Source organism: Schaalia suimastitidis DSM 15538, assembly GCF_000429105.1.
Classification (GTDB): Bacteria; Actinomycetota; Actinomycetes; order Actinomycetales; family Actinomycetaceae; genus Pauljensenia; species Pauljensenia suimastitidis.
On the sequence record NZ_KE386848.1, the window covers coordinates 428,105 to 485,775 of the forward strand.

Sequence of the window (57,671 nt, forward strand, 5' to 3'; positions counted from 1 at the left end):
TGGTTTTGCTCCCTGCTTGTCCTCCGCTGTTGGCGGCCTCATCGAGCGCTACAACGAAATTGATCCGTCCATCGAGATCATCGCTTACCAGAACGGCTACCACGGTTTGCTGACCGGTAATTTCGTCGTCGTTGACGAGCAAGCCCGTCAACATGCCGCAATTCTGCACCGTTTTGGCGGCTCACCTATTGGTAACTCGCGTGTCAAACTCACCAACGCGAAGAACCTCGTTGAACGTGGTCTTGTTGCCGAAGGTGAAAACCCCCTGGAAAAGGCTGCAGAACAACTGCGTAAAGATGGCGTCGATGTGCTCCACACCATCGGCGGTGACGACACGAATACCACTGCAGCTGACCTCGCCGCATACCTGCATGAAAACAACTACGAACTCACCGTTGTCGGCCTACCCAAGACCATTGACAATGACGTGGTGCCCATTCGCCAGTCCCTTGGCGCGTGGACAGCAGCCGAAGAAGCCTCTGAGTATGCGCAAAACATCATCGGTGAACACCGCTCAAATCCTCGTATGCTCATTATTCACGAGGTGATGGGGCGTCACTGCGGATGGCTGACCGCCGCCGCCGCCGCTGAATACACGAAATGGACAGACACGCAGGAATGGGTGCCGTCTATCGGCCTTTCCAAGGAACGTTGGTCAGTGCACGCCGTATTCCTTCCCGAAATGGCTTTCGATATTGATACCGAAGCGACACGTCTTCGCACCATCATGGATGAACTTGGCAACGTCAATATCTTCCTGTCAGAAGGCGCTGGCGTACCTGAAATCATTGCCGAAATGGAAGCCGCAGGCGTTGAAGTACAGCGCGACCCCTTCGGCCACGTGAAGCTCGATACCATCAACCCCGGTCAGTGGTTCGCCAAGCAATTCGCTGAACGTATTGGTGCTGAGAAAGTCATGGTCCAAAAGTCAGGCTATTTCTCACGCTCCTCCCGTGCCAATGCGGACGATCTGCGTTTGATCAAATCCATGACCGACCTTGCTGTTGAATGCGCATTGCGTGGCGAAGCGGGCGTTATTGGTCACGATGAAGAAAATGGTGACCGCCTGTGCGCCATTCCCTTCCCACGTATTGCCGGTGGCAAGCCCTTCGATGTGACCCAACAGTGGTTTGTTGACCTCATGGCTCGTATTGGCCAGGACCTGGTTCCGGCAGCCAAGTGACAGTTCCCCCAATTCCGGGCAGCGGGCGCAGCGGAGCACACAATGCTCCGCTGCGTGGCGCTGCGCCCGAACGACTGTCCGCGCCCGATGCCGGTATCGCTGCCCCGTGGGATACCTGGCGTAGCAGGGAAGCACTTCAACAACCGCACTATCCTGACCGCGATGCCGTCGAAGATGTCACCACGGTGTTGCGGCGACAACCGCCGCTCGTTTTCGCTGGAGAAGTGGATGACTTGCGTGCATGGCTTGGCGCAGCAGGTCGCGGTGACGCATTTGTTCTTACCGGTGGCGACTGTGCGGAAACCTTCGCTGAAGCCACAGCAGACCACCTTCGGTTGAAAATCCAAACATTGCTGCAAATGGCCGTAGTGCTTACCTACGGTGCCTCACTGCCCGTGGTGAAAATCGGGCGAATTGCCGGACAGTATGCGAAGCCTCGTTCAGCGGATATGGAAACCCGTGACGGCGTAACCCTGCCGTCATACCGAGGTGACGCGGTGAACTCCTATGAGTTCACACCACAGGCGCGGATTCCTGATCCTGCACGCCTTCTTGAGCTCTACCATCATGCCTCGTCGACCCTTAATTTGATTCGGGCGTTCACTAAGGGCGGTTACGCGGACCTACGCTTGGTTCACCACTGGAACCGAGGTTTTACCCAAAATCCTGCCTACGCGAAGTACGAATCTCTCGCAGAGGAAATTCACCGCGCAGTGAAGTTTATGGAGGCAGCGGGAGCCAATTTCGAGGCGATGCGCGAGGTTGACCTGTATTCCTCCCACGAGGCTTTGCTGCTGGAGTACGAGTCAGCAATGACCCGCATCGACTCCCGCAGTGGAGACGCCTACAACACCTCGGGGCATTTCCTGTGGATAGGGGAGCGGACTCGCGATCTCGAGGGTGCGCATATCGAGCTTTTAGCAAGGGTGCGTAATCCCATTGGCGTCAAATTAGGTCCAACGACGTCTGTGTCGCAAATGTTGGGATTGGTGGAAAGGCTCAACCCTGACGGTGAAGAAGGACGTCTGACCTTCATTACCCGCATGGGGGCTGACAAGATACGTGATGTTCTGCCACCCCTTTTGGAGGCATCGGTTGCAGATGGTCGCCCAGTGACGTGGACGACTGACCCCATGCACGGCAATACGATCACATCGTCAACGGGCTATAAAACCCGACGCTTCGAGACGATTATGGATGAAGTGCGAGGCTTCTTCGAAGCGCACGAAGATGTTGGCACAGTCCCAGGTGGAATCCATGTGGAACTTACTGGTGACGACGTGACGGAAATCGTGGGCGGGTCAGAAGAACTCGACGATGAAGGACTGCGTCGCCGCTATGAAACAGTGGTTGACCCTCGCCTTAACCACCAGCAGTCTTTAGAGATGGCATTCCAGGTCGCTGAACTGCTGCGTCGCAACTAGCGACGTGATCAATTTGCCGCGCTGCGCTGGGCGGTCTCGCTGGCGCATTGAAGGGTGATGCGATCTATCCGATCCAACAAACGCGACACGTCCACGCTGCCGCCTCCTGGCATCCGCGCGCGAAGGTGTGATGATCATCACTGGATTCTTGAAAGGCGCCGTATCGTGTGTCGCGTGCGCGGGGATTAGACGATCTTCAATGTGACGACGGAACCTTTGGGCAGTAGCGTGCCTGCCTCAGGATCGGTTGACCGTACCGTACCGAATACACCACCGAGGAGCGCCTCGACTTGCACTTGGAATCCAGCATTTTCCAGCAGTTGCTTGGCGACATCCCGTTGGCTGCCAAATACATTAGGCACTTCAACCAGCGGCGGACCCTTCGACACGACATATGACACAGTGTCACCTCGGTGAAGTTCTGTGTGTGCTGCCGTCCCCTGCGAGATGACGACACCTGCTGCAACCGTCTCTGAAAAGTCCTCAGATGGATTTGCTACTAAGCCCAGTGCCTCCAAAGCAGCGCGCGCTTGATCGGCAGTGAGACTCACCAGCTCAGGTACCGGTATCGGCTCTCTACCTTTCGACACGACAAAATCAACGGGCTCATCGTGTTTGAGTAGGGAAGAGGGGGCGACCGATTGGCTGATGACACTGCCCAATGGAATACTTTCGGACCATTCCTCGGTGACCGCTCCAACTGCAAGCCCAGCGGTGGCAAGTGCCTCCTCGGCTGCATCGCGTGTTGCCTCAACGAGGTCGGGAACTACGCGCATGTCCACACCCTTGGATACGACGAGGCGAACCTCCCCATTTTTGTGAACGGAGCCTCCGCCCGGTGGGTCGGTCGTAATCACCTTCCCAGTCTCAACGTCGTCAGAGAATTCGACGTCCGTTAAACTTCGAATGCCAAGACCATCAAGGGTACTTTGTGCTTCTTCAAGAGTCATGCCGCTGAGCTGTGGAACTTGGAGATAGGCACCCGGCCCGTACTCATTCCACCACCACCATGCTGAGGCTGAGCCTGCTGCCACAAGAGCCAGGAGCACGACGATGAGAACAATGAGTTTTTTCCGCTTTTTCTTTAACGTCACCGGTGCGTGCTGCGACGGAGCGGTATGCACCGTTGTCTGAGCACCGGCGCGTACCGAAGCGGGGAGTGCTTGAGTGGCTTGTAATGGCTCCAAACGATCGGTATGACAATCATCGGCATCGTCGCCGACAGGTTCAATCTCAGCACTGCGTTGGGCAATGTCTTCGGGCAAAGCTGCGGCGGTACGGGCCACGAGTTCGACAGCTTCTGAGGCGACCGTGGGTCGACTATCAGGGTCGCGCGCAGTCAGGGCAGCAACAAGGTCATCGATTTCAGTGGGCAACCACGGCTGCGCCTGCGATGGCGCAGGTATGTCGTCATTCGCGTGGTGCATTGCCACCTGAATGGCTGTTTCCTGCGCCCATGGAACTGTGCCAGTCAGCATCTCGTAAAGCATGACGCCAACGGAATACACGTCGGTCCGGGCATCAGCTTCGCCGCGTGTCAGCATTTCGGGGGCGACATAAGACACGGTGCCCAACATTGTGCCGGTTGAAGAAAAGGATGTTTCTGAGGCGGCCCGGGCAAGCCCGAAGTCTGTGACGCGAATGCGCCCGTGATGGTCCATCAGGACGTTTTCCGGCTTGATGTCACGATGGATGACGCCAACTCGGTGGGCAGCCCCCAAGGCTTCTAGGATCTCCTGAATGATGGTGAGGCTGCGTGCCACGGTGAAACTTCCACGCGCGCGCAATTCCCGTCGAAGATTGGTCCCCTCGATGAGTTCCATCACAAGGAAACCCTGTCCGGCAACCACTCCTTGGTCAAATACGGATACCACGCCAGGATGCACGATACGTGCCGCTGACCGTGCTTCACGGCGGAAACGGGCAACGAAGTCAGCTGAATCAGCCAAATGAGGGTGCATGACCTTCAATGCCACCGGACGATCCAGTCGCTCATCGTCTGCAACATAGACGCTGGCCATACCACCGCGTGCGAGCCGCGAGGTTACTCGGTAGCGTTCGTCGACGAGCATACCTATCAGCGGGTCTACAACCGCAGCATTTTCCTCAGGGGGCATGTCGTCAGTTTCCTTCACGGTTGGATTCTAAAGGATCAATGCCGCCTGTGGACTCACCGACGGCGGCGTGGTCGTGGCACGAAAGAGACTGTGACCTTTAGGCTAGGTGTATGGCTAACGCTCAAGACTTGCTTTCTATTGACGAAACAGCACGGCGCCTCGGTATTGAACCGCGACGCATTAAGCAACTGCAACGCGATCATCTTCTGTTTATGGTGCGTGGCGATGACGGTCAACTTGCAGTTCCTGCTGACCTGCTGGTCAAAGGAGAGTTCGGGTGGGAGCTCCTGGAAAATTTGCCGGGCACGCTGACGCTATTGGCTGATGGTGGCTTTAGTCCAGAAGAGACCGCGGCATGGCTTTACACCGAAAATGACGAACTGGGTCAAACGCCAATGGATGCGCTTCTGCAAGGGCGGCATCATCGTGTCAATGTCATCGCAGCAGCGCTAGCGCTGTGATGTTGGCGCAGTAAGGGGATGTCAGTACTGTAGCGCTGGCGCTCTCGGCACCGCTGGTACGGTGACGTTGCGCGCAACGGGAGAGCTGTTGGACATTGCCGCCACAGCCTCGGCGCGGCAGTTTTTCGTCGCATGCACGTCGCGTGGTCCTCAAGCGTGTAGCGCTGTCCTCACGTATGTGACGTCCTAACGCGCGTAGTGTCGTCACGAACCGCGTGGAGGTCTTAGGCCGACCGGTGGGTGACGATCTGCGCAACTTCTGCCAGGGTTTCGGTAGGGAGGGAGTCAATTTCAGCCAGATGCTCGAAGCCACGCTCAACCAGCTGAGTTATCAATGCCTCGTGCTCGCTTTTTCCCCGTTCAGCAACGATACGGGTGGCGCGAGCAATATCTGCAGGATCAGCCTTTGCGTGCCCAAGCACCGACCGTAATACGGCGCGCTCAGCGGTGGTGGCATTACGCCACGTGATGGCCAACAGCGCCGTGCGTTTACCTTCACGTAAGTCATCGCCAGCAGGTTTACCTGTTGTGGTGCTCTGTCCGAAAACCCCCAGGTCATCATCGCGGAGTTGGAATGCGATACCCCAAGGCAATAGCACTTTTTCTAAGGCATCCACGGTCGACGACGGCGCTGCGGCGTATGTGGCGCCAAGAAGGAATGGCTGGACCACTGAATAGTGGGCTGCCTTGCGTTCCACGACCGCGATGGCATCATCAAAATTCACACATGTCGCATCCTTGTCATCCAGTGGCAGGTGTTCAGCGCGGATATCCATGTACTGTCCGATGGTGACCTGGGCATGCATCGCAGAAAAACGGTGACGCAACCGATGTACATCCTGGCTAGCTAGAGTGCGGCACTGCTGACCTAGGGCCATTTCGGCCAGCGACAGCAGGAGGTCACCGAGCAAAATTGCCGAGGCGGTGCCAAAGTTTTGTGGGTTATTGGACCAGTGCCGTTCGCGGTGCAGCGCAGTGAAGGCGACATGAGGCGTTGGCTGCCCGCGCCTCGTCGACGCATGATCGATGAGATCGTCGTGAGCGAGCGCACTTGCCTGGTAAAACTCCAAGGCAGCGGCTAATGCGAGGGGTGCGTCTTTCTCGGGCGAGACGAGCTCTGCGCCGAGTAGCGCAAAAATACCCCGGAAACGCTTGCCTCCTGTGACCTGACGGAGCGCCGCCTCGTGAAGCTCCTGACTTGCCAATGTGGACGCCAACTGTGACAACAGCTCGTCACATAACGAAAGGGTGGCATCGTCAACGTGGGATCGTAGTTGCGGCAAAGAGTCAGTGAGTGAAGGCATGGTTTAAGCTTACGGTTCTTGTACGGCACATGGGCACTATGCACAACTCGGGCGACAGATCACACAGGGGGAGAGTGGGGTAAAAAGAGGCAAAATATGCACCACAGATTATAATGGTAGACGTGTTTGCCATCGGCCAGACCGATCGGCGTATTATCCCCTCCGCCAGAAAGGGTTCCGTGTGAGCGCAACCAAGGCAGATCCCGCCGCGACGAGCACCTCGGAAAAGACCACGACGCGTAAGAGTGCCGCGAAAGCCTCGACACGTAAAACCGCCACGAAAAAGAAGTCGCCGACCTCAAAGGACAGCGAAGTCGTCGAAGCGGTAGAGCCTGAAAAGGCCACGAAAAAGAAGGCTGTGCCTAAGAAAACGGCAGCCAAGGCAAGTGCGAAAGCCTCAAAGGAAACAGTTGAGGTAGTAGTCGAAGATGTGGATGCGTCAGCATCGGAAGACGATCTCGTGGTCGACGAGGTCGATGTTGACGACCCTGATGTCTCACCTGAAGAAGTTGAAGATATTGAACTTTCTGATGACGATGTCGTCGACGATGTTGATGAAGAGGAAGAAGCTGAGGAAGACCCGGTAGCCTCTGACGGCGCGCAGTTACGTGAAAGAACCCTTGAAGGTATTAAGGTCAAGGGTGGCTTCGTTGTTTCCGATTCGGACGATACCGACGAACCAGTCCAGCAGGTGACGGTTGCTGGTGCGACAGCGGACCCGGTCAAGGATTACCTTAAGCAGATCGGCAAGGTGTCGTTGCTCAATGCCGAACAGGAAGTTGACCTTGCGAGGCGCATTGAAGCGGGTCTGTACGCTGAATACAAACTCAAACACAACGCTGAGGAAATGACGTCGAAAGAGCGGCGTGAACTGCATTTCCTGTCTCAGGACGGGCAACAGGCGAAAAACCATCTTCTCGAGGCGAATCTGCGTCTAGTGGTGTCCTTAGCTAAGCGCTACACCGGACGTGGCATGCAATTCTTGGACCTCATTCAAGAAGGTAACCTTGGTCTGATCCGGGCGGTCGAAAAATTCGATTACACCAAGGGATATAAATTCTCGACCTATGCAACATGGTGGATCCGTCAGGCGATTACCCGCGCAATGGCGGATCAAGCGCGCACCATTCGTATACCCGTGCACATGGTTGAAGTCATCAACAAACTTGCTCGCGTGCAGCGGCAGATGCTTCAGGATCTTGGTCGTGAACCTACGCCTGAAGAATTGGCCAAAGAACTCGATATGACCGCCGAAAAGGTCGTCGAAGTACAAAAATATGGGCGTGAACCGATTTCATTGCATACACCGCTGGGTGAAGACGGCGACTCTGAGTTCGGTGACCTTATTGAAGACTCCGAAGCCATCGTTCCAGCTGATGCCGTTTCTTTCACATTGTTGCAGGAACAACTGCACCGCGTCCTAGATACCCTGTCAGAACGCGAAGCAGGTGTGGTGTCAATGCGTTTTGGTCTTGGTGACGGTCAACCAAAGACCCTGGATGAAATTGGCAAGGTGTACGGTGTGACACGCGAACGTATTCGACAGATCGAATCAAAGACCATGTCGAAATTGCGTCACCCGTCTCGCTCACAGGTACTGCGCGACTACCTCGACTAATAGGGCAACAGGCAATCAGCCTTGGCGTTAGGCCAAAGGACACGGTGCCCCGCACTGAAAGTGGGAGGATCCACATTGGATCCTCCCACTTTCAGTGCGGGGCATGCGCGCTATCGCATGGGCGTATTGGCTTTGTATGCTGCAGCGAGAACGTGTGCAGTCGCGCGAGCAAACAACGCCACTACACCAAACTTACTCAGTCGTCTGGCGATGACAGATTAAAACGTTCCTTGGCTGTCTTGAACGCTTGAAGGGACGTGCCAAGTGCGCAGTGTATCTGCTGCATAAGTTGCGCGTCGGTTGCGCCGAATTCGTAGTCAACATTCACTTCAGCATGGAGGAACATCTGCCCAGCATCGTTGTAGTGATGGTAAAGCTTGGGCCAAATTTTCTCGCGGTGCCAGTCTTCAATGAAGACGAGGAATTCATCAGCAACCTCCGCTGGAATCTCTTCGCGCATACGTGCCGAAATGTGGAGGATTTCTTTGGCTTTACCCGCCAGGATAAAGAAGAAATACCCGTTATCCCAACGGCCTCCGAGGTCGCCGTCTCCGTCTATGTCGTAATGCCAGCCTTCTTTTTTGAACAGCTCGACCAAACGCTCCTGCGAGATTGGGCGAATGGAGTCAGCCGGTTCAGATTTGGAAAACCACGCCATGATCTTTCCCTTCCGTAATAGTGCAAGAGCGACTAGGCGTCGACTTCTTCGACGAGTGCTTTAAAGAACTGATTTGACGTAGCAAGCGCACAGTGAATGTGTTGAGCAAGCTGATCGTCGTTGGCGCCATGTTCGTGATCAATGGCCACCTCGGTGAAGACGCGGATCTTACCTTCGTCGTCAATGCGGTGGTAACACTTGGGCCACAGCTTTGTGCGGTGCCACGTGGTGATGAATTCGCGAAGCTGTTCCAGTTTTTCAATGGGAAGATTGTCATGCCAGCGACCAAGAATCATCAAAATTTCTTTGTCGTTCCCACGAAGCATGAAATGGAAGTTATTGTCATCCCACATGCCACCAAGGTCGCCCTCATTGTCAATGTGGTAATTCCATCCCTCTTTGTCAAAGATTGCTGTAATACGTTCTCGACTAATGGCGGGGGTGACCGGTTCAGGTGCCTTTGATGAAAATAGACCCATACGAGGACTCCTTAGAAATAGTGCTCGAAACCACCTTAGTTGACAAGGGTAGTCGCTTTCCAGTCTGCCGTGCCTATAGGTGCATGCACGAAAGCGCCTTAGAAAGCATTTTCCTCGGCAATAAGGAGATGGCGTTCGTCAACGATTTCGATGGCTGTGCGCCTCAGTGCCTCAACATGGCCACGCGCATGGTGGGCGCAAAAATGCAGGGGGCCAGAAGCCAAAGTTGCGCGAACCCACGCCCGTGACCCACATACGTCACAGCGATCGGCAGCTGTGAGAAGCTGGGCGGGTGGTTCAATTACGGTACTTGCAGCAACTGTCATAGCTCCATCACAACACGTCTGCCTAGCAAATGCGCGTTGGTCCACACGATTTCGCCACTGGCGTATTTTGGTCACACTAGCGTTCAAGCGGCGGGGGAGCGGGCATTTTGTCCCACGCTTCCCTACTATTGTCGGGTGACTCCATCCGTTTCATCTGACTACAACGCGCGACACCTTTCAGTTCTTGAAGGACTTGAGGCTGTCCGCAAACGTCCCGGCATGTACATTGGCTCCACTGACTATCGCGGACTAATGCATTGCCTGTGGGAAATCATCGACAATGCAGTTGATGAAGCCCTCGAAGGTCACTGCGACACCATCACCGTGCGTCTGCACCCCGATCATTCTGCGTCGGTCGCAGATAATGGCCGAGGCGTGCCCGTCGATGAAGTGCCGGGTGTCGGTTTGTCAGGCGTAGAGGTTGTCTACACAAAACTTCACGCTGGCGGTAAATTCGGCAACGGATCCTATTCTTCTTCGGGTGGCCTACACGGCGTTGGCGCCTCGGTAGTGAACGCACTGTCAGCACGGATGGATGTTGAGGTTGACCGCGCAGGGAAGACGCATGCGATGTGCTTTAGGCGTGGCGAACCTGGAGAATTTGACGATACGCTTCAACGGACGCCAAATTCTCCCTTTGCCCCCTTTACTCAGTCGTCGAAACTCAAAGTCAGCGGCAAGGTCAAAAAAGGCGTGACCGGCACCCGCGTCCGATTTTGGGCTGACTTCCAAATCTTCCCCTCATCAGAAGGCTTTAGATGGGCTGACCTGCTTGACCGCGCACGGCAAACAGCCTTCCTAGTACCGGGGCTCACAATAAACTGCTGGGATGAACGAGGCGACGAAGTCCTTCACGAATCCTTCCGTTTCGATGGCGGCGTTGTTGACTTCGCACACTGGCTGGCCAGTGACGGGGCAGTGACCGATATTTGGCATATTACTGGTGAAGGCACCTTCACTGAAACCGTGCAGGCATTAGATGCCACAACCGGTCACCTTAAAGCCACCGAAGTTGAGCGTTCCTGCCAAGTCGACTGTGCCCTTCGGTGGGGCGTGGGCTACGACACACACATTCAAAGTTTCGTCAATATTATTGCGACCCCTAAGGGCGGAACTCACCTTGCTGGTTTTGAACAAGCACTGCTGAAAGTTATTCGTTCACAGGTCGATAAAGCGGCACGCAAACTCAAAGTAGGACCTAAAGATGGGCGTCCCGAAAAAGAGGACGTGCAAGCTGGACTCACCGCAGTGGTTACTGTGCGTTTTCCTGAGCCGCAATTCGAAGGACAAACGAAAGAGGTACTCGGCACCCCGCAGGTGCGTACTGTGGTGGCACGTATTGTCGGAGAATGGCTGGAACAGAAGTTTTCCTCCACGAAACGTGACGACAAACAACAAACGTCGCTTCTCCTAGAAAAAATCGTGGGCGAAATGAAGTCCCGCGTGTCGGCACGCCTACATAAAGAAATTTCACGCCGAAAGAACGCGCTGGAAACCTCGTCGCTACCTGCAAAGCTTGCCGACTGTCGCAGCGAAGATGTCACCCAAACGGAACTCTTTATCGTGGAAGGCGACTCTGCGCTTGGCACGGCCAAAGCAGCGCGCAACAGTCAATTCCAGGCGTTATTCCCCATACGTGGAAAGATTTTGAACGTCCAAAAAGCCTCCACAGCCGATATGCTTGCCAACGCCGAATGCGCCAACATTATTCAGGTGATCGGTGCAGGTTCAGGACGTACCTTCGATATCGAACAGGCCCGTTACGGCAAAGTTATCCTCATGACAGATGCCGACGTTGACGGTGCACATATCCGCACGCTCTTACTGACCCTATTTTTCCGCTATATGCGGCCACTGGTTGAGCAAGGCCGTGTTTACGCTGCGGTACCACCACTTCACCGTATCGAGGTCCTCGCAAAGGGTAAGAAACCTCGCGAATTGATCTACACCTACTCCGAAGAAGAAATGCACCGCGCCCTGGCCTCGTTACGCAAAGCGGGACGGAGCTGGAAGGAACCCATTCAGCGCTATAAAGGCCTAGGCGAAATGGACGCAGACCAGCTTGCTGAAACTACGATGGATCCTACTCATCGCTCGCTGCGTCGCATCACCCTCGCAGATGAAGAGGCGCTCCGACAGGCCGAAGACGTGTTTGAACTGCTGATGGGATCGGTTGTCGGTCCACGTAGAGATTTCATCGTGGACGAGGCTGCGCACCTTGACCGCGAACGTATCGACGCTTAACCGGCGCTTCCCGCATCAAGCCACCGTAACGTCACTTATTGGTGCGGTCTGCACATGCCACTGACTGCGCCACCCGGTGTGTAGAAGAGTCCACCGCTCGTCCACGCGTGCGACTAAAGGCCTGAAATAAACGTAGAATAGAGGCCATGACCGGACTCGAGCAGCGACTCAACGCACCACAGTCCGTGCCTTATCCCGGAAAACATCTTGGACTACGTTGGCGTTCACTGATCAGCGCCGACGCACCAGCAGTCTACGATTTATGTCGGCGCACGGAGATTAGCGATCATGCTATTGGCGCCACCACGCCCACGGATATCGCAGATATGGTGGAAGGCGCTTATGGGCGCGAATACATCGACACCATTGTCGGACTCGATGCGCAGCGCCAAATTGCAGCGGTTGCCAGCGTGAAGGTCTATCGCGATACCCATATGCCCGTATCAGCAACCTTTAAAGCAGTTGTTGATCCGCTTTGGCGTGGACGGGGTATTGGGCGTTCGCTGCTGTACTGGCAGGATGGACGTGCACGTCAAATGCTCGTTGAAATCTTCGGCGCACACTACGAAGGACCTGCCTCCATCATTAATTTAGTTGATTCGCATATGACCGATCGCAGACGGTTGTGTATTGCGGCGGGCTTTTCAGCTAAACGAAGTTTCCAAGTGATGTATCGTGAAATCGAAGGCTCGGAAGTAATGCCGACGCTCCCCACCGGATACCGTGCGCGCAACCTCGACGCGGGCACGCTCCGCTCGGCGTCCTTAGATGACGTATTCAAGCATCATTATCAGGTGCCGCTGCGCGGCGCACGATGGTCTGACACGGTGCCGCCATGCGACAAACGGTGGGCATTAACGCTTGAAAATGCCGTCACTGGCGAGGCGGTGGCGCAGTGTCTTGTGGGACGCCCAGCGGCGCGGTGGGTGCTTACCGGCAGTGCGGAGGCGTATATTGACAGCCTGATGATCGCCCCTTCCCACCCACAATGGGAACAGTGGGTCGGCTATCTTCTTGGATGGGCTTGTGCCGAGGCAGCAGCGTCGGGTATTCATCGTCTGGGCGTGGATGTTGATCCGAAACTGGCGGCAGATTATCACGCACTATTTGAACGCCATGGCTTCGTGGACGATCGTGCCCAGGTATTGTATTCCATCGACTACTAGGTGCCTCACCGACGATACGTCTCCATCACTGGCAGCACCGATCCGATAACGAAGGAGGTAGAGCATATGCCAGAAAACACTAATACTGGCGCACTACCGATTCGGCAGCGCATATCAGCTCCGCTGACAGTTGCGATGCCTCCCTCGCATCATGGTGTCGAGTGGGTGGCTCTTGAACCCGCACATTTACACGCCTTAGCAAGTCTTTTCGCGCGTATCGAGGCTCGGGATAATCCGCCGTTTCGCACCTCGATTGAAGAAGTCGCCGAGATGCTGACTGCTGCAGCACAGTGGCGAGGTGTCGCCGGTTTTGCTACCAAGGGCATTGCAAAAGGACGTATGGTGGCATTCGCGCAGGTCGCAATGCGGTTCCCTGGACATGTGGAATGCGTATGCCAAGGTGGCGTGGACCCTGCTTTTCGTCTGATCGGACTTGGTGGCTCTTTAGTCGAATGGCAAGAGGCAACCGCACGATCCATGTTGGCAACGTGCGACGCGGCAGGTCCCGCACAAATCGTTGCCCTGGTGGAAACCGGCCAAGAAGACCACGAATTTCACCTGAAAAAACGTGGGTTCCATTGGGCGCGGACCTACTATGAGTTGCGTGCAGACCTCACACGTATCCCTGAAACACCCACACTGAACCGATTCCTCACATTAGAAGCGTGGAGTGATCAATGGGAGGAACCTGCGCGACAGGCAGCTAATCGTATTTCCGAACAGGAATGGGGGCGGCCACCCATCACACAAGAGCAATGGTTGATGGGACGGACGGCATTCGTCCCAGAGTGGTCTTTCGTTGTTGCTGATCGGCGTGGCGATAGGCCACGCGTAGCAGGCTTCCTTATTGCGTCACGCTATGTTCAAGATTGGGCGGCGCTAGGGTGGAAAGAAGGCTATATCGACCAAATGGGTGTCGATCAGGCCTACCGCAATAACCGCGTGGTTGATGCCCTCATCGTGGCGTCAATGAAAGCTCAGGCGGCCGACGGAATGGACCGAACAGGCGTAGGTATAGGCTCAGCGAACCACTCTGGCGCACTGGCAGTCTATGACTATCTGGGTTTTAGAACTGTTGGGCAATCACGGCTTTATGCCATTGAGGTCTGAACCTTCCCGCGACACCATCGAGTTCAAAACTTGACCTGCGTTGTCATTTCGGCCTAGTCCCGCCAGGGTGCTACCACAATCTCATCCACCAGTGGTCACTGCAGCAGCACACGCCAAACTTCGCAGTAACACACGATCATGGCGGGCGCGCACGGTAACCCAAAGACGGCGGTGGCCTCGTCAATTAGCCGAGGTAAGCAATAGCGAAACTTAATGGCGAACCGGAGCCGTCACGACGCGGATCTTCACCAGGTAGGGTCACCGGTGATCCATCAGCAGAGGCCGCCCTAGGGGAGCGGGCACCAACCCACGCAATATCAAGCCGGTCTTCACCTTTTAGGAAACGCTGGACGCGTACCCCCTGCGTGCCTCGACCCTTTTGCGGATACAGTGCGAACGGCGTGACCTTTACAGTGGTTTGACCAGTGCCCGGGAGAGCGCCCTCGGCCGCTGCCACAGTGACGACTGCCGCCTCGTCAATGGCATCAACGACCCAAAAACCGATGGCCTGAGCGCCAGGGGCAAGGTTGATACCTGCCATACCACCTGCGGACCGTCCCTGCGGACGCACCTTTGCGGCCGGAGTACGCAGTAGTTGCGCATCGGAGGTAATAAAAACGAGTTCCGCATCGTCTTCGGCGGGAGCAAAACCAACGAGACTGTCGCCATCGTCCAACGCAATCACTTCCCAGTGGTCGCGTTGCAGTACATCGGCTTTGAGTCGCTTAACGACGCCCCGGGCTGTCCCCATTGCCATAATTGTCGCGGCTTGCGGATCTAAAAGCCCCACAGCAGGAGAATCACTGTGAATAAGCAACTGCGCTGGGGTGGCTGCAGCAAATGACAGTCCCGTTTCGAAACGCGGCAGTGCCGGCAAATCCACGACTTCGATACGGTGAGCCATACCGTCGGCGGTGACCACAGCAACCTGGGACCGAACAGTGGAGGGCAACAGGGCTTTCCATCCGTCGTGAGCAGCACGCGGGCCCACCTCAAGAGGGTCTGCACCTTCGACGCGCGCTAAAGCACCGTGGGCACACAGCACCACGGTGCAGGGTTCATCAGCAATTTCAAGCGCAAGGCCTTTGGTGCCACGTCCGGTTGCTGGCAGGGCAGCGGCCAGAGCGGCATCAGAAGAACCTTGCGCTGCCACCGCTTCGGTGCCAGCGGCGGCAAGTAGCAGCGTGCGTCGAGGCGTGCCTAAACGGGTCGCAACATCACGTAACTCACCTGTGACCATGTCATGAAGTAACGCTTGGGAGGCGAGGATTTCTTGTAGCTGAGCAATATTATTGGCAAGCTCATCACGCTCGGATTCGAGTTCGAGTCGCGAAAACTTCGTCAACCGTCTCAAACGGAGTTCAAGGATGTGGTTGGCTTGCAGCTCGGAAAGATCAAAAGCCGTTTGAAGGCGGGTGCGCGCAATATCAACGCTGTCAGAAGAACGAATAATGGCGATTACGTCGTCAATGTCGAGGACAGCAATGAGGAGGCCTTCAACCAGGTGCAGGCGGTCACTGTATTTGCCGAGGCGATATTCGCAGCGCCGACGTGTAACCGAGACGCGGTGGTCAAGGAATACGCGCAGCATATCTTTCAAACCCATTGTGCGCGGCTGGCCTTCGACCAGGGCAACGGCATTAATTGAGAAGGAACCTTCTAACGGGGTGCGCTGGTAAAGCTGCTGAAGCACCGCTTCAGGGTTGAATCCGTTTTTGACTTCAATGACTAAGCGCAGTCCGTGAATTCGATCGGTGAGGTTTTGTACCGACGAAATACCTTTGAGTCTGCCTGCCGACACGTGTTCTTTAATTTTTTCGATCACTTTTTCGGGGCCAACCATATAAGGCAATTCGGTAACGACCAGCCCCATCTTGCGTGCAGTGACACGCTCGGTTGTTACCTTCGCGCGGGTTCGAAAGGATCCTCTCCCCGTTTCGTATGCCTCTTTAATCCCGTCAAGGCCGACGATGACGCCGCCTTCGGGTAGGTCTGGGCCGGGGACAAAACGCATGAGGTCTTCAGTAGTGGCATCGGGGTGCGCCAGGAGGTGGCAAGCCGCAGCAATTGTCTCGGACAGGTTGTGGGGTGCGATATTGGTTGCCATCCCAACGGCGATACCGGAAGCGCCGTTGACTAATAGCTGCGGGAATGCGGCGGGTAGTACCTCCGGTTGCATAAATTGGTTGTCGTAGTTGGGAACAAAATTGACGGTGTCCTCGTCCAAGCCACCAACAAGGTCCATCGCGGCAGGGGCCAGGCGTGCTTCTGTGTAGCGGGCAGCGGCCGGACCGTCATCAAGTGAGCCGAAATTTCCATGCCCGTCGATCAGCGGTACGCGTAGGTTAAAGGGCTGGGCGAGGCGGACTAGGGCGTCGTAAATTGCCGAGTCACCGTGTGGGTGGAGTTTGCCCATCACTTCGCCGACAACACGTTGGGATTTCACGTGTCCTTTGTCGGGACGCAGGCCCATTTGATCCATTTGGAACAAAATGCGTCGTTGAACGGGTTTGAGGCCGTCGCGTGCATCTGGCAACGCACGTGCGTGGATAACCGATACGGCGTATTCGAGGAAACTGGTGCGCATTTCGTCCGAGACGTCAATTTCCGAAATATTCTCATCGGTAGGAAGAGGTAACGGCTGTTCTTTCATGCGCATGGTGTCCATTTTGGTCAGGTATTGCCTGTCTACTTAGACTCCCACGCCGGTTAGGGGCACAATGTGAGTGATGAGTATTAAAACTGATATTGAAAAGTGGGGGTTTTACCCTGCCATTGTGGAGCGGGCGTTGACCCGTGCCTTGGGTGGTGAGGAGCCTCGGGCATTGATCCATCAGATCGATGCGGCATTTGATCATGGGTCAATGTTTCGCCATTTGACGCTTGCCGCGCTGGGCACTGACGTTTTTGTACATATCCATGTTGATGAGTTAGAAAACGGTGGTGCCGGGGTTGCCACCGCTGTGCACCCGCTTGATGCACTCACCGGCTTGTCGGTGATGGAATACGTCGCCGGGCCGGAAAACGGTGGTAATCCCAGCGAGATCACCATCTCTTTGAACTTAGGCGGGACGAAACGCATGGAAATCCTACCTGGTGCCTGCGAGGACCCGGACTGCACGGCTGATCATGGGTGGCAAGGTCCGGTATTTCCTGATGATCTGACGATTCGCATTGCTGATGCTGCTGAAGGTAGCGGTGCAGTGGAGCGTGCACAGGTTTTCGTTGACGCGCTTTGTGCGGCTATCGCGCGGCGGCCTCACCGTGACTGACATCATTACTCGGCTGCGTATCGAAGGCGCTGCGTTACCCGATGCGACGGATTTTCTGCTGACTGAGGTTTTCGGTGGCGCCATTGCCACCATTGACGATGCACTGCCAGGGGCTTTGCCCAAGCGCCGCGATGATTGGGATCTGGACCGTGGACAGCAGGTACTACTGATTCTCGTCGATGGCTTGGGCTGGGAGTCGCTGAACAGACATTACGGACACGCAGCGACGCTACGAGCATTGCGGGATACCACTTACTGTGCGCATACTGTGGTGCCATCGACGACAGCTGCCGCAATCACTGCCTTCGCTACAGGCGCTCAACCTGGCGCAACACGGATGGTGGGGTACAGCGTATTCGACAATGATGCGCTGATGAACCTTCTGGCTTTTGCCCCCGACGTTGATCCGTGCCGATGGCAGGAGGTGACTCCGCACTTTACTGCTCTTACCCACGCAGGTGTCACATCTGCCGTTATTTCGCCTCCGGCCTTCGCGAACTCTGGTTTGACGCGTGCCGCGCTGCGGGGTGCACGTCATGTGGGTGCTGTGTCGTGGGAGGCGCGGTGCCAAGCGGCGCTGGCCGAACTACGCGAAGGTACTCAGGTGGTCTACCTGTATTGGTCGGATATCGACCATATTGGCCATGGGCGCGGTGTTGCCTCACATGAATGGGCAGGGGCATTGGAAGACTTTGATCGGGGCCTATTGACCTTGCTTCGGCAGTTACCGTCTGGGGTGCGAGCTGTATTAACAGCGGACCATGGGATGGTGGATGTTGAGCAGCGTGACCTTGTTGACTGTGCACATACGGCTGCGTTGCGAGAAGGAACTCGCGTACTCGCAGGGGAAACGCGCGCGGTGCATGTGCATTGCGAAGCGGGGCACGCTGATGCGGTGTTGCGCAGGTGGCGTGACTATTTAGGGGAGCGGGCCTGGGTTGTGACACGCGCAGACCTTGCTGCGCTGATGGGAGATGGGCCGGGCCTGTCCCTAGTGGGGGATTTCGTTGCTTTTATGCGACAGGGGTACGGGGTGGTTGACTCGCGGACGCAAAGTGCTGGGGCGATTTCCCTTGTCGGTGTTCACGGGTCGCTGACATCTGCCGAAATGCTGATACCTGTCATACGTCTAGCCTGAGGGGCACGTGTCTCGCCTGAAGGCCACGAGACATGTAAGAATTGTGGGGTCCTACCAACTGGTAGGACCCCACAATGGTGACAAGGTTCAGAGGGTGAACTCGTAGACCACGACCTGTTCTTTATCGAAGTCGAAAAGTCCACTGACCTCAATTCTCACTGGCGAGGTTTCGTCGATAAGGACAAACCCGGTAACTTGCGTGAAGGATTTGCCAGGGTCTACTGATTCAAGTGAGGCGAGAGGGTCGTAGCCTACCGGCTCTTCATCCAAGTAGTAGGCCTCTTCCAGGACCTGCCCATTCTGGGTAGCTTCCATCGAGTAGTCGAAAAGGCCAGCGGTCTCACTCACGCGGTTATTGACCATTTCCCAGGTGAGGGCGAACGTAGGCTTTCCGTCCATGTCGGGCACTGAAAGTGTCCCATCAAGAAGACGAATGGTGATGTTGTCAGCGATGGGTCCTTCTGCCAAGGCTGGACCACCGGTCGGCAATGCCTCGGACGTGGAACTACTATCATCTGCGCCCGTTGAACTGCTTGAGGTGGACTCATCTGCACTTGTGGAATCAGTCGTGGACGATTGATAACTCGTCTGCGTGCTCACTTCGTTCAGGACCGAGGTCACTGCAAAATTAATGACGATTGCCACGACCAGTGTGATGACAGAAAGTGTTACGCCGGCAATGGCAAAGCCCATACCACGCTTAGAAGCGTTGGGGCGTGTTTGGACGATTCCAACGATGCCGAGGATAACAGCAATAACCGCCATGAGAATTGCGACGATATTGACGTAAGGAATCCACGCCATCAGCAAGGCAATCAGAGCAACGACCATTGAAATGATGGCCATCACCGACATTGGTTTCGATTGCACCATCGCGGCCCCATATGGAGCTTGACCATATGCAGGCGCGGCACCAGTTGGCGTCCCATAGGGCGTAGTTGAAGCGGTAGGTGCATATCCGTAAGGCTGTTCAGGTGCTGGCTGCTGCCCGTAGGCACCCTGCGCGTAAGGTGCCGTCGCACTCGGTGGCTGCCCGTAGGGCGCATCGTACGGGGTGGTTGTGGGCGATTGGCCGTATGGTTGAGCCGACTGCCCGTAGGAAGCGTCATATTGCGTGGGGTATTCTGGTGCGGCCCCTGGATAACCCGTAGGTTGTGCTGCCTCAGAAGCGGGTGTGTATGCCGGTGTATATGGCTGAGTGGACGGATCAGGCGTAGTGCCATCAGGTTGCGTGGGATTGGGGGGAGGGATGTTACTCATCGTGTTACCTCACTCGCGGCAGAAGGTGTTGACGGACGCCAGAAGCGAGTTCTGGATATCTCCTATAGTAGATGAGCGAAAACAACCACGGTGCCATATTCCACAACAGGCTTGCTGTAATGAATCAGGTGGTATGCGGTACCGGAATAATTTTCAGTAATAGTGCTCGTAGTGCGCTGCTGCCCTATGGCTTTGATCCAAAGACAATTTCGTCCCATGAGGGGACTGAGCGGCGTCCAGATTTGCGTTTAGTGCGGTCGGGCGCTGGCGTGAGTGTATCAAGACCGGGTAGCACGGCCTCGGCATCGTTGCTAGTGGTCCCTTCGTCAACCGTTGTCGCGGCATTCTCCGTCCCAGTAGGCGCGGTGGGGGACGTCGTGTGGGCAAGCGAGAGAATTCGGGCAGAAATTGCCGAGGCGATACCGCCTGAGGTGGTATGTGTTCCAGAGGACGGCGGGGTGCTGGGGGATTGCTCAGCTAAAAAAGCCTCGTAATCGTCGTCGTCATCGCAGTCAATTTCGACAGGCTGTCGTTTTCCGCGGGCAGCATTGAGATCGTCGATCAGGGCTTCGCGTCGACTGAGATCATCTGCACTGGCATCACCGATAACATTTGGTGGAAGCGGAGTGAAGATTGATGATGTAGGTGTCAGTGACACAGTTTCAGTGAGCCACTTGGCCTCCTGGTCAATGGCATCCAATTGGCCGGAGCTGCTGAGTGTCCAATGTGCACCGATTTCGGCTGCCCCTTGAACGAATGTCAAACAGATTTCCCACGGACCGCTACCTTCGCGGCGTGCAGACCATGCCAGGGTTGACGCGTCGACACCACGTGCCGCCAAGCGATCCACCACAAGATCCCCGACAATTGGCGCATCCTCGTCGTCCCCAATATGTGTACCGAGGGCGCGTGACAACGCGTAATCTTGTTCTGCTTTGACCGGACCTTCGTACCGTAGGACCTGCTGCACCTCAAGGCCGTGATCGCGGGCGATATCCTCAGGTGATGCGCCGGCACGAAGAAGAGCTTGAATATCTTTGGGTCGAAGCTGAGGGGTGCCAGGCGTTGCAATCGCTTCCAGGACCGGTCGGTCGCGTCTGACGCAACCCCTGAGTTCGTCAGTGATGGCAACGGTATAACGTTCCCCTTGTGAGTCGGTGAATACCAATGTGTGCCCATCTGCGCCGACGCCGAGCAGGTCAAGCTGAATCAATTGGCACCTCCCGTTTCCACCTATCGTGCGCATACTCTCAGATAAAGAAAGAATAGTGCTCCAGATGCCTGGGCGTGTCCAAAACTCATGGCGACAAACATCAAGACAGGGGGCGCGACCTCGTTTAGGTGTGAACTCCGTTAAAAATGTGGTACCCTGCCTGCGCTGCATGAACTCATCAGGAGCGAGTGCTTCTCGCAGATGCGAAGGGAGAACCGCAATGGCAACCGACTACGATGCACCTCGCAAAAATGAGGACGAAGTTGCTGAGGATTCCATTGAGGAACTGAAGTCTCGTCGAAATGACGCTGGCTCTGCCAATGTTGACGAAGACGAAAATGAAGCGGCCGAGAATTTTGAGCTTCCCGGCGCGGACCTGTCAAAGGAAGAACTTACTGTTCACGTCGTTCCGCGCCAAGACAACGAATTCACGTGTTCGCAGTGTTTCTTAGTCCATCACATTTCTCAGATCGCCTATCACGACGACGCCGGACAGCCCGTGTGCACTGAGTGCGCGATCTGAGGCGAGGGAGATGTTCTTCAGCCGAAAGAAAAAACGACTCTCTGCCCGTGAAATAGGTGCCTCTTACGACGAAGATCGTCAGGATGAGGCTCGCTCACATGGGCAGGTGCGGCCGACTCTGGCGCAGGACCACGAGATTTGGAATCAGCCAGGTCCGCGTAGTGCGGCCGAGGTCGATACCTCGGTCGGGTATGTCGATATGGGGTCGTTGCGTATTCCGGTCGTGCCGGGTATGCAGGTGCAGACACAGATGTCTGAGGATAAGAAAAATATCCTTGGCGTTTTCCTGGTCTTAGGTAACTCAGGTCTGCTGATTACCGTTGCCGCCGCCCCACGCTCAGGCGGCGTATGGGACGAGCTGCGCAGCCAAATGCGTGACGGTCTACAGGCTGACGGTGCGACGGTCGATGAGGTTGAAGGCCGCTACGGCGTCGAGCTTCACGTCGCAGCGCCCGTCGCTGGACCCGACGGCGCTAAACACACGTCCTATACACGCATTATTGGATGTGAAGGCGACCGTTGGTTTGCTCGGCTCAGCGTGGTGGGTCCCGCAGCAATAGACGAGGCCGTGGGTGCGGATGTGGAGAAAGTCATTGACCGGCTCGTTGTCGTGCGTGACGAAAAACCTCGCGCACGCCTCGACGTTCTCCCCCTTTCCCTACCAGCTGCGCGCAATGCATAAACGCCGCACGTGGAGATCTTTCTTCACTTCCCTAAGGGTCTCACCTCGTGCGCCTTTGACGACAGTGCGCGTACCCCACGGCGCCTCGCGAGCCATCCATGATGACGCGCCAACTCCTGCCACCCCCATTGGCGCGGTTCGGCGACGTGAACGTGTCCGTCTGGTCGGTACCGTTGAGTCGAAGACATTTTCTCCAGCGAATGCCTCGATGTTATTGACTGCGCGCCTGTCGGATCCAAGTGGCAGCATCGAGCTTCGGTGGCCCGGCCGACGTGATATTCCGGGCCTTCATGTCGGTTCGCGTGTGGAGGTCCAAGGGGTCGTTGGAGCTGACCACGAAAAGAATATTGTCATTAACCCGTTATATCGGCTAATCAGTGCGGAGCGATCGTGACGCAACACCACGACACACCTGGCAACACTCGCAGCGGCATCCTGGGTCAACTTGATTCCCAGCAATTCTCACTTACCGAGGCTGTCGGAGGCTGGCGCGGCATGGTGGAGTCTGTGGTGCCCTCGCTGGTTTTTGTTGTCACCTACGTTGTCACAACGCAGCTGCGTCTCTCGCTTGTCGTGACAGGCGTCGTTGCAGCACTCCTGTGTCTTGCGCGCCTCATTCAACGTCAGAATATGACGCAGGCTTTATCCGGGGCGATTGCGGGTATTGGTATCGGTGCATTGTGGGCGTGGACATCTGGGCGTGGGCAGGACTTTTTTATTGGCGGACTTATTAGTGCAGCCGTCTTTTCCAGTGTGATGCTGATATCGTTGCTTGTCCGCCGTCCACTTATCGGTGTGGCACTTCAGGTGGTGTATTCACTGCCGCGCACGTGGTGGTCAGATACCGATAGTACCCACGTGTCATTACGCGCGCGGGCGTGGGCTGCAACATGGGTCTGGGCCGCAGTGTTTATTTTGCGCCTGGCCATTCAATATCCGCTGTGGTATGCAGGTATGGTTGCTCAGCTTGGTGTTGCGAAACTAATCCTTGGGCTGCCACTATTTGGCTTAGGTGCGTGGATAACGTGGCTGTTGATTGCGCCTGAACTGACCGCTTTGCGTAACCGCCGAAACTAAGGCGGTACCGGTAAAGGCGATATGGCGCAGGCGGGGACTATCCCATCCGAAACAGCGCCTTTTGCCTTTTGTTGCACATATCTTGTCGTTGTCAGCCTCGTACCGGGTGGTTGCCGACGAGGATATGTGTCACCTCGTCGACAAGCGTGCGGTCAGAATCGGGGACCAGAAGCAGCAGTTCGTCTTCGGCTTCTACTGTGTCGTCAGGACCAACACTGATCGGACGCTCATCACGCAGTAAGGCAGACAGTACAACCTTCGGGGGAAGCCCTAAGTTATTGACCTGTTTGCCAATAACCGGTGACGTGCTGGGCAGTACCAGGGCGTACATTGATACGCGGGCAGCATTAAAGGAAAAGAGCCTTACGGCGGTACCGACACTCACTGCTTCTTCTACTAGAGCGGTGACGATTTTCGGCGTTGATACGAGTACATCAACACCCCATGCGCCGTCGAATAACCACTCGTTTTTCGGGTTGTTGAGACGGGCAACGACACGTGGGACGGCAAACTCCGTTTTAGCGAGTAGCGAAATGACCAGGTTCGCTTTATCGTCGCCGGTTGCGGCCACTAAAACATCAGCGGATTCAAGGCCAGTATCTTTTAATGAATCAGGCGAACAGGCATCTGCGAGGACCCAATCAGCATCGGCAACCGAAGCGACCCGGATTTGGTCGGGAGCGTTGTCAATAAGTGTGACGTCGTGGCCGTGGTCAATGAGCTCTAGGGCAACCGTGCGGCCAACGGAACCTGCCCCAGCAATGACGATCTTCATCTTTTAATTCTCCAATCGTGGCGCGCGGGTGAGTATCGCACGCAACGGTGTTGGGTCGGTGCCGCCGATTGCAAAATACAACTGGTCATGTTCTTGGACCACCATGTCGCTGCGTGCAGGCATTGCAGTGCCAAGTCTGGAGACAAATGCGATACGTTCGCCGGTGAGTTCTTCCACCACCGGGAATGCAATACCGTACCAGGGGGCTACGGGGGTTGCTGTCACCATCGAGACCATACCGGTGGGATGGGTCCACGTCACGGCTGCCGATGGCGGAAGCAGGCGCCGCAGCACCGAGGCAGTGGTGCGCTGTACGGTGGCGACCGTTGGGATGCCGAGACGTTCGTATACCAAGGCTCGGGTGGGGTCGTAGATACGTGCCACCACGCGCTCCACATTGAAGGTTTCTCGGGCAATGCGTGCGGCAATGATATTGGAATTGTCGCCATTAGATACCGCAGCAAAGGCATAGGCATCTTTGATACCTGCTTGGCGCAATGCGTCCCGATCCATCCCGAGTCCCGTGACACGTCGGCCAGAGAAATCCTGCCCGAGGCGGACGAAAGCCTTGGGGTCAGAGTCAATGACAGCTACGGAATGCCCTTGGCTGTCTAACGTCGTTGCAAGTAGGGCACCTACACGCCCACAACCCATGATGACAAAGTGCACAGGATAAACCTACTCCTATTTCAGCGCTAAGCTGGTAGCCGTGCGGAAATTAATCGCAGAGACAAAACGCATAGTATTGGGAAAGCCGATGCCGTCAGATGCGGCAGGGGGCGAACTTCTGCCCAAACGGATTGCCCTTCCTGTATTTGCTGCTGATGCATTGTCGTCGGTGGCCTACGCCCCCGATGAAATCCTCCTTACCCTGTCGTTAGCCGGTGCGATGGCATTGGTGAATTCCTTCTGGGTGGGCCTAGCCGTAACAGTTGTCCTATTCGTTGTCGTGATGTCCTACCGGCAGACGGTACATGCCTACCCCAGTGGGGGAGGCGACTACGAAGTCGTGACCACCAATCTTGGACCTCGTTGGGGATTGCTTGTTGCGTCTGCCTTACTGGTCGACTATATCCTCACGGTCGCCGTGTCCATCTCTGCGGGCGCACAGTATGTCACCACAGCATTTCCGCTGCTTGCAGGCTGGGAAGTGCCTTTGGCGGTGTGTCTTGTCGCGCTACTTGCCCTGCTGAATCTTCGAGGGACACGAGAATCTGGGGTTGCCTTCGCTATACCCACCTATGTGTACATGGGGGCGATAGGCGTGATGATTGTGTGGGGTTTGATCAAATATGTCACTGGAACCCTCGGACAGGCGCCCACCGCTATCTATGAGGTCGTGCCCCACAGTCAATACGCTGATGGTCTTATTGGACTGGGTGGCGCATTCCTGCTGATGCGGGCTTTTTCTTCAGGTTGTGCGGCCTTGACTGGGGTAGAAGCCATCTCTAATGGCGTGCCCTCTTTTAGGCGTCCTAAGTCTCGTAATGCAGCAGCGACATTAGCGATGCTTGGAGGTATTTCGGCATCAATGATGCTGTCTATACTGCTGCTTGCCCGTGCTACCGGCACCAAAGTGGTGGACGATCCACAGACGCAGTTACGCCTTAACGGCCAGCCGGTACCTGAGGACCTTAACGTTGGTCCAGCAATTAGCCAGATCGCGCAAGCTGTATTTGGACCAACAAGTTTTTTCTTCCTGCTGGTCACCATCGTCACCGGACTCATACTGGTTCTTGCAGCCAATACCGCCTTTAATGGTTTCCCGTCTTTGACGTCAGTTCTTTCCCGCGATTCTTTCCTTCCGCGGCAACTGCACACGCGCGGCGACCGCCTCGTCTATTCCAATGGCATCATCGTGCTGGGTGCTGGCGCTGTCATCTTGATTGTGGCATTTGATGCTGAAGTGACCCGATTGATCCAACTGTATGTTGTCGGCGTATTCGTGTCATTCACCCTGTCGCAACTGGGGATGATCCGGCATTGGAATACCTTGCTGCGTACACGACAAGACGGTTTAGCGCGCACGAAGGTTTTGCGTTCCCGGGCCGTCAATATCGTTGGCTTCATGGCTACCGGTATTGTTCTGGGTGTCGTATTGGTGACGAAATTTGCGCATGGTGCGTGGATTACGCTGGTGCTAATCGCACTGGCCTATCTGATGCAAAATGCGATCTATAGTCACTACCAGATGATCGCCGCAGACTTACGTGTGGAAGATTGGACGACTAAACGTGCCCTCCCATCTCGTGTGCGGGCCCTTGTGTTGGTGTCAGGCTTTACCAAACCCGCTATGCGCGCCATCGCTGCGGCACGAGCGAGTGAACCGACGTCAATTGAGGTTGTTTCAGTCATTACTCAGCGGCACGATGAGAATAAATTGCGCACACAATGGGAACGTTCTGGCGTGCCGGTGCCATTGACGCTCCTTGCGGCGCCTTATCGGGATGTCACCGGCGTCATCGTTCAGCATATTTCAGCTTTGCGGGCATCATCTCCCAGTGAAATGCTGATTGTGTATCTGCCGCAATATTTGGTGCGCCACTGGTGGGAGCATATTTTGCATAATCATATGGCCGCGATACTTAATCGTGAGTTGCTGAAAATACCTGGTGTGATCGTCACAGTCGTTCCGTGGAAGCTTGGTGACGACGAGGCAGTGGAAGGGCGCCGTCCATCAGGTGGGGCACCAGGACAGACCAAGAATGAGGATATGTGATGATGACGGATCCGAGTCTGGTGACGTTACGCGTCGACGATGTTGCGCACGGAGGGGCGTGCGTTGCTCGTCAAAGTGATGGGCGCGTCGTTTTTGTGCGCCACACATTGCCTGGCGAGCACGTCGTCGCGCGGATTACCCGCACACGTAGTCGCCTTGCGTGGGCAGATGCCGTTGACATACTTGAGGCCAGTGCTGACCGTGTGCCATCTGTGTGGCCTGAGGCCGGTCCTGGTGGGGTCGGCGGGGGAGAGCTTGCCCATGTGCGTCCTGCTGCCCAACGTGCGTGGAAAGAACAAGTGATCCGTACGCAAATCCGTCGCATTGGTGGGCCACTTCTTGACGAGGCGGTTCGTGCAATTGGCGGCATCACTGTCCAAGCAGCACCGGGTGACGAGGATCCTGACGATACCTTGTGCGGGCGTCGCACCCGCATTGAGTTGGTGGCTAGTAACGAGGCGCGCCTGGGTATGCATGTGCATCATGGCCATGATCTGCGTGTCCTTGAGCATATGCCGTTGGCGGTACCTGCTCTTCAAGACCTCAACGTTCTGGGCGCTGCCTCGCCGATATGGCATGGCGCGTGGGGGCCAGGGGAGCGCGTGCGATTGGTAGCACCTAATGGTGATGATCCACTTATTGTGACGCCGCGGGGCTTCTTCGACCGTTTTGGCGATGTTGATGATCGCGACGCATTGCGGTGGGATGTCACACTTGCCACGGGCGTGTTGCAGTACCAGGTGAGGCCGCAAGGTTTTTGGCAGACACACGTGGAAGGCGCATCTGTACTGGCCCGCGCTGTCGTCGAGGGCGCGCAATTGCGTGGTGGCGAGCAGGTGATGGAACTATACGCGGGTGCTGGCTTGTTTTCGCAGGCCCTGGCACACCACGCACTTGTGTCTGGGCTGAAGCAGGTGGCGATAGTGACGCTGGAAGGTGACGAGGCAGCTGTGGCTGATGCTGCTGCCAATTGTCGTGACTTGCCTGGTGTTGACACGTGGGTGGGTGACGTTGATGCCCAGGGTGTGAAGGCGCTGGCCCGACAAGGTGAACGAATGCCTGACGTTGTGGTCCTTGATCCTCCTCGTTCAGGTGCGGGCAAAGATGTTGTGCGTGCTGTTGCTGCGAGTGGCGCGAAGAGGGTTGTCCTTGTTTCCTGCGATCCTGCGGCTGGGGCACGTGACTTAGCTGGTTTTGTGGGGTGTGGGTATCGTCTGGAAACCTTATGGGCGTGGGATCTGTTCCCGCATACGCATCACGTGGAGTCAGTGGCGGTGCTGACACGCACATCAAGGAGTAGCTGAAGGGTCGTGGTGAGGCTCGCGGCGCCTGCCGACAAGAGGATTCGCGGATTAGATGCAGTGGGCGTGACGTAATTCAGCGAGCGGTATTTGCGAGGCTGTGGCCACCTTTGGTGCAAAATGGCTGTTTGTGGCCGTGCGGTTGCGCAAAATGGAACGCATTTGCGTTCCCCTACCACTGCGCATATCTTGATGTCGAGATAATCTGTCCAGGGTAGGAGCAGCTATGACCAGTATTAACTCCTTCAACGCACGTGCCACGCTGAGCGTCAACGGAAATGACTACACGATCTACCGCCTTGACGCCGTAAGCGGCACCGAAAAACTCCCATACTCGTTGAAGGTTCTGGCCGAAAACCTCCTACGGACCGAAGACGGCGCAAATGTCACAGCAGAGCAAATCCGTGCCCTCGCCTCCTGGAATCCACAGGCAGAACCCGACACCGAAATCCAATTCACCCCAGCGCGCGTCGTCATGCAAGACTTTACGGGCGTGCCCTGCATTGTTGACCTTGCCACCATGCGTGAGGCAGTCGCAGAACTTGGTGGCGACCCCACCCGCATCAATCCACTCGCACCTGCCGAAATGGTGATCGACCACTCCGTGCAAATCGACGTATTCGGCACAGCCGACGCCTTTGAACGCAATGTTGAACGCGAATACGAACGCAACCAGGAACGCTACCAATTCCTCCGCTGGGGACAAGGCGCCTTCGACAATTTCCGCGTCGTCCCACCAGGGACCGGCATCGTCCACCAGGTCAATATCGAATACCTCACCCGCACCGTATTTACACATACAGCACAAGACGGCACTGTCACCGCCTACCCCGACACCTGCGTGGGCACAGATTCACATACCACAATGGTTAACGGCCTCGGTGTTTTAGGCTGGGGCGTCGGCGGTATCGAGGCCGAAGCAGCAATGCTCGGGCAACCGGTGTCGATGCTTATTCCCAAAGTCGTCGGCTTCAAACTTTCTGGCTCCATCCCCGCCGGAGCCACCGCCACCGACGTTGTCCTCACCATCACGCAAATGCTGCGTGCCCATGGTGTCGTCGGAAAATTCGTCGAATTCTACGGCGACGGCGTCGGTGCAGTACCACTGGCAAACCGCGCCACCATTGGCAATATGAGCCCCGAATTTGGCTCGACGGCCGCCATGTTCCCCATTGACGACATCACCTTGGACTACCTACGCCTCACCGGGCGCAGCCAAGACACTATTGCCCTTGTCGAGGCATACGCCAAAGAACAAGGCCTATGGCACGACCCAACACGGGAAGTTGCCTACTCCGAATACCTCGAACTGGACCTTTCCACCGTGGTGCCATCCATCGCAGGACCTAAACGCCCGCAGGACCGCATCGCACTGTCTGAATCGAAGGAGGCCTTCGCCTCGGCCCTGCCACATTATGTGCCCGACGGTCCGCGGCCAGATGTTCCCATCACCCTTGAAGACGGGACCGTTACACGCCTCAACCACGGTGACGTAGCCATTGCTTCGATCACCTCCTGTACAAATACGTCAAACCCGTCAGTGATGCTGGCAGCTGGCTTACTGGCACGCAAAGCAGTTGCGCGTGGCCTGCAATCAAAGCCATGGGTAAAAACCTCAATTGCACCCGGCTCTAAGGTTGTCACCGACTACTACGACAAAGCGGGACTGTGGGATGACCTTAACACCCTAGGTTTCAATCTGGTTGGCTATGGATGCGCTACGTGCATCGGTAACTCGGGGCCACTACCAGCGGCAGTATCGGAAGCAGTCAACGCGAATGATTTAACGGTTGTGTCGGTTCTGTCCGGTAACCGTAATTTCGAGGGCCGAATTAATCCCGACGTGAAGATGAACTACTTGGCCTCGCCTCCGCTGGTCGTTGCCTACGCGCTGGCTGGCACGATGGATTTTGACTTTGACACCCAAAGTCTTGGTAGAGATCCTGACGGTGTCGACGTGTACCTGCGTGATATTTGGCCAACACCTGCAGAGGTGCAAGCAACGATTGACGCAGCTATCGACCGTGACATGTTCGCCCAGTCATATGCTGATGTTTTCGCTGGCGATGCGCGTTGGCAGAGCCTGGAAACGCCCGAAGGAGATGTTTTCTCTTGGGATAACGCTTCCACTTACGTGCGTAAACCCCCATATTTTGAAGGTATGACGATGACGCCGACGCCGGTGAGCGATATTCACGGTGCGCGCGTGTTACTTAAACTGGGCGATTCGGTGACTACTGACCATATTTCGCCTGCTGGATCCTTCACACCTGAAACCCCAGCGGGACAGTATTTGCTTGCTCACGGTGTCCAGCGGCGTGATTTCAATTCCTATGGGTCACGCCGAGGCAACCACGAGGTGATGATTCGCGGGACCTTCGCCAATATTCGTATCCGCAACGAAATCGTCCCTGGCGTTGAAGGCGGATTCACCCGCGACTTTACGCAGGCAGATGCGCCAGTCGTTCCTGTTTTTGACGCTGCGCAATCGTATTTGGCTGCCGGGACACCACTGGTTGTCCTTGGTGGAAAAGAATATGGCTCAGGATCGTCCCGCGACTGGGCGGCAAAAGGTACATCACTGCTGGGCGTGCGAGCCGTTATTACCGAAAGCTTTGAACGTATCCACCGCTCGAACCTCATTGGCATGGGCGTCTTGCCCCTGCAATTCCCTGTTGGCCAAGATCGCAATAGCCTGGGACTGACGGGCGAAGAGGTTTTCGATATCACCGGTATTGACGTGCTCAACGAAGGGACGACACCCAAGACCGTGCATGTGGTGGCGCGGCGTGAAGGCGCTGAGCCTATTGCATTTGACGCCGATGTGCGCATTGATACACCTGGCGAGGCCGACTACTACCGTAACGGCGGCATCTTGCAGTACGTGCTTCGCCAACTTGCGGCACGAGGCTGACAATGCGTTGCGGCCCTCAGTGACCTTTGATGGTGACCGAGGGCCACTTCGTTATTGCCCACATCGTGCCTTTGCCCACTGTTGGGTGAAGCGTGGAGCAGTCTTATCGCGATGTGGTTTCGCACTTCGCCGCGCTCCAAATCCAGCAGGCACACAACCGGACTGCTGGTTGAGCGGCGACGACAGGCGTCCTATGCATGCACTCCATCGAGGGCTAAACCCCATACGTCGGCATAAAACGCTAACTCGGTTTCCCAAGCATCGCGAATATTATCCGCATGTGTGAAGCCGTGCGCTTCATTGGGATAGATTTTCACAACGACGGTTTTGCCCTGTGCCACTAAAGCATCATGCATCGCCGTTGCCTGAGAAGCAGGTACCACTGCGTCCTTACCGCCCTGAAGTAGCAGCAGGGGAGCAGTGATCTGGTCAATATGTGCCACCGGGGAACGCTGGGTCCACAGTGGAGACTCAGGATCGTCGGTGCCAATAAGGCGGTACAGGTAGCGGGATTCAAATTTATGAGTTTCCGCCGCCAACGCACGCAAGTCACCAATGCCGTAGGCAGAGCAGCCAGCGGAAAAAGGCGTGTCGGCAACAAGGGCTGACAATGTGGTGAAACCTCCTGCCGATCCGCCCCGGATTGCCATACGGTCCTCATCGACGAGGCCACGCGCAGCCAGGTACAACGCGCCGTCCACGCAGTCATTGACATCCATTACACCCCAGTTGCCGTTAAGGCGTTCTCGGTAGGCACGTCCATAACCCGTGGAACCACGGTAATTGACATCAAGGACAGCAAAACCTCGGCTGGTCCAATACTGGAATAACACCTTCAACCCTGGCCGTGCAGCTGAAGTCGGGCCGCCGTGCACGCTCACGATGAGAGGAGGACGTTCACCCTCGGGCGCAACAAAATCGGCATTGGTCGGCGGATAGAAGAAACCATGAGCCACTTCGCCGTCCCGAGTGGGCCACGTCATGGCCTGAGCGGTCGAAATGAAACCGGGTTCCACCTCAGCTTCAGAGGACAGGCGAATAATGTCAGTGTGCCCATCTTTTACTTCAATAATGGCAGGCGCATGGGTGGCGGAGTCCCCAAGGAAAACAACGCGGCCATCAGCTGATGCCACGTTACCAATGGGCCACCATCCGGTTGCCCATTCTTCAGCGAGACCATTGTCGATGCGCACAGTACCCACATGCCACGTCACGCCTTCAGCCCACGAGCAAATCAGGTGATCATGGTCGAAATTGTCATAGGAGTGCAAACCCAGTTGCCAATGGGGGTGCGAGAAAGCCTGACGTCCCGGATGCAGCGGACGCCGACGCAAACGGGTGGTCCATGCGTCAAGCTCTTCACCTTCCCGCCAGCTAAATCCTTCGGTCCGATACAGGTTGGCCCAGCCTGACGAATCGTCGACATGGATAAGGTCACCATCTAACGTCCAACGGGGTTCATAGACACACACGCCAGGGCGGTCCACCAGAGTGACATGCGCCGAAAAATTGCCTTCAAAATCGAGGGAGGCCACATGTAATGCTGAACGTGTCCACGGCATATCGGGGTGATCCCATGTGAGCCACGCAAGTTTGGACCCATCTGGGGAAAGCGTCGGTGCCATCACAAAATCGGTGCCTGATACCAACGTGGTGATAAGCGAACCGTCGCGCGCAGCCGACCCGTCAAGTGGAACGGACACAAGCGTATTCGTTGGCTCACCTTCACCACGGTGATCTTCACACACGACGTAAACGACGCCCCGGACCTCGGCAAGCTCAATATCTCCGTAGCGCACATTTTCCATCGGTGTCAGCGGCACGAGGCGCGAATGCGGGTCTTTGCGGTCAAAACGGTAGAGCCGCCCGTCGGTACCGTCAGAGAAAACAATCAGTCCGTCTTCGACTGCGTAGGCACGCCCCCCGTATTCGTGGACACGCGTGCGCACATCCGGTAGTCGAACGCCGTCGATAAGGGGAAGTACCTCACTGGTTTGTCCCAGGCGATTACGACGCAACAGAGTATTACGACCATCAGCTAAGGGGTGCCCTTCCACCCAGTAAGTGTCAGGCCCATCAACGCGGACCTGCGATAACGTCACCGAACGGGCAACAAAAGAGTCACTGGATATAGGTGACGACCATTCACCGTAGGGAGCAACTGCAGAACACATAAGAACCTCTTACCGTTGGTGCGCGTCGTTTTAACCTACGTGACATTCTATGCCCTTTCACACGTGAGAGGGTGAATGACCGGCGGGGCATTAGAATTGCACCCATGGCTCATACACGAAGGAAGTTCCCGCTGCTGGATAGCATTACGCAGCCGTCGGATCTTCGTTCACTCACCCCCGCCCAGCTTGTCGAATTATCTACGGAGATACGCGCGCAACTGATCGCCACCGTATCGAAGACGGGTGGGCATTTGGGGCCAAACCTTGGTGTTGTGGAGCTCACTATCGGCATTCACCGGGCACTGAACAGCCCAACCGACACCATCATTTTTGATACGGGACACCAGTCATATGTGCACAAAATGCTGACCGGTCGGCACGACCTTGCGAGTTTGCGGCAGCGCGGCGGCATCTCAGGCTACCCGAGCCGCAGCGAATCCGAACACGATATTGTCGAAAGCTCCCACGCCTCGTCCTCCTTGTCGTGGGCTGACGGTATCTCCCGTGAGAAACAACGCCGCGGTGACCGTTCCTGGACAGTGGCAGTCATCGGTGACGGTGCCCTCACGGGCGGGATGGCATGGGAAGCGCTGAATAACATTGCTTCTGACTCTCAACGACGCGTCATGGTGATCGTCAACGACAATGGACGCTCCTACTCACCAACCATCGGAGGCGTCGCCCACCACCTTGATGTCCTACGCAGTTCAAAAAATTACGAACGTGCGCTGGCATGGGGCAAGCGCCGTCTCATGGGAATGGGAGAACCTGGACGCGTCGCCTACGACGCACTTCACGGGATGAAATCAGGACTGAAAGATGCGTTGATACCTCAGGCAATGTTCGAAGGTCTGGGCGTGAAATACCTTGGGCCAGTTGACGGGCATGACGTGGTGGCTGTTGAAGACCTTGTTGCTAGAGCAGCCTGCCTTGAAGGCCCGGTCCTGCTGCACGTCATTACTCAGAAGGGCCGCGGCTACACGCCAGCGGAAGAAAATATCGCTGACCGTTTCCACGCAGTTGGCCCTATTCACCCTGAAACTGGGCTGCCTATTACGCCTGCCCGCTTCGGTTGGACCAGTGTCTTTGCAGACGAGATGCGCAATATCGCCCATGAACGCGACGACATTGTTGCCCTGACCGCTGCGATGCTCCTGCCTGTTGGACTTGGTCCCATGCGTGATGATTTTCCTGAGCGTGTGGTGGATGTTGGGATTGCGGAGCAACATGCGGTGGCTGCGGCCGCTGGCATGGCTTATGCCGGTGCGCACCCCGTATTTGCTGTCTATGCCACCTTCCTTAACCGTGCCTTCGACCAGGTCCTCATGGATGTGGCGCTTCACAAAGCGGGGGTCACATTTGTCCTTGACCGGGCGGGTGTCACTGGCGATGACGGTGCCTCCCATAACGGTATGTGGGATATTTCTATGCTGTCGGTGGTTCCCACTTTGCGTCTTGCGGCACCTCGGGACGAGGTGAGTCTCCGCCAACAGTTACGGGAAGCTGTCGCAGTTGACGATGCGCCGACCGTGTTGCGCTATGGGAAAGGTCCTTTGCCTGCGCCCATTGAGGCACTGCGGAACTACAAGGGCATTGATGTCCTGTATGAGGAAGTTGGCCACAGACAGAACCTCACGCTGATTGCGACCGGGTCAACGGTGACCGACACCCTTCAAGCGGCACGAAGGTTGTCGGACCAGGGGCATTCTGTCACTGTTCTTGACCCGTGTTGGCTACTCCCAATCCCACAGGCGTTGACTGAGTTGACGGTGACGGCTGACCTTGTCGTGACCGTTGAGGATGGTATCGTTGACGGCGGTTTCGGTTGGGGTGTGCGTGACCTTCTTGCGCCGCACGGCAAGCGGGTCCTGACCATGGGTATTCCACGGCATTTCTTTGACCATATGAGTCGGGAAGACCTACTTCACGAAGCCGGTTTAGATGCGGATGGTATTGTCAGTGCCGTCAACGCATGGCTTTCCCACTAAACGAGGGCACCTAAGGCGGTCACAAGTGGGCCGGTGACGATGTCTTTTTGCCAGGGGCGCGCGTCACTTTCGTCAAGGCGTACTCTCAGGGCCGCTTCAACGCCTCGTGAACGCTCAAGGACTGCCCACGCGACGTATCTTTGCACCTTGGGTGCCAGCAGCACATCCTGGGCGATACCGAGCGTATCGGCACTTGCCTGCACAGCAGCACGCACGGCCTGAAGACGCTGATGGGCCTCAGGGTCGGTCTTCGCCCAGAAGCGCGCTTCGGGTATATGTCCCGCTGGGGGCGGGACTTTACGCGGCGGAAGATCTGCTTCATTTGCCGTCAACGCCACGGTAATGGCACGCAACCAACGGTCGGCGTATTGACGTGCAATCGGCGTGCGGAATTCTGCGATGGCCTGCAGGGCACGCTTATTACGCGGTGGAGCCTGAGCGGCGCGAACAAGGGCCGTATTGCGCAACAATTTCCCTGGCGCAATATTTAAAGTGTGTGCCACGTCCTCACGCATTTGCCACAGGCAACGAAGGACTTCCAGTTGCCGCCGGTCGCTGATTTTCGAGGCGCCGGGAAGTGCACGCCACCGGTCTGCTTTAGGTTTTGGTGCAGGCATGTGCAAGATGTAGGCAAATTCTTGTTCAGCCCACTCCCACCGGTCCGCGTCGTGAAGTTGTCGCGCCATGCGTTGATACAAGGCAGTGAGAAGTTCAACATCAAGGGCTGCGTAACGTAGCCATGTGGATGGTAGGGGTCGCACCGACCAATTTGATGCCTGATGGTCTTTTGCGAGCGTCAGACCAAGTATGGTTTCGCATACCGATGCCAATCCGAACCGTTCCAATCCCAACAGTCGAGCAGCCACTTCAGTATCGAAAAGGGATGTTGGCGATAAGCCGAGTTGGCGAATATTGGGCAGGTCCTGGTCGGCAGCGTGAAGAAGCCATCGCTGGTGGTTCAAAAATGACAGGCATGACAAATCGGGCAGAGCCGCCGTGTCAATGAGGAAGGTGCCGACGTCCTCACGGCGAATCTGAATGAGATAGGGATCGGCACCGTATTTGAAACCTTGTGCGCGTTCAACGTCGACGGCGACGGGCTGTGAGGCTGAGCGTAACTGTGCGGCAGCCTCGGAAAGTCCTTCGGTGGTGTCAATAATGGAGGGGGTACCGCCGCGTGGGCTGGCGCACAAGACGGGGGAGTCGGTATCACCATCGGGTAGGCCATGTGTATTGGCGACAATCATTGGGCCTTAGACTCCTTCAAGGTGCAGGGAAGATTCCACACCAGCGCTACGTAGCATCAGCATCGCCCATGCTTGCAGATGTTCACCAAGGTAGGGGGTATTGGGTGTCCATGATGCGCGCAATTCAACGTGGAGGGTTGCCCCTTTAAGGATGAGTCCGCCAAAGGATTCGGATATTTCTCGGGTGACGGTGCCCGTCATATCGTGGTAGCCAGCCCCCGCCTCGTCAAGACAGTCATGTGCCCATTGCCATAGCGCCTCCGACAGCAAAGGATCATGTCCCATATCGGAATCAATTTGTGAACGCATCTGAGCGACGATCCGAAAGCTTCCGTTCCATCCGGCTTGTCCTTCAGGATCGTGAAGTATTACCAAACGTCCAGCTGAACGTGGTTGTCCAAAGTCGTGTGCCCTCGTGCGAAGGCCAACAGCGGCAGTCCATGGTGCCATGCGTGTGGGCGACGGCAATTCCTCGTATTCGATACCAGGGTGAGTGGCGCCGTCACGTAGGGACGTTAACGAGGCGATGAAATCCTCTGGTGGTACTGCTTCACTCACCTCTTCACCCTAGGGCTGAAGTGTCAATGCGTATGCAAGGCGCGCCGCACACACGCTGTGTACCGCATGGCAACGCACTGCGTGACGAGGGTATTTTTGCGCAGAATACTGCCGAATGTGACAAGGGTTACCCGGCTCAGTTTTTCATGTGGCTAAAAAGGTGTTAGGCTTCCATGCGTTCCCACGGACGAGGTCCTCACTCAGAGGCTTTCAGGTGGATAACGCGGATGTGGCTCAGTTGGTAGAGCATCACCTTGCCAAGGTGAGGGTCGCGGGTTCGAGTCCCGTCATCCGCTCGGGCGATTGGCGCAGCGGTAGCGCGCTTCCTTGACACGGAAGAGGTCACTGGTTCGAACCCAGTATCGCCCACGATCACTTTTAGTGAGTGTCATGCGGATGTGGCTCAGTTGGTAGAGCATCACCTTGCCAAGGTGAGGGTCGCGGGTTCGAGTCCCGTCATCCGCTCGGTCCACACACCGGGGTCCCCGGACACCGGCGGAACTGTGGTGGGTTGGCCGAGAGGCGAGGCAGCGGCCTGCAAAGCCGTATACACGGGTTCGAATCCCGTACCCACCTCGGGCGATTGGCGTAGTGGTAGCGCGCTTCCTTCACACGGAAGAGGTCACTGGTTCGATCCCAGTATCGCCCACCAAACGTCAACCCTGCATATGTGTGCAGGGTTTTGACATTTTCGGGCGCCGCGTTCTTAGGCGGGGAGTTTCATTTCCCAACACATCCTTCAAGTCAGCGAACTATTGCCCCAATTTTGGCCTATTGTCCCCAACATGGGGGAGAGCCAACCTTGGGCCGCCAACATTTCCTTCTCTAACCCTATTGTCTCCAAGGTGGGCAGAGCCGACCTAGAGGGCGTGAATCCCCAGACTTAGTGCGGGTGGGCCGCGTCGGGGTTGGTAGCCAAGAGTATCCGGGCGAATTCAGGGTGAACCCTGAGTTGGCATACGCGCACCTCACGGTATAGTTATCTTGAAGAGAATTGCGGACTAACTGTGAGGACTAAATGGACGGGATTTCGACACGGCTCGTCGCCTTGGATGCCGAAGCCATGAGGATCGCCGCAGCAGGGGTTGTGCCCGTCCCGCTCGAACAATCCGCCCCATGGGAAAAAGTCGAAGAAAATAACGGCAGGCGCTGCTGGGCACGCCTTGCCTGGTACGAAGGCGACAAATGTTGCGCCATTATTGCCCTGTATGAATATCAACTCCGCTGGTGGCGCTTCCTTTGGGCTCGCTGGGGGCCGGTCTGGCTAAAAGAAGCCACACCTGAACGTGAAGCCGCATTTCGGCGTGACCTACGCCAATACATTCAGCGCACGGACAAAGGTATTGTGTTTGTCCGACTCCATGCCTGGTTCAATGCTGCCGATGTCATCACCCCGATCACGACGATTACCTATGATCGCACCGTCATTATTCACACCTTCGGCGGCAGCGAGACGAAACTTTATGATTCAATGCCTTCTTCTGGTCGGCGCAATATACGCCGCGCTCAGAAAAAAGCTGCCGATGTGGGCGCCACAATGGTGGACGACACGGGAATCAGCTTAGATAATTACCGTGCATACCACGCCATCATGGAAGAAACAGCACAGCGTGACGGATTTCGGCCACATCCAATGGATTACTACCTCACGTTGATGAACACCCTGGGTCCGCAACATGCGCACCTATTTTCCTTGAAGGATGCCGACGGCAATATCTTGTGCTGGGACATGGTGCTCACTCATGACCGGCGCGCCATAGTTCCTTACGGCGCATCGACAGCGCGTGCCCGCCAACTGGGATTACCAGCATTGCTGGACTACATGGTGGTGGCAGCACTGGGTGCGCAGGGCGTCAAATCGGTCGACCTCATGGGTATTCATTCGCCTCGTGTGCCAGAACTCTTTACTGTTGGAAAATATAAAATGTCTTTCGTTCAGCAGGCGACAGATGTAGCCGGAGGCTGGGATATGCCCGTGAAATGCTGCACCTTCACGTTTATGAGGCAACTGCGCCGCTTCAAATGCCTAACCAAACGCCTGCGCGGGCATTAAATATTTTGCGCCACCTTTAACTGATAGTCTGGACAGGATGACTGACCTGAGGAAATCTATGGCCCGCACCCACTGCGACGCTCACCCTTGGACGCCTCGGAGCTTAATGGCTCGGCTGCGGGGCCTTCGTTACCTCGACGTGCCAGCACCCGGTCCTCAATTTGGGCGCCACGTTGCCGTGAGTCACACAGGTGCGCCCTTTCGCTTGCTCATCCTTGGCGGCGATATGGGGGGTCTTTCGCAGGCACGGTCACTTTACGAGGCCTATCGCACCCCAGCGCAGATCCTGGCCATTGCACGCATACCGGTGCATTCGGCCTCGTCAATGTACGAAATTGCCTACGAACCGGCACTTGAAGACGACGACACCTTCGTGGAGTCCATCAACCGGATTGCGCGCCTTCACGACACTCCGCTGCTGCTCAGCTCATCATTCGACCTCTATATTGAAATGGCGTCGCGTCTGCGCGAACGTTTCGATGCACGTGTCATAGTGCCATTTGCTCCCTTTGATGTGATGGAACGCATTGTCGACAAAGCAGTGTTTGCCGCCTACACGCAACAGCTCGGCATTGCCCATCCTGCGACGGTGATTCACCGTGTGGGCAGCGGACCCGTGCCGGACCTGTCTGAGCTGGGATACCCGGTGGTAGCTAAGCCGGCACAAAGTGACGCCTTGCGGCACCTTGATATTGATGATGTGCAGAAGGTGTATTACTTTGCTTCGAGGGACGAGGTCGACCGTTTCGACGAGTCACTTAAGCGTGCAGGTTTTAGTGGCGAAATTGTGTTCCAAAGGCGTGTGGGCGGTTCAGATGCTCAGATGCGGATCCTCACGTGTTACTGCACCCGCGACCATCAGGTGCCCATCAGTGCTTTCGGACGTGTCCTCATTGAAGAACACGATCCTAATTTGCGAGGTAATCCAGCTCTGATTTTCACCGGAGAAGTTGCCGACACACCGGTGGCACAGGCGACGACGCTGCTCAAAGAATTGGGGTGGGTCGGATACGCCAATTTTGATATCAAAGTGGATCCCCACACGGGCAAGCACCTATTTTTTGAAATCAACCCCCGTTTGGGGCGCTCAAATTACTACCTCAACGTTTCAGGATTTAACCCCATTGAGGTGCTTGTTGAAGACTGGATTAGTGGCGCGCCTGTCGCGCCACTTACAGCCCAGCGCCGCGGTGTCTACACGATGGTACCCTTAGGTTTAGCGCTCGCATATGGGGCTGGCGATCGGGGTAGACTGCTTGCAGCGGCACTTGGTGGACGCATGAAAAACCCACTCATTGCGTGGCGTGACCGCGTATTTATCAAGAATATTTACGCCTACGCTGCCACGCTCCTCCAGTATCGTCGCTTTGCCCGCCACTATCCTTTGGCACAGTATCGAGCGGAAAGTCGTCACCTATGAGCAACAGCAGGCAAACGGGGGGAGTCCTTGGCGGTCTGGGGCCGCTGGCAACCGTGTCCTTCCTTCAACAGGTGATTGATGCGACCGCTGTTACGGTTGAACAAGAACACGTCGACCTCATTGTGTCGCAACGGGCTTCAACGCCTGACCGCACCGCTGCACTGCTTCATGGCGGCCCCACTCCGGCGCCACAAATGGCACGTGACGCCCGGATGCTTCAAGATGCAGGCGCTCAATTCATTGTCATACCTTGTAATACGGCATCCAATTTTCTTGGTGCGGTTGAACGTGCGGTGTCAATTCCTGTCGTGTCGATTGTTAACGAAACAATTGACGAGGTGATGCGGCGTCTTCCACAGGCAACTACCGTTGGGCTGATGGCCACAGACGGCACGATCCAATCGGGTATCTATGCTGAGGCTGCGAAATGTCGCGGATTGCAGGTTGTTTTGCCAGATGAGGATCTGCAACGCCGCATTATGGCGATGATCTACGAGGGCGTCAAAATTGGTCGCCCTGTTGACCGTGACGAATTTTACGCCTGTATTGACGCGCTGCGTGACCAAGGTGCAGACGCGGTGATCTCTGGGTGCACAGAAATATCGGTCCTGTGTGCTCAATATGGGCCAACGCCGCCATATGTTGTGGATTCTTTAGATGCCTTAGCGCGTCGCACAGTGCTTCTGGCTGGAGCTTCCCTCAAGGAATGCTAGACGCCCAACGACTTCACCGCCTCGGCACGCTTCCTTGACGTAGAGCGCACGTGTGGCGCGTGGGCGAGTAGCATAGAGACACAAAGAAACCGCTTCGAACACAGGAGAACCTCGTGCCTAGTATCGACGTCCACATTGACGGCCAGCCTCAGTCCCTTGACCATGGCACAACTGGCACCACCGTCTATCAGGATCGTCGCGACGTGGTGGCCATGTTCGTTGACGGTGAACCGTGGGATTTAGAACGGGTAATCCCCGCAGGCGCATCCGTTGAGGCCATCACCATTACCTCCGAGGCGGGACTGCAGATCCTGCGGCATTCCTGCACCCACGTGATGGCTCAGGCTGTGCAAGACATCTACCCCGACGTCAACCTTGGTATCGGCCCCTTTATTACCGACGGTTTCTACTACGACTTCGGCAATATTGACGCTGTCACGCCAGAACTGATGCGCGAACTAGAAAAACGTATGAAGCGCATCATTAAAGAAGGACAAACCTTCCGACGTCGCACAATTACCGACGAAGAAGCGCGCGTTGAGCTGGCCCAACAGCCCTACAAACTGGAACTTGTCACCACCAAGGGCGCTGGCGCCGACGGTGCCTCCGTTGAAGTCGGTGGCGGCGAACTCACCATGTATGACAATGTGCGCCGCGACGGTACCGTGGCCTGGACCGATCTGTGCCGCGGCCCCCACCTGCCAAATACCCGCCTGATTGGCAACGGCTTCGCCTTGACGAAATCTTCGTCAGCCTACTGGAAAGGCGACCAAGCCAACGACCCTCTACAGCGCATCTACGGCACTGCGTGGGCTTCGAAAGAAGACCTGGTGGCCTACCAGGAACGCATCAAGGAAGCAGAGCGACGTGACCACCGTCGCCTCGGCGCTGAACTTGATCTGTATTCGTTCCCCGAGGAACTGGGCGCGGGCCTGCCCGTCTTCCACCCTAAGGGTGGCGTCCTCAAGCGCGTCATGGAGGACTACGTGCGGGCCGCCCACATCGCCAACGGCTTCCAGTACGTTGGTACACCCCATATTTCCAAGGAAGATCTTTTCCATACCTCCGGGCACTTGCCATACTACGCCGACGGCATGTTCCCCCCGATGGATGACGACGGGCAGCTCTACTACCTCAAGGCCATGAACTGCCCGATGCACAACCTTATCTTCCGTTCGCGTGGGCGTAGCTACCGCGAACTGCCTCTGCGCCTCTTCGAATTCGGCACCGTGTACCGCAACGAGAAGTCCGGTGTGCTCCAGGGGCTGACTCGCGTGCGGTCCATCACCCAGGATGACTCTCACAGCTATGTGATGCCCGAACAGGCTGCCGACGAAATCAAGCATCTGCTGAATTTTGTCCTTACCCTGCTGAAAGACTTTGGATTGACTGACTTCTACCTGGAACTGTCCACCCGCGACAACGACGGTAAGAAGAAGGAAAAGTTCATCGGCTCGGACGAGCAGTGGGAACAGGCCACTGAAATCCTTCAGCGTTGCGCTGAAGAATCGGGACTGACCTGCGTACTTGATCCAGGTGGTGCGGCTTTCTACGGCCCGAAGATTTCGATTCAAGCCAAGGATGCTATTGGTCGCACCTGGCAAATGTCGACCATCCAGTACGACTTTAACCAGCCGTCCCGATTCGGCCTGTCGTTCACTGCGCCCGATGGGAGCCATCAAGAGCCGGTGATGATTCACTCGGCAAAATTTGGGTCAATTGAGCGTTTCATTGGTGTCTTGGTGGAACACTACGCGGGTGCGTTCCCGGCGTGGCTTGCCCCTGAGCAGGTTCGTCTAGTGCCGGTGGCGGAAGCTTTCGACGACTACTGCAAGAGCGTTGCTGCCAAACTTGCTGCGCGTGGTATCCGCGCTGAGGTTGACCTGTCGGATGATCGTTTTGGCAAGAAGATCCGTAACGCATCGAAAGATAAGGTGCCGTTCACGCTGATTGCTGGTGGGGAGGACGCCGAGGCGGGCGCGGTGTCGTTCCGTTTCCGTGACGGCAGCCAGCTCAATGGGATCGCCATTGACGAGGCGGTGGAGCGGATCGTTCGCCACGTTGAGGCTCGCTGTAACCACGATAAATTTGCCGACATGATTGATGTGTCGTCGGGTGAGGATACCGAAGCCTGAGCCTGACGCGGGCAGGAGGATTGTGGCAGACCTACCGATTGAAGAGGCGCATCACCTGGCGGGCAGCCCGGATGGTTTTGCGCGCCTGTGGACGCCGCACCGTATGGCGTATATCCAAGGTGACAAGAAACCAGTTGATACCTCCGCTGGTCACTGCCCGTTCTGTGTGGCACCCACGCGCAGTGATAGCGATGGCTTGATTGTCTATCGTGGCCAGACCTGTTTTGTGTTGATGAACCTTTTTCCCTATAACGCAGGTCATTTGCTGGTGTGTCCGTACCGTCACGTATCTGACTACACCGACCTTGAGGCGAACGAACGCATCGAATTGGGTGATCTGACGGCTACCGCCATGCGTGTGCTCAGGGAGGTTTCTGCACCGCAGGGCTTTAACCTGGGCATGAATCAGGGTGATGTGGCTGGTGCTGGTATTGCCGCGCACCTGCACCAACATGTGGTGCCTCGGTGGCTGGGGGATGCGAATTTCTTGCCCATCATTGCGCAAACAAAAGCGTTGCCGGAGCTATTAGAAGACGCGCGCGCCCGCTTGGCTCGTGCGTGGCCACAAGGCGATACCCAGGGCACTAAAGACAGTGGTGCACCTGCCGTTGCGCCCACAGACAGATATTGATGCACAGTCAGGGAGTTCACTCATGTTAGGCAACCACGGGCGCGGCATTACCGCCGCCATTTTCACACCGCCTGCACGCCTCCTTGCGCGTATGGGTGTCAGCCCGAATGCGGTGACCGTGGTGGGCACGACTATCACGGTCATCCTTGCTGTGACATTACTGGGGCGTGGCTATCTGTGGCAGGGTGGCGTTGCACTGGGCTTTGTGTTGTTTTGTGACTCTATTGACGGGGTCCTTGCCCGTCTCACAGGTAAAACGTCGACATTTGGTGCCTTCCTTGATTCCACGATGGACCGCATTGGCGACGGAGCTGTTTTCGGTTCTTTGCTTGCGTGGGCTGTATTTGGCATGGACGCTGGTGCGCCACGAATATTGGCCGTTGTGGCGGGCATTATTGCGATGGTGGGTGTGGGCACAGTGCCGTATGCGCGTGCGCGGGCAGAAAGCGTTGGCGTTATCGCGAAAGTGGGTATTGCAGAACGTACTGACCGTCTCATCATTGCCCTTGTGTGCGCCGCATTCACTGACTGGGGATTTGGCCAGTGGTGGATTGGGGCCGGACTTGCGTGGGTTGCTTTCGCATCTGCATTGACTGTTGGACAGCGTGTGCTGTTTACCGCCTCGGCCCTGAAAGCAGAAAGTGACACTGCCGCGTGAATCTGCCGTCCCACAACTATCCCTTCCCGCAGACGCCCGCCACACCTGTTGTGCGTAAAAGGCGCGCCCCCGCATTTGAGGGAACCGTCCTGATACTGGGGATTCTTGGTATCCTCACGTGTTTTGCTGCCTATTTTTCTGGGGCGGGAGTATTCCCAACGACAGCGATGGCTATCGTCGCCCTTCCTGCGCTTGGGATCGTTGTCGCCACCGCGCATTACCTTGATCGCTGGGAGGTGGAGCCACTGTGGACGCGCTTGCTGGTGTTTGTGTGGGGCGCGGGCGTAGCGACACTGGTTGCAGCCGAGCTAAATACTTTTGGCTACGACGTTCTTGCGATGAGCCTTTCCGACCCATTTTCGGCCAGTGATGCAACCGCGGTATTTGTTGCGCCGCTGACAGAAGAAACGTTGAAAGGCGCCATTGTTGTCTTAATTCTGTTTCTTCGCAGGCACGTGGTGCATTCGCCGCTTGATGGTCTTGGGTTGGGGATGCTTTCAGGCGCTGGTTTCGCTTTTGTTGAGAATATTCAATATTTCTTGGAGGTCTATAACGTTAGCCCTGGATCCCTAGGTGCGATCGTCTTTTTACGAGGCGGTATGGGGTTGTTCGTCCATCCAATGGCAACATCACTGATTGGTTTCGCTGTTGCATGGGCGATGACTCGAACGCGTTCAGGAACAAGTTGGGTGCCCATCGGTTTCCTCGGGTGGCTCTGTGCGGTCGTATTCCATGGGTTGTGGAATTACTTGGCAGTTGAGCACAGTTACCAATGGCTTTACTTGTATCTCGTCGTGCAGGTTCCTTTATTTCTCACGTGGTTTGTCACTGTGCTTGTCCTTGCTGCGCGTGAGGCCTCCCTTATTGCGAAAGGGCTGGAGCCGGTCGTCAAATCGGGGGCGCTCTTTCAAGTTGAGGTTCAGATGACTACCTCAATGGCCAAGCGACGCGCAGCGATCCGTTGGGCGGCCAGTGGCGGACCTCACGCGAAAGTGGCGATGAAACGGATGCTGAACAATATCGCTGCCCTTGGTTTGGATGGTTACAGGTCGATGCGTGGCGTACTTCCAGCAGACCGTTACAGCGCGATACCTTTACTGCTCACGCAAGTGCGTGATGACCGCGATATGGTTATAAAAGCAACGAGCAGCGCAACAACGCAGCGCCACAACACGCAATGACTGCAGCCGATCAAGCGTTGAAGAAATACCACCGACTTTTATGTGGATGACCCAATGACTGTTTCCAGAACAACCGATAGTGCGATGATTGAAAAGACTGGTGATGATGGCGCTACCAGTCCGCTTGGGATTGAATGGCCTATCGATGCGGAAGGTTACCCTCACCGTGAAGCGGCGCGTATTGTGGTTTTCGATGCTGCAGGTCGGTTGCTTATGGTTCACGGGCATGACAGCGCTGATCCTGCTCGCAGATGGTGGTTCACAATTGGAGGTGGCCTTGAAGCGGGGGAGAGCCCTCGTGAAGGCGCTGTGCGTGAACTACGTGAAGAAACCGGTATCGTTGTCGATGCAGCCCAACTTGAAGGGCCGGTGATGTATCGCAGTGCACAGTTTCATTTCCTCAGTGTCACTGCCCGTCAAGATGAGTGGTTTTTCGTTGTGCGTCTGAATGAGGAACAGCCTTGTTTGATCCATGACGGATGGACGGAGCTCGAAAAAACGGTCCTTGACGAGCAACGGTGGTGGCATCTGGACGATTTGGAAGCTGAAGCCGAGCGGGCCGTCCTTTTTCCTGCTGACATTATTGATCGTGCACGCCGCTGGTGGAGTGGGTGGGACGGGACATTGGAACGCGCAATCGAGTCGTCCGAATAGAAAAACCGCTGTTTACCAGCGGTTTCAGTTTGTCGGGCTGGCGGGATTTGAACCCACGACCCCTTGACCCCCAGTCAAGTGCGCTACCAAGCTGCGCCACAGCCCGTATTTATTTATATTGCCAACTGGCAACCCGTCAATGATACCGGGTTACCCCCATGAGGTGGCAAATTGCTGAGCCGCGACCCGCGTCACACTCGGCCGCATACAGCTTCGGGCGGGTGTTATGTCAGCGGCATAGTCATACGTACACCGGTCCACACTTCGCGACTGTCGTGCACTGTGACGCTAAATGTTTGACAGTCACGAAAACCGCAGGATTCGTACACGTGATGTGCGACAGGGTTGTTGTCGAATACTCCGAGGTTAATATGTCGTGCCCACGGCAGCTGGCGCGCAATGGTGACGAGAATCTGGACAACGGCGCGTCCATAACCGCGCCCACGCATTGTGGGATTGACCAGGATGCGACCCACACGGACCGTTTCGTTATCAAGCTTGCGATACGAGGCGGTGGCGACTAATTGATTGTCGTCTTGCGTATCGTCCCAGAACGCTAGTGCAACCCACTGCAGATCAGTCGGATCAAGAAAATCCTCAGCAGTGAAAGGGTAGGTGAGGGTTGTGCCCGCAAATAATGTTGTCTCCTGTGGGGAAGTAACCCACGTGCTAATGAGGTGTGCAGCTTCGTGATTGACACACGTGTAGCGAAGAGTCATGTGCTGACACTAGCAAACGCATGACTTGCTCGGGCTGTGGCGATCGACCCGCGTAAGCCCCGTAAATACATCAGAAGGCAACCGGCCAGCGTAAGGAAAATAGACGCTTCCAATGTCAAGCGCCCAAATAGATGCTGCCCCTGGCTATTACAGGCCAGGGGCAGCATGATGTGCGGATCAGATCAGCACCTTTTTGCCCAGCGGCGTCGGATTACCGAAGCGGTGGTTGGTAAATGACACAGCCTGCTCGTGAACAAAAGGCACCAGTTCCACGCGGCCACTCAAGGTCACTTCGCCACTCCACACTGCCACATCGGCAAGCCACTCGGTGGGTAGCGCCTGGGACAATGCCGTGAGTGAACCGCCAACAAGGCGGATACGCGCATCCAAACCTGAAGTGGGAGCCCACGCGGCCGCCCAAGCGTAGAACGCCTCGTCACTTTCGTGTACAACGGTGGCGCCAAGGCGAGCCAGCACCGCACGCGCAGTATCCGACAGGGAAGTGGGCGCTGACACGCGCAGTTGCGATCCAAGGGCCGTGGCAGCGCCAGCCAAAGCCAACACCTGCCATTCTGGCTCACCATCACTCAGACGCACGACCACTGGCAGCGGGAAGTAGCGCAACACGTTACGTTCTACACCCAAGCCAGACGGGTCGTGCCCGACACCGAACTCCGTGTCAATCGCATGCTGCGCAGAGGCGGCAAAAATACGCAGCAGGTCGCCGTCGGCAATACTGTGCGACGCCTCGTCAATGATGCGCAGAGCTTCAGCAGACAGCGGCGCTGACGGTGCCAAAGTGGCATCAGTGCGCTTAAAAGTACCCAAGCCGAAGAGATACGAGGGGCCGCCTGCCTTCGTGCCAGCACCTACCGCTGAGCGTTTCCAACCGCCGAAAGGCTGGCGGCGGACAATGGCGCCGGTGATGCCGCGGTTCACGTAGACGTTACCGGCCTGCACGTGTTCAAGCCAGTAGTTGATTTCGTCGGCGTTAAGCGAATGAATACCCGCGGTGAGACCAAAATCGGTGGCGTTTTGCAGCTCAATGGCGTCTTCTAAGGTTTCGGCGGTCATCACCCCCAGAATGGGACCGAAATACTCTGTGAGGTGATATTCCGAGCCTGGTTTGACACCTGCACGCACACCGGGACTCCACAATTTGCCGCTCTGGTCCAACTGACGGGGCTTAATGGCCCACACTTCGCCCTCACCCAGCGTGGTCAAGCCACGCAGTAGCTTGCCTGAGGCGGGCTCAACTAACGGTCCCATCTGCGTTTTCAGTTCCCACGGCCACCCGACGTTGAGCGAGCGAACGCCATCGAGGAGCTGATTGCGGAAGCGTTTGGAACGCGCCACCGATCCCACCAAAATTACAGTTGAACAGGCCGAACACTTTTGACCGGCGTGACCAAAAGCAGAACTAATGACGTCTTTGGCTGCCAGGTCAAGGTCAGCGTGCGGCGTGATGATAATGGAGTCCTTGCCTGAGGTTTCCGCAAGAACCCCAAGGTCGGGACGCCACGATTTGAACATCTTTGCCGTCTCAATTGAGCCAGTAAGGATGACGCGATCCACCTTGGGGTGGCTGATGAGTTCCCTGCCCAGTTCGCGTTCGGACATGCTCACCAGTTGTAGGACGTCGCGCGGTACGCCAGCGTCCCACATGAGTTTGGCGACCATTGCACCTGTGCGTGCCGAGGCCGAAGCTGGTTTGAAGATGACGCCGGAGCCTGCCGCAAGGGCCGCGAGGATACCGCCTGCGGGGATCGCCATGGGGAAATTCCACGGCGGTGTGACAACGATGAGGCGGGAGGGCTGGTAGGTGGCGCCACCGAGGTTGTCTAGGGCCAAGGCTTGTTCGGCGTAGTAGTGCGCGAAGTCGGCTGCTTCAGAAACCTCAACGTCTCCCTGATCGAGGGCTTTACCTGCTTCTGATCCGGCAACTTCAATGAGGAGCCCACGGTTCTTTGAAAACTCGATACCTACACGGTGGAGGATTTCGGCGCGCTCTGCTGCTGGGCGGTTTCCCCATGCTTCGGCGGCTTGGTATGTGGACTCGATAATGGTGCCCAGCTGCTCGGGGCTGGTGACTTTCGCGTGGTCAATAATGTCACGGCCAAGTGTCGAGTCTTTCATGCGCCCCGCAATTTCGCGTGCCCATTGGAGGTTTGCAGGTAGGGACGGGTCAGAGTCGGGCGTATTGTTGAAATTCCAGTTGCCGTCCGCGTCAGTGACGAAGGCGCGGATGTCGTCGTGTGTTTCCTCAAGGCGGTTTTGGGTGCGGTTGGGTCCAACCGGGTCGGTGAAGGCGTGGCTGACGGCAGCAAGGAAACGTCCTTCTTCACGGGCCAAGAGTTCTTCAGAGTCCGCGATGTCAAATATGGATGACATGAAGTTGGCTGGGAGCGCATTTTCTTCGAGGCGCCGCACCAGGTAGGCGATGGCGACGTCGAATTCTTCGGGGTTGACGACTGGCACGTAGTACAGGAGGTGGCCGACGTCTTCTTGCATGGCTTGGGCTTGCGGGGAGGCCATGCCGCTGAGCATTTCGAATTCCACGTCGGTGCCCACGTTAAGGCCGCGTTCTTTTGCCAGTTCGTAGGCGAAGGCTGCGGTGAAAAGGTTCATACCTGCCACGCCAATATTGACGTTGGCAATATGGTCGCGCTGTAGGGCGTATTCGAGGACTCGAATGTAGTTGGCGTCGGTGTGTTCTTTGGTGGGTTCTGTGGCGAGCGGCCAGCCTTTGGTGGTGGCTGCGACGCGTTCCATGGAGAGGTTGGCGCCTTTGACGACGCGGACCTTGATGGGTGCACCACCTCGGGCAACGCGCGCTGCAGCCCATGCTTGGAGGTCTTCCATTGCTGGCATGGCGTCAGGCAGGTAGGCCTGTAAGACGATACCGGCACGCAGGTTGAGGAATTCTGGGCGGTCCAGAATTGTTTTGAAAACGTCGATGGTGAGGTGGAGGTCGTGGTATTCCTCCATGTCGAGATTAATAAATTTCTTTGGCGTGTAGGAGTTGGCGCGTTCGTACAGTGGCAGTAGTGCGCTGACCGCGTGTGCGACCGCATCATCGTATGCCCACGGGTTGTGGGGGCCGATGACGGCGGAAACTTTCATTGACACGTAGTCAACGTCGTCGCGTTCCAGCAGAGCCATGGTGTCCGCCATGCGTTTGGCTGCTTCTTTGTCGCCGAGTACTGCTTCTCCCAGCAGGTTCATGTTGAGGCGTGCGCCTTCGGCTTTGAGGCGAGCGATGGCTTTGGTGAGGCCTTTGCCTTTTGCGTCAAGAACTAGGTCCCCTACTAGCTGTTGGAAGACTTTGGTGGCGAGGGGGACGACTGCGCTGGGGGCAAGGGGTGCGACTTTCCCGCCGAGGCCAAGCGGCGCCCGCAAATAGGCTGGCAGGAAGTTGGGGCCTTGGCTGGCCAGTTCTTTTATGGTGTGGGCTGCAACTGTGTCGTCTTCAGGCCGGATCACGCCATCAACAAATTGAACGGTGAATTCAAGACCATCGGGGTCTTGCAGTGTTTGTGCGAGTAGTTGGGCGGCACGATCATTGGGGTAGTTTTTTGATTCTTCTAGCCAGTAGCGTGCGCGCGTGGTGGCTTTGTGTGCGACGTCGTCAATATTGTGTGGTTGGTAGACCATTGTGTGGCTCCCTAGGTGACTGTATGCCAAATACGGGTGGTTTGGAGATGTCAACTCTCTGTTTGTCGGTGACGTGTAGCCAGGCAGATGCTACGAGCGTAGACGCGGTTTGCCGTCGACGTCGATAAGTGGCTCAGCTAAGGCGTGTACTTGGGCGAATTCTGCTTCGATGGCCTCGTTATTGGCGGAGACTAGTCGCACTGCGCGGTCGAATTCGGCGTCAATTTCTGTGTCTTTTTGGTAGGTGGCAGCTGAAACGACGATGGCGACCAGTAGTGCTGCGAGGAAGCCGGGGAGTATTTCGTACAGTCCGAACCACTTGTAGGTGCCCCACACGCCGACGGTGACGGCACCGGCAGTCATACCGGCAAGGGCGCCTTGCCAGGTGAGGCGACGCCAGTACAGGGCCAGGATGACGATGGGGCCAAAAGCGGCGCCGAATCCTGCCCATGCGAAGGCGACCAAGTTGAGGATAGAGTCGGTGCGGAACCAGGCGAAGATGGCTGCGAGTACTGAGACTGCGAGGACGGCGATGCGTCCAAGGGTGATTGACGAGGCGGTGTCGCGTCGGTGTTTGCCGGTGGCGTTGACGATGTCTTCAACGACGGCTGAGGAGGTGACGAGTAGTTGGGAGGAAATAGTGGACATGATGGCGGCGAGGATGGCGGCCAACATGAATCCTGCGATGAATGTGGGGAAGAGTGCTTGGCCTGAGAGGATGAAGACAGATTCGTGTTGTCCTTCGGCGACGTTGATGATTCCGGCGTGGTGGAGTGCGACGGCGACCAGGGCTGTGCCGCCTGCGCCGATAATGGATAGGAGCATCCAGCCAATGCCGATGCGGCGTGCTTGTTTGGCTTCGGCGGGGCTGCGTAGTGCCATGTAGCGCACGATAATGTGGGGTTGTCCGAAGTAGCCAAGGCCCCATGCGAGTGCCGAGATAATGCCGATGGTGGTGCCGCCGCTGATGGGGGAGAGGAGCATGGGGTTGGTGGCGAGGATACCGTCGGTGACTTTATCAAGTCCTCCCAGGGCGATTATGCCTGCGATAGGCACTGTGACCAGTGCAAAGAGCATCATGAGGCCTTGGACGACGTCGGTCCAGGATACGGCGAGGAATCCGCCGATAAGGGTGTAGAGGATGACGACGCCTGCGACAAGGACCATGCCAAGGTGGTAGTTCATGCCGAAGGCTGATTCGAAGAAGGTGCCGCCTGCGACCATGCCGGAGGACACGTAGAAGGTGAAGAATACGAAGATGATGATGCCGGCGGCAATGCGCACGTAGTGCTTTTTGTCGTGGAGTCGGTTGCCCAGGAAGGAGGGGACGGTGATGGCGTTGCCGGCGACTTGAGTGTAGGAACGTAGGCGTGCGGCGACCAGTTTCCAGCTTGCCCATGAGCCGATGGTGAGGCCCACTGCAATCCACCCTTCGACGATGCCGCTGATGTAGAGGGCGCCGGGTAGGCCCATGAGGAGCCAGCCTGACATATCTGAGGCACCTGCTGATAAGGCAGCGACTCCTGGGCTGAGGTTTCGGCCGCCAAGCATATAGTCGTCAAGGTTCTTTGTGCGGGTATATGCCCAGATACCAATGATGATCATTGCAACGAAGTAAATAATCATTGCCATTGCTTGGCCCGTGATCGCTGACATAGGCGGTTTCCCTTTCGGTTGTTGTCGTGGCACCGTTGCCTAAGGTGGACTTTAGTCCCCTGGGACCTTTGGCACAAGGGGGTGGAACACTATATCTCGATATTGAGAGAATGAAGGTATTGTAGCCAACGCTGGTAGGAAACGGTGTGCCAATAATGTGGTGTCATGTGTAAGGGGAGTGGGGGGTGTGGGGCAATGTCCTTCGGTGGCCGGTGAAGGCCCACGACACGGTGGACGGGTCCGTCATCGCGCAGCAATAGGGCAGTAAACTACCTGCGGATTCACATTGACGAGGCGGAGCTTGGCTTAGGGTATCCAGCGGGCTTTGCGGCAAATATGAAGGGATTGAGGCAGTGTCGCCAGAAACGTCGCATGAGCAGCGAATGGAACTTCATCGAACAATCTGGCGTATTGCCAATGATCTGCGCGGCAGCGTAGACGGCTGGGATTTTAAAGCCTACGTCCTGGGCATGTTGTTCTATCGTTTTATTTCCGAGAATCTGTGCGACTACCTGGATGCCGTGCAGGCAAAGGCTGGTATCAACGACTTCAGCTACGCGGCCACACCCGATGCGCAGGCAGAATTTGGCCGCCAACAGATCGTGGAAGAAAAAGGATTTTTCATCCTTCCGTCCCAATTATTTGCCAACGTCCGCAAACGAGCGTGGCATGATGAGAATCTGAACGAAACACTGCACGACGTATTTCGAAATATTGAAGCGTCTGCTGTTGGCGCAGAGTCCGAAGCCGACCTCAAGGGACTTTTTGATGATCTCGATGTCAACAGCGCGAAGCTCGGCAACACCGTGGCACAACGCAACGAAAAGCTCGCCAAGTTACTTGACGCTATTGGGGACTTACCGCTGGGAGATTTTCAAGGCAACGCCATCGACATGTTTGGAGACGCCTATGAATACCTCATGCAGATGTATGCCTCAAATGCAGGCAAATCTGGCGGCGAATTCTTCACCCCACAAGAAGTGTCAGAAGTTCTGGCACGCATTGCCGTAGCCGGTAAGACAAGCGTCGAATCCGTGTATGACCCATGTGTTGGCAGCGCAAGCCTTTTGTTGCGATTCGCAAAGGTCCTTGGGCGCGACAACGTGAGGCATTTTTACGGTCAAGAAATTAATCTCACGACCTATAACCTGGCGCGCATCAACATGTTCCTTCATGGCGTGAATTTTGAGAGTTTCGACATTGCATTGGGCGACACGCTAACTGATCCCCACTTCGAAGAAAAGCAACCATTTGAAGCGATTGTGTCCAATCCGCCGTACTCCACGAAGTGGGATGGGAACTCAAACCCTCTTCTTATTAACGATGAACGTTTCGCGCCAGCCGGTGTATTAGCACCGAAAGCCAAAGCTGATTTAGCCTTCACGATGCACATGCTGTCGTGGCTTGCGGTCAACGGCACTGCAGCCATCGTTGAATTCCCCGGTGTCCTTTATCGAGGTGGTGCTGAACGCAAGATCAGGAAATACCTGATTGATAACAACTATGTTGAGGCCATCATTCAGTTACCGCCTGACCTGTTTTTCGGAACAACGATTGCCACCTGCATTATCGTGCTGAAGAAGTCTAAGGTCGAAAATGACGTGCTATTTGTCGACGCTTCGAAGCTCTTTAGTCGGGTCGGCAACAAAAACAAACTACTGCCAGGACATCAAGAGCGCATACTCCAACTACTCGCAGACCGCGCACCTGTCGATCATGTGGCTGCCATCGTGTCTAACGCTGCCATCGCAGAGGCTGATTATGCCTTGTCGGTATCGAGTCACGTTGAGCCCGAGGACACGCGCGAAATTATCGACATACAAGCGCTCAATGCTGAAATTGCACAGATCGTTGCTCGGCAGGCTGAGCTACGCACATCCATTGATACCATCGTCGCAGACCTAGAGGGTGAGCGATGAGCCGCATAGATGACCTCATTAGAGAGCGTTGCCCAAATGGTGTACCTTTTCGGCGAATTGGTGATGCTGACATCAGTATTGGGGTTGTTGCTGGCGGAACGCCACGATCGTCTGAACCGAAGTACTGGGAAGGCGGCGTTATTCCATGGATGAGTTCTGGAGAAGTAAACAAAGGAACTATTTGGAGCACTGAAAAGAAAATTACCCCACTTGCCTATGAGGCGAGCAGTACGAAACTTGTTCCATCCGGGTCTGTAGTTGTCGCACTAGCGGGGCAAGGCACGACTCGCGGTAAAGTTGCACGCACGCGCATTGAGCTTTGTACTAATCAGTCATTAGCTACCATCATCGTTTCAAGCGCAATGGATTCGGATTTTCTTTATTTCTATCTGTGCACACAGTACGAACAGCTGCGTGCAATTTCGTCGGGGGATGGGACAAGGGGTGGACTTAATCTTCAGATGATACGAAGCTTCCGTGTGCCGGTCCCGCCTTTAGACATACAGCGTGAAATCGTTGCAATTCTCGATAATTTCACTAAGCTTGAGGCGGAGCTTGAGGCGGAGCTTGAGGCGGAGCTTGTTGCCCGCAAAAAACAGTACGAGTACTACCGTAACGCGCTACTTTCCTTCACCGAACAGACTGATTTTGAGCGCGAGGGTAAGTGCTCTTATGTTGAATGGCGAACACTTGGGGAGTGCGGGACATTCGTGCGGGGTCAAGGAATCCAAAAATCGGACTTCCAAGATTCAGGAATGCCCGCTATCCACTATGGGCAGATACATACAAAGCTTGGGGTCGCAACGAAAAGTGCTATCAGCAAGGTGTCGTCGCATCTTTATCACCGATCGAAGAAAGCTCAATCAGGCGACTTACTAATAGCGACCACTAGTGAAGATGAAGCAGGCGTAGCAACTGCAACTGCTTGGCTAGGTAATAGTCCTGTTGCTGTTGGCGGCCACATTCTGATATACCAACATCACCTTGATCCGAAATACGTTTCTCACTGGTGGCGAAGTTCTGGCTTTCAACAACAGAAATTGAAATATATCTCGGGAATCAAAGTGCTGGATATCTCAGCGGCATCTTTAAGTCGTATCCTCATACCTGTCCCACCCCTTGAAGAACAGCGAAGAATCGCCTCGATACTTGATGCCTTCGACGCGTTGGTCAACGACATAAGCTCAGGGCTTCCAGCGGAAATTACAGCGCGGCGCAAACAGTATGAATACTACCGGAATCGTTTGCTGACCTTCCCAGAACTCAAAGAAGACGCATGAGTAACAACGGCACCCACATTGAACTATTCCTCGTTGATGGGATCGCTGGAGGAATCACCACCGCAGAAATAACAGGATGGACAGGCCATATCCTTATAGGCCCGCGCAGTGAACTCCCACGCATCCTTAAACGCAATGAAGCCAAACGAAACGGCACCTATATTCTCCTTGGCAGCGACGCCTCGGCAAGAGAAGAAATCCGCGCGTACATTGGGAAAACCGAGAATTTCGAAGCCCGCTTTCGACAACATGACGCCAAAAAAGAATTCTGGGACCGACTGGTCCTTATCACCGCCAAAGACGATGCCTTCAACGAAGGACACTGGGGCTACCTTGAAGCCCGCCTCGTCGAAGAAGCCACACAAGCAGAACGCTGCCACCTCGATAACACCCAAAACCCCCAGACACGCAGGCTATCTGAAGCACAACGCTCAGATATGGAAGCCTTCCTGACACAACTCACTACGGTGCTCCCCGTACTGGGGGTCAGTATTTTGCGCGGCAGAAAAAACAATTCCGGCACGCCAGATAGCGCAGGTGCAAAAAACACCTCACCGGTATTTACACTCACCGTCGCTCGACACAATATCGACGCAAAAGCTCAAGTCATTGACGGCGAATTCTTCCTCCTCGAAGGATCTCGTGTTGCCGCTTCCTGGATAGGAAAAGCCAGAAGCACAGCCACACAACGGTCATACGACACACTTAACGTACTTCGTGAGCGGCTCATCACCGACGGCTCTATACACCGCGTCGATGACCACGCCATCACCACCCGCGATATCCCCTTCAACTCCCCATCCCAAGCAGCCGCCATCGTTTGCGGGCGAGCCTGCAACGGACGTAACTACTGGACCTACGCTGACGGAAACTATGCCACCTGGGAAGCCAGCGGCCTCGACACAATAGGAAAACACTCATGACTGACGCATCCGCGCGACACTACGACCCCATTGCCGTTAGCAATGAAAGCACCGTGGTTGCCCAATACGAGTGCCCGCCAGCAAGCCCCGACCACTATCAATCTGAAGCCGAACTGGAAGCAGACTTCATCCGCATCCTACAAAGCCAAGCCTACGAATACCTGCCCATCACCACTGAAGCCGACCTTATTACGAATCTTCGTCTCCAACTCGAACGCCTCAACGACACAGAATTTAGCGACGACGAATGGAAACGATACTTCACCCATGTCATCGCTAAAGCAGGCGACGGCATCAAAGAAAAAGCCATCCGAATCCACGAAGACTACATCTATGCACTCAAACGTGACGACGGCACCATCAAAAATATTCGACTGATCGACGCTACCCACATCCACAACAACCGGCTTCAAGTCATCAACCAGTACGAAGTCGCGCAAGGCGAAGGAGGCTCACGGTACGCCAACCGATACGACGTGACCATCCTGGTCAATGGTTTGCCTATGGTGCACGTTGAACTCAAGCGACGCGGCGTAGAAATAAGGCAAGCCTTCAACCAAATCAAACGCTATCAACGCGACAGTTTCTGGGCGGGAAGTGGCCTATTCGACTACGTCCAACTATTCGTTATCAGCAATGGCACGTTGACAAAGTACTACTCCAACACCACACGGAGCCAACACCTGGAAGGTCTACGTAAAGCAAAAGCAAAGCAGAGTAGTCATTCATTCGAATTCACTTCCTGGTGGGCTGACGCTGCCAATAAACCAATTCAGGACCTCACGCATTTTGCCCGTACATTCTTCGCAAAACACACCTTGCTGGCGATCCTCACCCGCTACTGTGTGTTAACTGCTGATCGCACGCTCATGGTGATGCGTCCCTACCAAATCGTCGCCACAGAACGCATTCTGCAACGTATCAATACGTCAACCAACCTCAGACAGCTGGGGACAATTTCTGCAGGCGGCTACGTGTGGCACACAACCGGCAGCGGAAAAACACTCACCTCATTCAAAACGGCCCTTCTTGCATCCCGTACCGAAGGTATCGACAAAGTTCTCTTCGTCGTCGACCGCAAAGACTTGGACTACCAGACGATGCGGGAATATGACCGGTTTGAAAAAGGAGCAGCCAACTCCAA

Annotated in this window: 45 protein-coding genes and 6 tRNA genes (2 of these 51 running past the window's edge); 34 read left to right on the forward strand and 17 right to left on the reverse strand. The window is 55.9% G+C overall.

Annotated features, from left to right (window positions below):
- Positions 1-1,183, forward strand: the 3' portion of a protein-coding gene (locus tag G438_RS0108810) for a pyrophosphate--fructose-6-phosphate 1-phosphotransferase (protein ID WP_026461004.1). Its footprint begins 35 nt before the window's first position; the window shows 1,183 of its 1,218 coding nt (coding positions 36-1,218); the start codon falls outside the window, past its left edge; its stop codon occupies positions 1,181-1,183.
- A complete protein-coding gene (locus G438_RS0108815) occupies positions 1,180-2,607 on the forward strand; it encodes a class II 3-deoxy-7-phosphoheptulonate synthase (RefSeq protein ID WP_026461005.1) in 1,428 nt (475 codons plus the stop codon). The genes G438_RS0108810 and G438_RS0108815 overlap by 4 nt, the downstream gene beginning before the upstream one ends.
- Positions 2,608-2,792: 185 nt before the next feature.
- Here the strand turns inward: G438_RS0108815 and pknB are convergent, their stop codons facing one another.
- Positions 2,793-4,742: a Stk1 family PASTA domain-containing Ser/Thr kinase gene (gene pknB / locus G438_RS0108820; protein ID WP_338054399.1), complete on the reverse strand. Its 1,950-nt coding sequence runs from the start codon at positions 4,740-4,742 to the stop codon at positions 2,793-2,795.
- A gap of 92 nt (positions 4,743-4,834) precedes the next feature.
- Here pknB and G438_RS0108825 point away from each other — a divergent pair, with 92 nt between their 5' ends.
- A complete protein-coding gene (locus tag G438_RS0108825; protein WP_026461007.1) occupies positions 4,835-5,185 on the forward strand; it encodes an Rv2175c family DNA-binding protein in 351 nt (116 codons plus the stop codon).
- A gap of 224 nt (positions 5,186-5,409) precedes the next feature.
- On the opposite strand, the gene G438_RS0108830 is transcribed toward G438_RS0108825, so the two are convergent.
- Entirely contained in the window at positions 5,410-6,489 is a 1,080-nt protein-coding gene (locus tag G438_RS0108830; RefSeq protein ID WP_026461008.1) for a polyprenyl synthetase family protein, read from the reverse strand.
- A gap of 181 nt (positions 6,490-6,670) precedes the next feature.
- Between G438_RS0108830 and G438_RS0108835 the strand changes: the two genes are divergently transcribed.
- Positions 6,671-8,107, forward strand: coding sequence for an RNA polymerase sigma factor (locus tag G438_RS0108835; RefSeq protein WP_026461009.1), 1,437 nt, complete (start codon positions 6,671-6,673; stop codon positions 8,105-8,107).
- A 196-nt stretch (positions 8,108-8,303) separates the two neighbouring features.
- On the opposite strand, the gene G438_RS11580 is transcribed toward G438_RS0108835, so the two are convergent.
- The 3 genes from G438_RS11580 to G438_RS0108850 form a co-directional block, all read right to left on the reverse strand.
- Complete coding sequence (locus G438_RS11580; protein ID WP_051259447.1) at positions 8,304-8,765, reverse strand: YbjN domain-containing protein; 462 nt, start codon at positions 8,763-8,765, stop codon at positions 8,304-8,306.
- A 32-nt stretch (positions 8,766-8,797) separates the two neighbouring features.
- Positions 8,798-9,244 (reverse strand): type III secretion system chaperone family protein, encoded by a 447-nt coding sequence (locus tag G438_RS0108845; protein ID WP_026461010.1) that lies wholly within the window; start codon positions 9,242-9,244, stop codon positions 8,798-8,800.
- Positions 9,245-9,342: 98 nt separating this feature from the next.
- A complete protein-coding gene (locus tag G438_RS0108850; protein WP_034285746.1) occupies positions 9,343-9,570 on the reverse strand; it encodes a DUF7455 domain-containing protein in 228 nt (75 codons plus the stop codon).
- A gap of 219 nt (positions 9,571-9,789) precedes the next feature.
- Between G438_RS0108850 and G438_RS0108855 the strand changes: the two genes are divergently transcribed.
- The 3 genes from G438_RS0108855 (at position 9,790) to G438_RS0108865 (ending at position 14,090) form a co-directional block, all read left to right on the forward strand.
- The gene (locus tag G438_RS0108855; protein ID WP_420804727.1) at positions 9,790-11,814 is read left to right on the forward strand and encodes a DNA gyrase/topoisomerase IV subunit B; all 2,025 of its coding nucleotides are present in this window, start codon (positions 9,790-9,792) and stop codon (positions 11,812-11,814) included.
- Between the two features lie 146 nt (positions 11,815-11,960).
- Positions 11,961-12,980, forward strand: a complete 1,020-nt coding sequence (locus G438_RS0108860; protein ID WP_034285748.1) for a hypothetical protein — start codon at positions 11,961-11,963, stop codon at positions 12,978-12,980.
- Positions 12,981-13,046: 66 nt separating this feature from the next.
- Positions 13,047-14,090: an N-acetyltransferase gene (locus G438_RS0108865; RefSeq protein ID WP_034285751.1), complete on the forward strand. Its 1,044-nt coding sequence runs from the start codon at positions 13,047-13,049 to the stop codon at positions 14,088-14,090.
- Positions 14,091-14,274: 184 nt separating this feature from the next.
- Here G438_RS0108865 and G438_RS0108870 read toward each other — a convergent pair whose 3' ends face one another.
- Positions 14,275-16,749, reverse strand: coding sequence for a DNA gyrase/topoisomerase IV subunit A (locus tag G438_RS0108870; protein ID WP_026461015.1), 2,475 nt, complete (start codon positions 16,747-16,749; stop codon positions 14,275-14,277).
- Positions 16,750-16,819: 70 nt separating this feature from the next.
- Here G438_RS0108870 and G438_RS0108875 point away from each other — a divergent pair, with 70 nt between their 5' ends.
- Positions 16,820-17,362, forward strand: coding sequence for a DUF5998 family protein (locus G438_RS0108875; RefSeq protein WP_026461016.1), 543 nt, complete (start codon positions 16,820-16,822; stop codon positions 17,360-17,362).
- Positions 17,355-18,500, forward strand: a complete 1,146-nt coding sequence (locus G438_RS0108880; protein ID WP_026461017.1) for an alkaline phosphatase family protein — start codon at positions 17,355-17,357, stop codon at positions 18,498-18,500. The genes G438_RS0108875 and G438_RS0108880 overlap by 8 nt, the downstream gene beginning before the upstream one ends.
- 87 nt (positions 18,501-18,587) lie before the next feature.
- On the opposite strand, the gene G438_RS0108885 is transcribed toward G438_RS0108880, so the two are convergent.
- Entirely contained in the window at positions 18,588-19,760 is a 1,173-nt protein-coding gene (locus G438_RS0108885) for a DUF4190 domain-containing protein (protein ID WP_026461018.1), read from the reverse strand.
- A gap of 184 nt (positions 19,761-19,944) precedes the next feature.
- Positions 19,945-20,973, reverse strand: coding sequence for a septation protein SepH (gene sepH, locus G438_RS0108890; protein WP_026461019.1), 1,029 nt, complete (start codon positions 20,971-20,973; stop codon positions 19,945-19,947).
- Between the two features lie 220 nt (positions 20,974-21,193).
- Between sepH and G438_RS0108895 the strand changes: the two genes are divergently transcribed.
- From G438_RS0108895 to G438_RS0108910, 4 genes are read left to right on the forward strand one after another with little or no spacing between them, the layout of a single operon-like run.
- Entirely contained in the window at positions 21,194-21,496 is a 303-nt protein-coding gene (locus G438_RS0108895) for a DUF4193 domain-containing protein (RefSeq protein ID WP_026461020.1), read from the forward strand.
- A gap of 10 nt (positions 21,497-21,506) precedes the next feature.
- Positions 21,507-22,178 carry a DUF3710 domain-containing protein gene (locus G438_RS0108900; protein ID WP_084403221.1) on the forward strand — a complete coding sequence of 224 codons (672 nt, stop codon included), beginning with the start codon at positions 21,507-21,509 and terminating at the stop codon, positions 22,176-22,178.
- Positions 22,171-22,572 (forward strand): single stranded DNA-binding domain-containing protein, encoded by a 402-nt coding sequence (locus G438_RS11585; protein ID WP_131245871.1) that lies wholly within the window; start codon positions 22,171-22,173, stop codon positions 22,570-22,572. Before G438_RS0108900 ends, G438_RS11585 begins: the two co-directional genes overlap by 8 nt.
- A complete protein-coding gene (locus tag G438_RS0108910) occupies positions 22,569-23,255 on the forward strand; it encodes a DUF3159 domain-containing protein (RefSeq protein ID WP_051259449.1) in 687 nt (228 codons plus the stop codon). Before G438_RS11585 ends, G438_RS0108910 begins: the two co-directional genes overlap by 4 nt.
- A 91-nt stretch (positions 23,256-23,346) precedes the next feature.
- Here the strand turns inward: G438_RS0108910 and G438_RS0108915 are convergent, their stop codons facing one another.
- Positions 23,347-24,030, reverse strand: a complete 684-nt coding sequence (locus tag G438_RS0108915) for a potassium channel family protein (protein WP_026461023.1) — start codon at positions 24,028-24,030, stop codon at positions 23,347-23,349.
- Between the two features lie 3 nt (positions 24,031-24,033).
- Entirely contained in the window at positions 24,034-24,684 is a 651-nt protein-coding gene (locus tag G438_RS0108920; protein ID WP_034285984.1) for a potassium channel family protein, read from the reverse strand.
- A 103-nt stretch (positions 24,685-24,787) separates the two neighbouring features.
- Here G438_RS0108920 and G438_RS11590 point away from each other — a divergent pair, with 103 nt between their 5' ends.
- The 3 genes from G438_RS11590 to acnA all read left to right on the forward strand — a co-directional run bounded on the left by G438_RS11590 (position 24,788) and on the right by acnA (position 30,964).
- Positions 24,788-26,749: an APC family permease gene (locus tag G438_RS11590; protein ID WP_051259450.1), complete on the forward strand. Its 1,962-nt coding sequence runs from the start codon at positions 24,788-24,790 to the stop codon at positions 26,747-26,749.
- Positions 26,749-28,053 (forward strand): class I SAM-dependent RNA methyltransferase, encoded by a 1,305-nt coding sequence (locus G438_RS0108930; protein WP_026461025.1) that lies wholly within the window; start codon positions 26,749-26,751, stop codon positions 28,051-28,053. Before G438_RS11590 ends, G438_RS0108930 begins: the two co-directional genes overlap by 1 nt.
- A 223-nt stretch (positions 28,054-28,276) precedes the next feature.
- Complete coding sequence (gene acnA, locus G438_RS0108940) at positions 28,277-30,964, forward strand: aconitate hydratase AcnA (RefSeq protein ID WP_026461026.1); 2,688 nt, start codon at positions 28,277-28,279, stop codon at positions 30,962-30,964.
- 191 nt (positions 30,965-31,155) lie between these two features.
- Here acnA and G438_RS0108945 read toward each other — a convergent pair whose 3' ends face one another.
- Complete coding sequence (locus tag G438_RS0108945; protein WP_026461027.1) at positions 31,156-33,138, reverse strand: S9 family peptidase; 1,983 nt, start codon at positions 33,136-33,138, stop codon at positions 31,156-31,158.
- A gap of 104 nt (positions 33,139-33,242) precedes the next feature.
- On the opposite strand from G438_RS0108945, the gene dxs reads away from it, so the two are divergent.
- On the forward strand, positions 33,243-35,126 hold the full coding sequence (gene dxs / locus G438_RS0108950; protein WP_026461028.1) for a 1-deoxy-D-xylulose-5-phosphate synthase: 1,884 nt from the start codon (positions 33,243-33,245) through the stop codon (positions 35,124-35,126).
- On the opposite strand, the gene G438_RS0108955 is transcribed toward dxs, so the two are convergent.
- Both G438_RS0108955 and G438_RS0108960 read right to left on the reverse strand, forming a co-directional pair.
- A complete protein-coding gene (locus tag G438_RS0108955; protein WP_026461029.1) occupies positions 35,123-36,373 on the reverse strand; it encodes an HRDC domain-containing protein in 1,251 nt (416 codons plus the stop codon). The two genes, dxs and G438_RS0108955, sit on opposite strands and share 4 nt — an antisense overlap.
- Positions 36,374-36,379: 6 nt before the next feature.
- Positions 36,380-36,931, reverse strand: coding sequence for a DUF3000 family protein (locus G438_RS0108960; protein ID WP_026461030.1), 552 nt, complete (start codon positions 36,929-36,931; stop codon positions 36,380-36,382).
- Between the two features lie 223 nt (positions 36,932-37,154).
- Here G438_RS0108960 and G438_RS0108965 point away from each other — a divergent pair.
- The 13 genes from G438_RS0108965 to G438_RS0109025 all read left to right on the forward strand — a co-directional run bounded on the left by G438_RS0108965 (position 37,155) and on the right by G438_RS0109025 (position 46,376).
- A tRNA-Gly gene (locus G438_RS0108965) sits at positions 37,155-37,227 on the forward strand.
- A 1-nt stretch (position 37,228) separates the two neighbouring features.
- Positions 37,229-37,300, forward strand: a tRNA-Val gene (locus G438_RS0108970).
- A gap of 23 nt (positions 37,301-37,323) precedes the next feature.
- Positions 37,324-37,396, forward strand: a tRNA-Gly gene (locus tag G438_RS0108975).
- Between the two features lie 40 nt (positions 37,397-37,436).
- A tRNA-Cys gene (locus G438_RS0108980) sits at positions 37,437-37,507 on the forward strand.
- Between the two features lies 1 nt (position 37,508).
- Positions 37,509-37,583 (forward strand) — tRNA-Val (locus G438_RS0108985).
- A 366-nt stretch (positions 37,584-37,949) separates the two neighbouring features.
- The gene (locus G438_RS0108990; protein WP_026461031.1) at positions 37,950-38,984 is read left to right on the forward strand and encodes a lipid II:glycine glycyltransferase FemX; all 1,035 of its coding nucleotides are present in this window, start codon (positions 37,950-37,952) and stop codon (positions 38,982-38,984) included.
- A 106-nt stretch (positions 38,985-39,090) separates the two neighbouring features.
- Complete coding sequence (locus G438_RS11595) at positions 39,091-40,404, forward strand: carboxylate--amine ligase (protein WP_051259451.1); 1,314 nt, start codon at positions 39,091-39,093, stop codon at positions 40,402-40,404.
- Positions 40,401-41,117: a cysteate racemase gene (gene cuyB, locus G438_RS0109000; protein ID WP_026461032.1), complete on the forward strand. Its 717-nt coding sequence runs from the start codon at positions 40,401-40,403 to the stop codon at positions 41,115-41,117. Before G438_RS11595 ends, cuyB begins: the two co-directional genes overlap by 4 nt.
- Positions 41,118-41,230: 113 nt before the next feature.
- Positions 41,231-43,252, forward strand: a complete 2,022-nt coding sequence (gene thrS, locus G438_RS0109005) for a threonine--tRNA ligase (protein ID WP_026461033.1) — start codon at positions 41,231-41,233, stop codon at positions 43,250-43,252.
- 22 nt (positions 43,253-43,274) lie between these two features.
- Positions 43,275-43,883 (forward strand): HIT family protein, encoded by a 609-nt coding sequence (locus G438_RS11600; RefSeq protein ID WP_051259452.1) that lies wholly within the window; start codon positions 43,275-43,277, stop codon positions 43,881-43,883.
- 22 nt (positions 43,884-43,905) lie between these two features.
- Positions 43,906-44,541 (forward strand): phosphatidylinositol phosphate synthase, encoded by a 636-nt coding sequence (pgsA, locus tag G438_RS0109015; protein WP_026461034.1) that lies wholly within the window; start codon positions 43,906-43,908, stop codon positions 44,539-44,541.
- A complete protein-coding gene (locus G438_RS11605) occupies positions 44,538-45,722 on the forward strand; it encodes a PrsW family intramembrane metalloprotease (protein WP_051259453.1) in 1,185 nt (394 codons plus the stop codon). Before pgsA ends, G438_RS11605 begins: the two co-directional genes overlap by 4 nt.
- Positions 45,723-45,776: 54 nt before the next feature.
- A complete protein-coding gene (locus tag G438_RS0109025) occupies positions 45,777-46,376 on the forward strand; it encodes an NUDIX hydrolase (RefSeq protein WP_338054400.1) in 600 nt (199 codons plus the stop codon).
- A gap of 32 nt (positions 46,377-46,408) precedes the next feature.
- Here G438_RS0109025 and G438_RS0109030 read toward each other — a convergent pair.
- The 4 genes from G438_RS0109030 to putP form a co-directional block, all read right to left on the reverse strand.
- Positions 46,409-46,482, reverse strand: a tRNA-Pro gene (locus G438_RS0109030).
- A 118-nt stretch (positions 46,483-46,600) separates the two neighbouring features.
- Positions 46,601-47,095 carry a GNAT family N-acetyltransferase gene (locus G438_RS11610; protein ID WP_051259454.1) on the reverse strand — a complete coding sequence of 165 codons (495 nt, stop codon included), beginning with the start codon at positions 47,093-47,095 and terminating at the stop codon, positions 46,601-46,603.
- Positions 47,096-47,272: 177 nt separating this feature from the next.
- Positions 47,273-50,749, reverse strand: coding sequence for a proline dehydrogenase family protein (locus tag G438_RS0109040; protein WP_026461036.1), 3,477 nt, complete (start codon positions 50,747-50,749; stop codon positions 47,273-47,275).
- Positions 50,750-50,839: 90 nt separating this feature from the next.
- A complete protein-coding gene (gene putP / locus G438_RS11615; protein WP_051259455.1) occupies positions 50,840-52,405 on the reverse strand; it encodes a sodium/proline symporter PutP in 1,566 nt (521 codons plus the stop codon).
- A gap of 383 nt (positions 52,406-52,788) precedes the next feature.
- On the opposite strand from putP, the gene G438_RS0109050 reads away from it, so the two are divergent.
- The 4 genes in view from G438_RS0109050 to G438_RS0109065 are tightly spaced (each overlapping or abutting the next) and all read left to right on the forward strand, a layout consistent with a single transcriptional unit that may run on beyond the window.
- Positions 52,789-54,324 carry a type I restriction-modification system subunit M gene (locus G438_RS0109050; RefSeq protein WP_205618427.1) on the forward strand — a complete coding sequence of 512 codons (1,536 nt, stop codon included), beginning with the start codon at positions 52,789-52,791 and terminating at the stop codon, positions 54,322-54,324.
- Positions 54,321-55,604, forward strand: a complete 1,284-nt coding sequence (locus G438_RS0109055; RefSeq protein ID WP_026461038.1) for a restriction endonuclease subunit S — start codon at positions 54,321-54,323, stop codon at positions 55,602-55,604. The genes G438_RS0109050 and G438_RS0109055 overlap by 4 nt, the downstream gene beginning before the upstream one ends.
- Positions 55,601-56,527, forward strand: coding sequence for a GIY-YIG nuclease family protein (locus G438_RS11620; RefSeq protein ID WP_034285758.1), 927 nt, complete (start codon positions 55,601-55,603; stop codon positions 56,525-56,527). The genes G438_RS0109055 and G438_RS11620 overlap by 4 nt, the downstream gene beginning before the upstream one ends.
- A protein-coding gene (locus G438_RS0109065) for a type I restriction endonuclease subunit R (protein WP_026461039.1) crosses the window boundary here: on the forward strand, positions 56,524-57,671 show its 5' end (the start). It continues 1,942 nt past the right edge of the window; only the first 1,148 of its 3,090 coding nucleotides appear in the window; it begins with the start codon at positions 56,524-56,526; the stop codon falls past the right edge of the window. Before G438_RS11620 ends, G438_RS0109065 begins: the two co-directional genes overlap by 4 nt.

Bases quoted from the DNA above. Each gene is read 5' to 3' on its own strand.
- G438_RS0108825 (WP_026461007.1), top strand. From the start codon at position 4,835: ATGGCTAACGCTCAAGACTTGCTTTCTATTGACGAAACAGCACGGCGC.
- G438_RS0108830 (WP_026461008.1), bottom strand. From the start codon at position 6,489: ATGCCTTCACTCACTGACTCTTTGCCGCAACTACGATCCCACGTTGAC.
- G438_RS11580 (WP_051259447.1), bottom strand. From the start codon at position 8,765: ATGGCGTGGTTTTCCAAATCTGAACCGGCTGACTCCATTCGCCCAATC.
- G438_RS0108845 (WP_026461010.1), bottom strand. From the start codon at position 9,244: ATGGGTCTATTTTCATCAAAGGCACCTGAACCGGTCACCCCCGCCATT.
- G438_RS0108850 (WP_034285746.1), bottom strand. From the start codon at position 9,570: ATGACAGTTGCTGCAAGTACCGTAATTGAACCACCCGCCCAGCTTCTC.
- G438_RS0108855 (WP_420804727.1), top strand. From the start codon at position 9,790: ATGTACATTGGCTCCACTGACTATCGCGGACTAATGCATTGCCTGTGG.
- G438_RS0108860 (WP_034285748.1), top strand. From the start codon at position 11,961: ATGACCGGACTCGAGCAGCGACTCAACGCACCACAGTCCGTGCCTTAT.
- G438_RS0108865 (WP_034285751.1), top strand. From the start codon at position 13,047: ATGCCAGAAAACACTAATACTGGCGCACTACCGATTCGGCAGCGCATA.
- G438_RS0108870 (WP_026461015.1), bottom strand. From the start codon at position 16,749: ATGCGCATGAAAGAACAGCCGTTACCTCTTCCTACCGATGAGAATATT.
- G438_RS0108875 (WP_026461016.1), top strand. From the start codon at position 16,820: ATGAGTATTAAAACTGATATTGAAAAGTGGGGGTTTTACCCTGCCATT.
- G438_RS0108885 (WP_026461018.1), bottom strand. From the start codon at position 19,760: ATGAGTAACATCCCTCCCCCCAATCCCACGCAACCTGATGGCACTACG.
- G438_RS0108895 (WP_026461020.1), top strand. From the start codon at position 21,194: ATGGCAACCGACTACGATGCACCTCGCAAAAATGAGGACGAAGTTGCT.
- G438_RS0108900 (WP_084403221.1), top strand. From the start codon at position 21,507: ATGTTCTTCAGCCGAAAGAAAAAACGACTCTCTGCCCGTGAAATAGGT.
- G438_RS11585 (WP_131245871.1), top strand. From the start codon at position 22,171: ATGCATAAACGCCGCACGTGGAGATCTTTCTTCACTTCCCTAAGGGTC.
- G438_RS0108915 (WP_026461023.1), bottom strand. From the start codon at position 24,030: ATGAAGATCGTCATTGCTGGGGCAGGTTCCGTTGGCCGCACGGTTGCC.
- G438_RS0108920 (WP_034285984.1), bottom strand. From the start codon at position 24,684: ATGGGTTGTGGGCGTGTAGGTGCCCTACTTGCAACGACGTTAGACAGC.
- G438_RS11590 (WP_051259450.1), top strand. From the start codon at position 24,788: ATGCCGTCAGATGCGGCAGGGGGCGAACTTCTGCCCAAACGGATTGCC.
- G438_RS0108930 (WP_026461025.1), top strand. From the start codon at position 26,749: ATGATGACGGATCCGAGTCTGGTGACGTTACGCGTCGACGATGTTGCG.
- acnA (WP_026461026.1), top strand. From the start codon at position 28,277: ATGACCAGTATTAACTCCTTCAACGCACGTGCCACGCTGAGCGTCAAC.
- G438_RS0108945 (WP_026461027.1), bottom strand. From the start codon at position 33,138: ATGTGTTCTGCAGTTGCTCCCTACGGTGAATGGTCGTCACCTATATCC.
- dxs (WP_026461028.1), top strand. From the start codon at position 33,243: ATGGCTCATACACGAAGGAAGTTCCCGCTGCTGGATAGCATTACGCAG.
- G438_RS0108955 (WP_026461029.1), bottom strand. From the start codon at position 36,373: ATGATTGTCGCCAATACACATGGCCTACCCGATGGTGATACCGACTCC.
- G438_RS0108990 (WP_026461031.1), top strand. From the start codon at position 37,950: ATGGACGGGATTTCGACACGGCTCGTCGCCTTGGATGCCGAAGCCATG.
- G438_RS11595 (WP_051259451.1), top strand. From the start codon at position 39,091: ATGGCTCGGCTGCGGGGCCTTCGTTACCTCGACGTGCCAGCACCCGGT.
- cuyB (WP_026461032.1), top strand. From the start codon at position 40,401: ATGAGCAACAGCAGGCAAACGGGGGGAGTCCTTGGCGGTCTGGGGCCG.
- pgsA (WP_026461034.1), top strand. From the start codon at position 43,906: ATGTTAGGCAACCACGGGCGCGGCATTACCGCCGCCATTTTCACACCG.
- G438_RS0109025 (WP_338054400.1), top strand. From the start codon at position 45,777: ATGACTGTTTCCAGAACAACCGATAGTGCGATGATTGAAAAGACTGGT.
- G438_RS11610 (WP_051259454.1), bottom strand. From the start codon at position 47,095: ATGACTCTTCGCTACACGTGTGTCAATCACGAAGCTGCACACCTCATT.
- G438_RS0109040 (WP_026461036.1), bottom strand. From the start codon at position 50,749: ATGGTCTACCAACCACACAATATTGACGACGTCGCACACAAAGCCACC.
- putP (WP_051259455.1), bottom strand. From the start codon at position 52,405: ATGTCAGCGATCACGGGCCAAGCAATGGCAATGATTATTTACTTCGTT.
- G438_RS0109050 (WP_205618427.1), top strand. From the start codon at position 52,789: ATGGAACTTCATCGAACAATCTGGCGTATTGCCAATGATCTGCGCGGC.
- G438_RS0109055 (WP_026461038.1), top strand. From the start codon at position 54,321: ATGAGCCGCATAGATGACCTCATTAGAGAGCGTTGCCCAAATGGTGTA.
- G438_RS11620 (WP_034285758.1), top strand. From the start codon at position 55,601: ATGAGTAACAACGGCACCCACATTGAACTATTCCTCGTTGATGGGATC.